Raw genomic sequence first — 55287 nt, 5'->3', positions numbered from 1 at the left:
CGCCTCCTCTAAAGGGAGATCGGGCAGGATGGCCGCAGCCACTCCCTGCTCGGCAAGAACAGAGGCGAACCGTTCCAGCCCGAACCGGAAGGCGATGTTGTAATAGGTCATCACGGCCAGCGGGATGCCCACGTCGAGTCGGCCCAGGGCATTTAGCACACCTAGTGGGGTGACCCCGTCGGCCAGCGCCCGGTCGTTGGCCTGCTGGATGACCGGGCCGTCCATAACCGGGTCAGAGAACGGAATGCCCACTTCCACTGCATCGGCCCCTGCGTCGGCTGCCGCAGCCAGCGCACCCTGCCAGTCGCCCAGCCCCCCGGTCAGATAGGGAACCAGCGCCTTGCCGCCCTGGAAGCGGCGGTTTCGCAGGGCAACCTCCAAGGGGCCAGGGTCGGTGCTCACTCAGTTCGCCTGCCGTCGACTACTAGGCGGCCCATCATCTGGTCCACGTCTTTGTCGCCCCGCCCGCTGAGGTTCAACAGCACCGACTGACCGGCCAACTCCTGGCGAGCCCGCGACACCCAGGCCAGGGCATGGGCTGGCTCCAGTGCGGGGATGATCCCCTCGGTACGCGACATCAGCTCGAAGGCGGCTACCACCTCGTCGTCGTTTACCGTCTCGTAGCGAGCCCGTCCGATTGCTGCCAGATGGGAGTGCTCGGGTCCGATGCCGGGATAGTCGAGCCCCGCAGAGATCGATTCAGCCTCGAGCACCTGACCGTGCTCGTCTTGCATCAAGAACGACTTGGAGCCGTGGACAACGCCGGGAACGCCGCGGGCGATGGCCGCTCCCCCGGCTGGCTCCACCCCCACCAGCGCAGCATCGCCGTCCACGAATCCGCTGAAAATGCCAATTGCGTTGCTGCCGCCACCCACGCAGGCGGTGACCACGTCGGGATCGGTTCCCAGCAGCCGATGGCACTGCTCGCGGGCTTCGTCACCGATCACCCGGTGCAGCTCCCTCACCATCCAGGGATAGGGATGAGGGCCCATTACCGAGCCGAGGCAGTAATGGGAGCTCTCCACGGTGGCCACCCAGTCACGCATCGCTTCGTTGATGGCGTCCTTCAGCGTGCGACTTCCCGAAAGCGCCGAACGCACTTCGGCGCCCAGCAACTGCATGCGAAACACGTTGAGGGCCTGGCGCTCCATGTCCACCTCGCCCATGTACACCACGCAATCCAAGCCCAGCAGGGCCGCGGCGGTGGCGGTGGCGACACCATGCTGGCCGGCTCCCGTCTCGGCCACCAGCCGGGTCTTGCCCATGCGCACGGCCAAAAGGGCCTGTCCTAACACGTTGTTTATCTTGTGGGAGCCGGTGTGATTGAGGTCCTCCCGCTTCAGCAGTAGGCGCAGCCCCATTTCTTCGGACAGGCGATGGCAATCGGTGAGCGGCGACGGACGGCCGGCGTAGTCGGACAGCAGCCGGTTCAGCTCTCCTCGGAACTCCCCATCGGCCCAAGCGGAGCGGAAGGCCGCCTCCAGTTCCTCGCAGGCCGGCACCAGGGTCTCGGGGACGAACCGCCCGCCGAAGTCCCCGAACCGCCCGCTGACTGGCTCTGTCATGGTCACGGCAACAGCTCCTCCTCCCAGTCATAGGGAGCGTCTTCGTCCGGCTCCTGTTCGACCGGCTCGGAGCGAGCCGGCTCGGTCCCTCGAACGGCGTTGATGAAGGCCCGCAACCTGGCCGGATCCTTGCGCCCCGGCGACATCTCCACCCCGGTGGCCACATCCACCCCCCAGGGCTGGACCTTGGCGATGGCCGTAGCCACATTCTCAGAGGTCAGCCCGCCAGCCATAAGCAGTCGGATACCGCCGGGGGCTCCTTCGGCCAATGACCAGTCGAACACCTGCCCAGATCCGGGAGTGTCGGAGTCCACCATCACTATGTCTGCGCCATACCGGTCAGCCACCGACAGGGCTGGGCTGCCACCGGGGAAGGCCTTGATCACCGCGGGGACGCTCTCTCGAATCAGGCGAGTCTCCTCCATGCTCTCCCGGCCAGACAGCTGGGCGGCTTTGAGACCGCAGCGGTTGACGATCTCGATCACTCGATGGGGGGCTTCGTCTCGGAACACCCCTACGGTGAGGACGTCTGGTGGCAGGCGGCGGACGATCTCCCCCACCCGGGGTGGGACGATCTGACGGCGTGACGGAGCCAAGATGAATCCCACCGCGTCGGCACCCAAGGCGGTGGCCAGCAGGGCGTCGTCGGCGGTGGTGATGCCGCAGATCTTGATGAACACTGATTCCAAAACTACCGGGTCAATTCCTCAATAGATGGGTTCTGTAATAGATGGGTTCTGTGCCCGATCAGCGGGTAACGGCCGATGCCCAGGCTCGCCCCCCGGCCACGTTCACCTCGGCGGGCATCTCCACGGCGCGCTTGATGTACCCCAAGGCCACGGTGGATCCGGTGGATCCATCCCAGGCCGCGCTGGTGACGGTGCCGACGACGGCACCGTCTGCGCTGGTGATTTGGTCGCCTCCGGTCAGGTCGGCTCGGCCTTGGAAGGTCAGCAACCGCAGGTACCGGGGAGCGATGCTGTCCCGGGAATCCATGCGGGCGACCAATTCCTGTCCGGTGAAGCACCCCTTGGTGAAGCTCACCGTGAAATCCACCACCTCCGCCTCTGCGGGAATGGTGCGATCATCGATGTCGACGCCCATACGGGGGAATCCCGCCCTGATCCGGTGGGCTTCCAGGGTTTCGGCGTCGACGTGGGGCACATCGGCCGACACCAGCGGCTCCGGGCCGAGGACGTCGACCCCGCCGGTGGGAACCGGTCCGACGATCTCCCCGGTCACGGCTGCCTCTGCGGCGCCCGGGCCGCGCACTGCGACGCACAGCCAGTCCAGCGGCTCCAAGGTCACATCGGTGCGCAACATGAAGCGCTTCAGCCGTGCAATGACCTGATCCAGCGGACCGTCGGTGTCGAGGATGAACCCATAGGCCCCTTTGCGGGTGACTCGGACCAAAGCGTCGACACGCCCTTGGGGTTGCAGGATCAGCGACCAGGCCGACTGGCCTTCGGCCAACCTCGCGACATCTTGGCTGAGCTGGCCCTGCAAGAAGTCTTCGGCGTCGGGCCCGGCAACCGCCAGCACACCCCGATCGGTGGGGCAAGCCCCCACTGCTGTCGACAGATCTACGGTGCTGCTCATGTCTCGCGGCTTCGACTCATCCGCCGGGCGGCGGGTACGGCCAACAAGAGTGCTCGGGCCTTGTTGCGGCACTCCAGGGCCTCCTGTTCGGGGATGCTGTCGGCCACGATGCCTGCCCCGGCCTGCACCGAGGCCCGCTCTCCCTGGATGACCATGGTGCGGATGGCGATGGCAGTGTCGATGTTCCCCGAGAAGTCCAGGTAGCCGACCACCCCCGCGTAAGGGCCGCGCTTTACCGGTTCCAAGTCGTCGATGATCTCCATGGCCCGCACCTTGGGTGCTCCCGACACCGTGCCCGCGGGCAGAGTGGCCCGCAACACGTCTACCGGGGTGCGGCCGGGGGCCAGATCACCGGACACTTGCGAGGTCAGGTGCATGACGTGGCTGTAGCGCTCCAAGGTCATCATCTCGTCCACCGTCTCGGTGCCGAAGGTCACCACCCGGCCGACATCGTTGCGGGCCAAGTCCAAGAGCATGATGTGCTCGGCGATCTCCTTGGGGTGCTCCGACAGCTCGGCGGCCATGCGGCGCTCTTCGGCGTCGGTGCGGCCCCGGCGGCGGGTACCGGCAATGGGGCGGGAGATGACCCGCCCGTCGAGCAATTGCACCATCGGCTCGGGAGAGCAGCCCACCAGCGACAACTCGGGGAGACGCACGAAATACATGTAGGGGCTGGGATTGACTTGGCGCAGCGAGCGGTACACGTCAAAGGGCTCGGCTTGCAGGTCGAAGTCGTAGCGCTGAGCCAGCACCACTTGGAAGATCTCTCCGGCCAAGATGTGCTCTTTGGCCGCTTCCACCGCGTCGCAGAAGCTCTGCGAGCCCATGCTTGACACCACCTCGGGTAGTTCCTCTTCTTCCTCTGGGGGCTCCAACAGCGGCTCTGCCACTGGATGGGCCCCATCAGCGGCCAGTTGGTCAAGGGCAGCCACCGCTCGGTCGTAGGCGTCATCGATTTCGGCCGATGAGGCGCCGGGGGGGATGATGACATTCTCGATCAGTGTCACCCGCTGTCGCCAGTGGTCGAACACGGATAGCTCCCCTATCACCGACAACACCGCGTCAGGCAGCCCCTGATCGTCGTCGGGCACGTTGGGCAGGTGCTCCACTTCCCTCACAACGTCGTAGCCCAAATAGCCCATCAGTCCCCCGTGCAGCGGGGGCAGCTCGTCGATTGCCGGGGAGCGCCACCGCGACAAGATGTGCTCCACCGCGGCCAGAATCCCCTGATCAAATGGGGTTCCCTCGGGAAACTGCCCGCTGGCAGCCACTTGGCGGCCGCGGGCAACCAGCGTACCCAGGGGCCTGCGCCCGATGAATGAGAACCGGCTCCAGCGCTCGCCGTGATCCACTGATTCCAGCAGGAATCCAGGCTCTCGACCCACAGTTCGCACGAAAGCGGCCACCGGGGTGGTGAGGTCTGCCACCAGCTCCCGCCACACCGGAACCACCGTCCACTCGGCGGCCAGTCGGTGGAATTCGCGACGATCGGGGCTGATTGCCGGTCGGGTCACGGCGAAGGAGGGGTTACCGGCTCGTCGAACGACCGGAAGAAGCAGGAATACTCCCCGGTATGGCACGCCCCCCCGCCCTCCTGCTCCACGGTGAACAGCAGGGTGTCGCCATCGCAGTCATAATACGCCTCCCGCACGTACTGGCGATCGCCCGAGGACTCTCCCTTGCACCAGTACTCCTGGCGCGACCGGCTCCAGAACCAGGTGCGCCCGGTCTCCAGCGTGCGCTCCAGCGACTCCCGATTCATCCACGCCATCATCAGAACCCGTCCGCCTTCTTGGTCCTGCACAATGGCGGGAACCAGCCCGTCATCGTTGAAAACCACCTCGTCCAGCGCCCCAGGCGCAACTTCTATAGGCGTCGTTGCCGGCATATCTCCATCGTAGGATCAGACTCCGCTCGGCAAAGAGCCATTTGGCGGCAATGCTTCCCATACGGGATGAGGGTCAGAGGTACAGCCCGGTACTACCCTCGTCGAGGCGGGGGGCAGCCACCGCGTGGATGTCCCGCTCGCGCAAGATGAGATAGTCGGCGCCCCGCACCTCCACCTCGTAGCGGTCTTCGGGGTTGAACAGCACCTGATCGCCGGACTCGACGGTGCGTACGTTGGGCCCCACCGCAATGGCTTCGGCCCAGGCCAGTCGCTTGCCAACTTGGGCTGTAGCCGGGATGAGAATGCCGCCGGTGGATCGCCGCTCCCCCTCGGGGGCATCGAGCTGCACCAAGATGCGATCGTTCAGCATCTTGATGGGGAGCTTGTCCTCGGGCGCGACCTTGCTACTGGAGCTTGCTGCCTTGGCCATGGGGTGATAACGCTACCGTGTCCGACATATGCCAGACGATTTCGCGCCGACCCCCACCACGTTGACCACTGCTGACGGCCTGAGCCTGGAGGCCCAGTGGGCAGTGCCCCTCAAGCATCGGGCCAAGGTGGTTGTCGCCCACCCTCACCCCCAGCATGGGGGGAACATGCACTCCCTGGTGGTATCGACCCTGTTTGCCCACCTGATTGGCTCTGACTGTGCGGTGCTGAGGTTCAACTTCCGAGGCGTGGGCCGCTCTGAAGGAGAGCACGACTTCGGCGAGGGAGAGCAACTCGACGTGCGGGCCGCGGTTGATTCCCTGGCCCAATCCGGCGATGCCCAGTGCCCACTGGTGCTGGCCGGGTGGTCGTTCGGGGCCGACCTGGCTTTGACCTGCGATGCCCCCGAGTTGGCCGGATGGTTCCTCGTAGCCCCCCCGCTGCGGGTGCTGGGCGACGAGCGGTTCAAGGCTGCCCCCGATCCCCGTCCCAAGTGGCTGGCCATACCCGAACGAGACCAGTTCAACCCCCCTGACCAGGCCCAAGTTGCCATCGCTGACTGGACCAACGCAGAGATCCACCCTATCAGCGGTGCTGACCACTTCCTGGTGGGTCGCACCGACAAGCTCAACGCCCTTATCGACAGCTTCTTGTCTGCTCTCTAGTCCAGCGGGGCTGCTGTTCAGGCGTCGACGGGGCGGATGGGAATACCGGTGGCGGCCATGTGGGACTTGGCCTCGGCCACGGTGTGCTCGCCGAAGTGGAAGATGGAGGCGGCCAGCACGGCGTCGGCCCGGCCCTCAAGCACACCCTCCACCAGGTGGTCCAGGGTACCCACTCCCCCGCTGGCGATCACCGGCACGTTTACCACCTCGACCACCGCCCGGGTCAGCTCCAAGTCGAAGCCGTCGCGGGTGCCGTCGCGGTCCATGGAGGTGAGCAGGATCTCCCCCGCGCCCAGCTCAGTCACCCGAATGGCGTAGTCGATGGCGTCGACCCCGGTAGGAGTTCGTCCCCCGTGGGTGAACACTTCGAAGCGGAAGGGGCCCCCGTGTGTGCGACGGGCATCGATGGAGGCGACAGCACATTGGCTGCCAAACTCGTCGGCGATCTCGGCCACCAGTTCGGGCCGGTTCACCGCCGCGGTGTTCACCGAAACCTTGTCAGCCCCAGCCCGCAAAAGGAGGCGGGCGTCGCCCACAGTGCGGATGCCCCCGCCGATAGTGAACGGTATGAACACCTCCTCCGCGGTGCGGTGTACCAATTCCACCGTGGTCTCCCGACGGTCTGACGATGCCGTGATATCCAAGAACACCACCTCGTCGGCCCCTTGCTGGTCGTAGCGGGAGGCCAGTTCCACCGGATCGCCGGCATCGGTGAGGTCCACGAAGTTGACCCCCTTGACCACCCGGCCCGCGTCGACGTCTAAGCAGGGTATGACTCGGGCATTGCTGGGCACAGTTGGCGGCGCATTCATTGGTCCAGTTTCCCCAGCGCCTGTTCCACAGTGAAGCGGCCCTCGTACAGCGCCCGACCCACAATCACCCCGGCTAACCGCCGGTTGCCGCTCGTAATTGCGGCCAATGCGGTTAAGTCGCTCAATTCCGCCACACCGCCCGAAGCGATCACCGCCAGCCCAGTGGTGGCCAGAACGGCGGCCAAGCCTTCGGTGTCAGGCCCGCTCATGGTTCCGTCCCGGCTGATTTCAGTAACCACCGCCGCCTCGGCCCCTGACGACTCGAAATGGGCCGCCAACGCCAGCAAATCCTTACCGCCGCCTCTCTCCCATCCGTGAGTGGCCACCTCCTGGCCTCGGGCGTCCAACCCCACCGCTACGGGCTGGCGAGCGGCCACCTGCTCAACCAACCCCGGATTTTCCACCGCGGCGGTACCGATCACCACCCGGGCCACCCCGGCGTCGGCCAGCGCGGCGGCGGCATCGAGACTGCGGACCCCGCCCCCCGTCTGCACCGGAACATCCACGCACGCGGCAATGGCGGCGATTATCGCCAGATTGACTGGCTCGCCGGTGCGGGCCGCGTCCAAATCCACCACGTGCAGCCACGGAGCTCCAGAGGCGGCGAATTGCCGGGCCTGGTCCACCGGGTCGTCGCTGTAGGCCGTCTCGGCGTCGTAGGAACCCTGATAAAGCCGCACGCAGCGACCGCCGCGCAGATCTATGGCCGGAAAGAACTGCATCTCAACCCCTTGTTGGTGCGGTTCGGGTCTGATTCACGAAATTCTCCAGCAGCCGTAGGCCGGGACGGGCCGATTTCTCTGGGTGGAATTGAGTGGCCCACACGTTGTCGTCGGCCACCACCGCGGCCACCGGGCCGCCGTAGTTGCACGTGGCCGCCACATTGTCAGCCATCGGAGCGGCATAGGAGTGGACGAAGTACACCCACGCATCATCCAGGTCCTCCAGCATGGGATCGGGAGTTCGCACTTCCAAGCGGTTCCACTGCATCTGCGGCCGCTTTACGTTGCCGGGGAGCAGACGCACGGTGCCGGGAAAAATACCCAGGCCAGCTATGCCTGGGGCTTCTTCGGAGCCGTCGTAGAGAAGCTGCAAGCCGATGCAGATGCCCAGAAACGGTCGACCGCCAGCCGCGGCAGCACGAGCCTGTTCGTCGAGGCCGGTTTCTTTGAGTGCGGCCATGCACGGTCCGAACGCTCCCACCCCGGGAAGTACCACTCCGGCAGCGTCGGCGATCAATCCGGGGTCGGCTGTCAGCCGGGCGTCGGCCCCCATGCGCTCCAGGCTTTTCTGGGCCGAGCGGAGGTTGCCAATGCCGTAGTCCAACACCGCGATGAGCGGTCGGCTCACAGAATCCCTTTGGTGGAAGGTATGCCGGTTCCCTCCACCCGGACGGCATCGCGCAGCGCCCGGGCTACCGCCTTGAAGCTGGCCTCGATGATGTGGTGAGTGTTTCGTCCTCTCACCAGCGTGATGTGCAGTGTCAACGCGGCAGAGGTGGTGAACGCCCGCCAGAATTCCTCGCAAAGCTGTGGATCGAACGGCGGGTCGCCCAGGATCTTCTGTCCCGGCGGGTTCACGTCGTAGTGGAGGAACGGCCGGCCTGAGAGGTCGACCACCGCCTCCACCATGGCCTCATCCAATGGGACCGCGATCGAGGCGAACCGCCTGACCCCCGCCTTATCGCCCAGCGCCTCGGCGAAGCATGAGCCCAGCAGGATGCCGACGTCCTCCACGGTGTGGTGGGCGTCGATCTCCAAATCGCCGGTGGCGTCTACTCGCAGCTCGAAACCACCGTGGCGACCAAGTTGGCTCAGCATGTGGTCGAAGAACGGCAGCCCGGTGGCCGCGGCGCCGTTACCGTCGCCATCGATATCGATGGCGATGTCGATGGTGGTCTCGGCGGTGCTCCGAGATGCAGTGGCGGTACGGGATGGGGTTGTCATGTCAGCACCTCGCTCAAGGCAGACAAGAACGCGTCGTTCTCAGCCGGCGAACCCACGGTGACCCGAAGACAACCGGCGAGCCGTGGCCAAGAAGAACAGTTTCGCACGAGCACCGACCGATCCACGAGACCCTGCCAGACTCCGTCGCCGTCGCCGGAATCAGGGCGGAGCAAGATGAAGTTGGCTCCCGAGGGCCAGTGATGAACCGGGAGTTGGTCGAGGTTCGCGGCCATCCGCTCTCGTTCGGCTACGAGCATGGCCACTCGGTCGTTCATCTCGTCTTCGTATTCCAACGCCAGGCGACCGGCAATCTGCTTGAACGTGTCCAAGTGGTAGGGCAGCGTCACCTTGTCCAGCTCGGCCACCACCCACGAAGGGGCGACGAGATACCCCAGTCGGGCCGCAGCCATCGACCACGTCTTGGAGTAGGTCCGAGCCACGGCCAGATGGCGGCCGTCGTCGATCAGGTCCACTGCGGTGTGGGGATCAAATTGGCCGTAAGCCTCGTCCATCAGCAAAAGTCCGGGCAGAGCCGAGACGTCGGCCAGCAGCCGCTCCACCAATTGCGGTGGCTCTACCATGCCAGTGGGATTGTTCGGCGAGCACAGAAAGGTGACGGCGGGACGGTGCTGGGCCACCATGGCCGAGGCGTAGTCGGTGTCCAGCGAGAAATCGTCGCGCCGGTCCCCGACGACCACCTCAGTGGCGGCCAGTCGGGAGATGTGGGAGTGAAGCGCGTAGGTGGGTTCGAAGGTCAACGCCGACCGGCCGGGGCCTCCGAAGGCAAGCATCAAACACTGGAGCACCTCGTTGGAACCGTTGGCCGCGAACACCTGCTCGGGAGCCACTCTTTCGTGTTTGGCCAGGGCGGCTCGCAACTCGTGGGCAGCCCGGTCGGGGTAGCGGTTCCAGTCGATCCCGGACTGGGCCGCCCGCAACGCCTGCACCCAGCCGTCGGGTGGGGGCACCGGTGACTCGTTGGTGTTGAGCCGCACGGTCACGTCGAGTTGCGGCGAGTGGTAGCCGGACATCATGGCCACGTTCTGTCTCACCGGTAGGCGGTCGGGGTTATTCATCGTCAATTCCTTCATAGACCTTTTCTTCAATTCCTCGCAGGCGGACCGATTGGGCATGGGCATCCAAACCCTCGGCATCGGCGATGGCTGCCACATGAGGGCCGAGCGCGGCCAGGCCCTCGGGCGCCACCGATATCTCGTGCATAGGTTTTACGAAGTCCCGTATGCCTAGCGCGCCGGCGAATCGGGCGGTTCCGTTGGTGGGCAGTACATGGGACGGTCCGGCCACATAGTCGCCGATCGATGCCGGAGCCAGCGGGCCGCGGAATATGGCCCCGGCGTTTCGCACTCGGCCGATGACCGCTTCTGGCACCTCAGTCATCACTTGCAGGTGCTCGGGAGCGATGAAGTTGACCACTTCGGCCGCAGCCTCGGGCCCGTCAACCAACACGATGTGGCCGCTGCGGCTGAACGTGGCCGCGATGTCGTCGCTTCGTGCCGCTGTCGCCAGAAGCTCGCCCACTGCCTTCTCTATCGAGTCGGCGGCGTCGGGATCCCAGGTAACGAGCCAGGCCAGGCCATCAGGACCGTGTTCGGCCTGCACGATGAGGTCGATGGCGGCATATTCGGCCGGAATGGTGCCGTCGGCCACCACCACCACTTCCGAAGGTCCGGCAAATGACGCCGGAACCCCGACGGTCCCGGTCACCAGCTGTTTGGCGATAGCCACGTACACGTTGCCCGGTCCCACGATCACGTCCACCGCCCCAATTGACTCGGTGCCGTAGGCCATGGCGGCAATAGCTTGCGCGCCGCCCACTGCGTATACCTCGTCGACTCCGGCTATGGCCGCCGCGGCCAGGGTGACATCGGCCACTCGGCCTTCGGGGCCAGGGGGAACGCACAGCACCACCTGGTCCACTCCGGCGGCCCGAGCCGGCAGCGCGGTCATCAGCACGGTGGAGGGGTAGGCGGCCCTCCCTCCGGGCACGTAACAGCCAGCCCGGCCCACCGGCTGGTCCCAACTCCGGATGGCGATTCCCTGGCGGTTGTGGGACTGCTCTTTCGTAGCTTGGCCCCGGTGGAACTCGGCGACGGAGCCGGCCGCTGCTTCCAAAGCAGCCCGCAGCGAGGGCTCGATGCAATCTCGGGCGGCGGTCACTTCAGTAGGGGAAACCTGCCAACTAGGGGGCACGACACCGTCGAATTGCTTGGTGTAGCGGGCCAGCGCGATGTCGCCGTCAGCTCGCACCGTTTCAACGATCTCGCGGACCGCGGCCACCGAGCCCTCAGAAACGGGCTCAGGCCGGGGCAGACGGCCAGAGATGTCGGCCACGCCCCGCAGGTCCACTCGGTCTAGCACGACCCCCGAAACTACAAGCCCAGGTGACCCGCCAACGAAGGGTTTGCCGCTAACAGCCGAGGGCGAATGTCACCGATTGGCAGATGTGCCGCATTGTCAGGTCGTTCAGCTTGCCGACACGGTTCGAAAGCGTGGAGCGCCGCACGGTGTACAACCCATCGCAGTTCACCACCGACGCCTGGGAGACACCGGTCTCGTGCTCATCAACCCGCACTTCGACGGCAAGCCCTCGAATCGTGGTAGCCAGCTCGGCGACGGTAACCAACTCTCGCACGTCGACAACCTCCGGTCGGGTGAGAATTACTACCGGACGGCGCTTGCCGCCGATCTCAGACCACCACACTTCGCCGCGGTTCACCCATCACTCCCTGGTTCGAGCCCATCCCAGTCGCCCCATGCCTGAGCCTCATCCCAGAAGTCATCCGGTTCTTCCGGGTGTCGCAGATAAGCCGCTCGGTCAGCCTCCCCCAATGCACGCCTCACCGCCGCCAACACACCCTCGCGAGCCGCCGCCGACATGTTGATCTCGAGCTTGCGAGCCTGCTCGGCCAACTCTTCGTCAAGAGTAAACGTGGTGCGTGTTGTCGCTATCACTTGATGCTATCAGTATTGCTAGCATCGCTTATCGCCGAAATGCGCCACGCAGTTTTGCGGTAGAACCTTCCCGTGGATGACAGGGCGATAGCGGCGGACGGGGCAGAGCTCAGCTCGCTGAGCAGCGTGATACGTGATCTGGTGGAGCGGGTGTCGGAGGTGGCCCGCCGCTACGAGGGCACCGACCGGGAGGACGTGTCGTTTGAGCTGTACGAAGTGGAGCGAGGTTTGCGGGGAGCGACCCGCCGTCTCGACCGCTTGACCCGAAGTCTGTAAACCTACCCATACCCATTGACCTGACCGGGAGAAGAAATGTTCAATCTGCGCTTCGATCTGCGGACCCCTCCATTCACCGAGGTGACCCACGGCGATCAGTACCGCGCCATGCTGGAAATGGTGAAGTGGGCCGACACCCGAGGCTTTGCCGGAGCCATCACCAGCGAGCACCACGGCACCGAGGATGGATTCATGTCGGCGCCGCTGGCCATATCGGCGGCCATCTTGGGGTCGACCGACAACATGATGTGCACGCTGTCGGCCTTGTTGGTGCCCTATCACGATCCCCTTCGGCTGGCCGAGGACATCGCCACCATCGACTTGCTGGCGCCGGGGCGGTTCATCGTCATCGCCGGCCTGGGCTACCGGGAGTTCGAGTTCGAGATGTTCGGCAAAGACCGCACCCGGCGAGGCCGCGACACCGAAGAGGCCATCAAGGTAATGCAGCAGGCCTGGACCGGGGAGCCGTTCGAGTACGAGGGCCGCACAGTGTGGGTGACCCCCAAACCGGTGACCCAGCCCCACCCCCTTGTGATGGTGGGCGGCTCGGTGCCGGCGTCGGCCAAGCGGGCCGCCCGGCTGCGGCTGCCCTACATGCCGCCCATCGGCGACCAAGAGCTAGTGGACCTGTACTACGCCGAAGCTGCCGGGATCGGATTCGAGGGGGCGTTCGCCATGGCCCCCGACGGTCCGGGGTTGGTGTTGGTGACCGAGGATCCCGATGCGCTGTGGGCCAAGATCGGCCCCAACATGCTGTACGACGCTGCGGCCTACGCCAGCTGGCAATACCCCGATCAGCGCTCCGGCTGGCACGTGGAGGCCGAAGACATTGCCGACCTCAAGGCTTCCGGCCAATTCGAGGTGCTTACCCCCGACCAATGCGTTGAGCTGGTCCGCACCAAGGGGGCGGCCACCCTGCATCCGCTGTGCGGCGGCATCGATCCCGCTATCGGCTGGGAGACGCTGGAATTGGTGGTGAACAAGGTCATGCCCGCCCTCGCCGAGGGCTCATAACTCTGCGGGCTGGGCAGCGCTAACTGGCCAGGTCGTCGATTACCGCCCGGCCTACGTACTTGCCGGACTGGAGCTCCTCGAAGATGTCGTCGAGCTCCGACAGAGCACCGGTGCGCCCGACGTGCGTGGTGACCTGTCCGGCAGCCGCCATGTCGACCAGCTCGCGCATGTCCTGCACGGTGCCGACTGCGGAGTAGATGAGGGTGGCATCCCTCATGAAGAACTCGAACGGGTTCAGCTCGATATTGCCCTCGCTGGTCGGGGGCAGCCCCACAGCCACGAACAACCCCTTGGGCCGCAGCAGCCTGAAGCCGAGAGTGAAGCCGGCCATGGCCGCGGAGAACACGATGCTGGCGTCCACGCCGCCGATCTCCTCTTGCACGGCCTCGATGGCGTCGTCGGCACTCACCACTATGTCGGCCCCGAGCGACTCCACAAACCCGAGCCGGTCGGCCCCGACGTCGACGCCGACCACCTTGTAGCCCAGCGCTTTGGCGATCTGGACGGCGTAGTGGCCCAGCCCGCCGGCAGCGCCGATGATGGCCACATAGCGGCCGGGGGGCACCTGATGGCGGAACAGCTTCTTCACCGCCCCATAGGCGGTAAGCCCCCCGCAGGCCAGCGCGGCCTCCTCGTCTCCCACCGATTCGGGCAACACCACCAGCGACTTGGCCCACACGCAGAATTGCTCGGCAAAGGTGCCCATGATCCCCTCGGTCTGCGGGCAGTGCCGGGGCTCCCCCCGCAGACAGAACTCGCACGCACCACACCAGAAGCCGCCCCCAGTGCCCCCCAGCCCGAGGATCACCCGGTCGCCAACCTGGCTGTAGCGCTCTGCTCCCGGCCCCAGGGCCTCGACCACACCGATGGCCTCATGGCCCAGCACCTCGATGCCCGACACCCCCGCCCAGTCGCCTCGGGCCAGGTGGAGGTCGGAGTGGCAAACTCCGGTGGAACTGATGCGAATCAGCGCCTCTTCGAACCCCGGCTCGGGTGCCGGAACGTCCAAGATGCTCAGGTTTCCTTCAACCAATCGTGCTGCCTGCATTGTTGGGCTTCTCCTGTTTTCCACAATTGCCAGTGCGATAAGACACCCTAGTGGTCTAGCACTCTGCCATCACTGGCCAGCAGAGGGGCAGAAGCTCGCTAGCACGCACTCGTGGCAACGGGGGCGGCGGGCAATGCACACTCGGCGGCCGTGGAGGATGAGGCGCAGGGAGAACTCGCCCCGCTCGGCGGCGGGCACCATGGGGTTCAGCTCCATCTCGATCTTCACCGGGTCGGTGTGCTCGGTTATGCCCAGCAGGCCGGTGATACGGGACACGTGGGTGTCCACTGGCAGACCGGGCAGACCTAGCGCCACGCTCCGCACCACGTTGGCAGTCTTTCGGCCCACCCCCGGCAGGCTCACCAAATCTGACATCTTGCCCGGCACCTCGCTGTTGAAGTGATTCACCAGGTCTTGGGCCATGCCCACGATGTTGCGGGCTTTGGTAGCGAAAAAGCCGGTGGACCGGATCAGCTCCTCCACATGGGTCAGGGGCGCTTCTGCCAGCTCCTCTGGGGTGGGATAGGCCGTGAAGAGATCGGGGGTGACCATGTTCACCCGCTTGTCGGTGCACTGGGCCGACAAAATGGTGGCCACCAGCAGCTGGAACGGGGTCTCGTGGTCCAGCTCGCAGACTGCCACGGGATACTCCTCGGCCAGCAGCCGGTGTGTTCGCCTTGCCCGGCCCCTGGGGGTGCGCGGCCTTGCCATTGACAGGATCGTAGCGATCCAGACTCCGGCATCGGCGATCGGGGCCGCTACCGTGGGTTTTGTGACGCTGACGGTTGCCCGCCCCGACGGGGGAGAGTTTGCCTGGTCGGTCACCATCGGCCCCGACGTGGTTCGAGACAAGGCCGCCGCCGACCAGATTCAAGCGATCATCACCGATGCAGAGGCCGAGGCTTCAATGCAGCTTTGGATCGAGCGGGCCACCGGAGGCGACGACGCATTTGCCGCCGACCTGGGGTTTCGGCCGTATCGGGACCTTTGGCGGATGCAGCGCCCGCTGCCCGCCAACCCCTCCACCATCACCACCAGGGGTTTCAGCCCCGGGGCCGACGACGACGAATTCCTCCGGGTGAACAACCGGGCATTCCACTGGCACCCCGAACAAGGGGGCATGACCCATCGGGATTTGGCCGATCGCATGGCCGAAGGCTGGTTCGACGCCGAAGGGTTTCGCCTCCACGAACGAGACGGCCGTCTGGCCGGTTTCTGCTGGACCAAGGTCCACCCCAACGAGGACCCGCCGGGCGGAGAGATCTACGCCATCGCGGTGGACCCCGATTTCCACGGCCAAGGACTGGGCAAGCCCATGACCCTGGCCGGTCTGGACTACCTTGCCGACCAGGGCCTCACAGTGGGATTCCTGTATGTGGAGTCGGACAATGACCCCGCGGTGGCCACCTACCGCAGCTTGGGCTTCGACCACCACTCCACCAACCGGGCCTACCGGCTCGGTGTCCGATGAGCTCCGACTCCGCCCTCCCCCAGGGTCAGGACAAGGTGGCCGCGGTGCGGTCGATGTTCGATGCCATCGCACCCCGCTACGACATGCTGAACCGTATGCTGACTTTCGGCATGGACTGCCGGTGGCGACGGCGGTCGGTGCGCGAACTGCGTCTGCCGCCAGGGTCCCGGGTGTACGACCTGGCTTGCGGCACCGGGGACCTGTGCCGAGACCTGGAGGCCGCAGGCTTCAATCCGGTCGGATTCGACCTGTCGGCGGGCATGCTCCATGCGGCCCAGAAATATCGGGCCTCGGGCAAGCTGCACGCTCCATTGGTCCTGGGCGACGCCCTGCGCCTTCCAGTTCCCGATCAGAGAGCCGACGGCATCACCTGCGGTTTCGCCCTGCGCAACGTGGTGGATCTAAACAGCCTGTTCGCCGAGCTGGCTCGGGTGGTGCGTCCGGGAGGGCGAATCTCGCTGCTGGAGGTGGCCGAGCCTTCCAACCCGGTCCTGCGGCTCGGCCACGGGTTGTATTTCGGCAAGGTGATCCCCCTGATCGGCGGGCTGTTGTCAGATCGGACCGCCTATGAGTACCTCCCCAAATCGGTGGCCTATATGCCCCCCACCGATGAGATGCTCGGCATCTTGGCCGGACACAGGTTCGGAGCGATAGACCATGTGCTGCTCTCCGGCGGCATCGCTCAGTTGACCACTGCCACCCGAGAGGGCTAACCCCGGATATCTCAATGTCCCTTCTGGCTGAGCACATCCCCGCCGACGACGCCGACCAAATGGCGCTGGCCGATCAGCGGACCACCTTGGGCTGGGTCGAGCTCGACCGGGTGATGAACCGGGCGGTCAACCTTTTGCACTCACTCGACCTGGGCCCGGAGCGCCGGCTGGCGGTGTTCGCCGAGAACTCGGTCGAAACCGTGGTCGCCTACGTGGCCACCGCCCTGGCCGGGGCCTCGGCGGTGCCGGTGAATTTCCACCTCACTCCCGACGAATTGGCATACATCTTGGAGGACTCGGCTTCGGCACTCCTGCTAGTGGGCCCGGAGACCGCCGAGCGAGGCATCCTGGCTGCCGAAGCGGTGTCGAGCATGGCCGGTGAACAGGCCATCGCGGTGATGGGATGGCGCTGCCCCGACCACACCGGAGCGATCTCCTGGGAACAGCGCCTCGCCCTGTCACCCGATAAGCCTCCGCCTACCGACATACCACCGGTCCCCCATCTCTTCTACACCTCGGGCACCACCGGTCGTCCCAAGGGAGTGGACGCGCCCCCGGCCTTGTTCCGGGGCGGCGCGACGGTGGCCGAGTACTTCGCCACCTGTTCCACTCCCAACGCGGCCATCGGCACACACCTGGTGGTAGGACCTCTGTACCACGCGGGGCCGTTCGCGGCCACCCGCAACCTCATGGGCGGTGCCCCGGTGGTGGTGCTGGGCCGGTTCGACGCCGAGGCCACCCTGGCGGCCATCGACCGCTATCGGGTGAACGGGGTGTTCATGGTGCCCACACACTTCAGCCGGCTGCTGGCCCTGCCGTCGGAAGTGCGACAGCGCTACCGAACCGACAGCTTGGTGTCGGTAACCCACAGCGGGGCCCCCTGCCCGGTGTCGGTGAAGCGGGCCATCATCGACTGGCTCGGACCCATCGTCTACGAGGGTTACGGCTCCACCGAAGTGGGCGGCTCGTGTCACATCAACTCCGAAGACTGGCTGGCCCACCCCGGATCGGTGGGGCGGCCGGTTCCCCCGTTCGAGGTGCTCATCGTGGACGAGGACGGCAACGAACTGCCACCAGGGCACGAGGGCCGGGTGTATTTTTCCGATGCCAGCGGGCGAGGCATCCGATATCGCAATGCCCCCAAGAAGACGGTGGCCGCCCACCTGCGACCGGGGGTGTTTACTTTGGGGGAGATCGGCTACACCGACGATGACGGGTTTTTGTATCTGACTGACCGGTTTTCCGACATGGTGGTGTCGGGTGGAGTGAACATCTACCCCGCCGAGACTGAACAGGTGCTGGTGGAGCATCCGGGCGTGGCCGACGTGGCCTGCATCGGTGTGCCCGACGAGGAGATGGGCGAACAGCTCAAGGCCCTGATTGTGCCAGTCGACCCAAGCCGGCGGTTAGAAGAAGCCGAAGTCATCGCCTTCTGCCGCGATCGCATTGCCCACTACAAGTGTCCTCGATCGGTGGAGTTCGTCAGCGAGGAGCACTTGGGCCGATCCGCCATGGGCAAGATCAACAAACAGGCGCTACGTGCCCCGTATTGGAAGGGCTAGAGAGTCAGCCCAAGGGTCAATAGGGCGCCGAACACCAAGTGCAAGAGGGCGGTGTAGTTGAGCAGGGGGGCCTTGGGTCTTGACGACAGGGCAAGCCGCACCGCGGGGATGGCCAACGCCAGCGAAGACAAGGTAATCGTCGTCCACGGACGGGCCACGGCCAGGGGAAATCCCACCACCGCTGCTACCAAAACTAAGGCGGCGTAGAGCCAGGCCGCCCGCCGATCCCCTAGGCGCACCGCCAAGGTGTGCTTGCCCGCGACCTGGTCTTGGGGGATGTCCCGCAGGTTGTTGGCCATCAACAGCGCAGAAGCCAGAAAGCCCACTGGCACCGCGGCAGCTAGGGCCAGGGTGGTGAGTTGCTCGGTCTGGACGTAGGTGGTGCCCACTGTGGCAACCAAGCCGAAGAACACAAAGACAAATACTTCTCCGAGGCCCGCATAACCGTAGGGCTTACGTCCTCCTGTGTAGTACCAAGCAGCGATGATGCAGGCCAGCCCTACGGCGGTCAGCCAAGGCGCTACCACGATGGCCAGGGCCAGGCCGGCTACCGCCGCCGCTGCGAAGGCCCCAAATGCCGCAAGGCGCACGCGAGCGGGCGCAACCATGCCGCCGCCCACCAGCCGGGCCGGCCCCACCCGGTTTGCGTCGGTGCCACGTATGCCGTCGGAGTAGTCGTTGGCGTAGTTCACCCCGACCTGGAGGGTTAGCGCCACCACCAGAGCCACTGCCGCCCTCCACCACACCACATCGGGAGCAGCCGCCGCGGTCCCAACCGCCACCGGCACCACCGCAGCCGGAAGAGTCCGGGGCCGAGCCCCCTGGATCCAGATCTTCACTGCCGCCTCACCTCCACAAGTCTTGCCCATCGCCGGAGTTCGTTAGTGTCGGAGACATGAACCGACTCGGGGCTGAAACCAGTCCCTATCTCCGCCAGCACGCCGACAATCCGGTGGACTGGTACCCGTGGGGCGCCGAGGCCTTCGCCGCCGCCCGGGTCGCAGACAAACCCATCTTGTTGTCGGTGGGCTATTCGGCCTGCCATTGGTGCCACGTCATGGCCCATGAGTCATTCGAGGACCCCGAAACCGCCAAAGTGATGAACGAGCTGTTCGTCAACGTGAAAGTGGATCGGGAGGAACGCCCCGATGTGGACACCATCTATATGGAAGCCGTGCAGGCGCTCACCGGCCGAGGCGGGTGGCCCATGACCGTCTTCATGACTCCCGACGGGCGCCCCTTCCACGGGGGCACCTACTACCCCCGGGTCAGCCAGGGCCAGATGCCGTCGTTCACCGAGATCATGCACCGCATCCAAGACGTCTGGGTCAACCGCCGCCAAGACGTCGACAGCCAGGCCGACCAGCTCACCCAGTCGCTCAACCGCACCGCGCTCATTCAGCCCGACCCCCAGCGGGCCGAGGCCGGAACCGGCTCAGAGGCACTGAACCGAGCCACTGCTGCCCTGCGCCAGCAGTACGACGCCGCCTGGGGCGGATTCGGGGGCGCGCCCAAGTTCCCCCAGACGATGAGCCACGAGGTGCTGCTGCGCTCCTACCTTCAAAGCGGCGACCAAGACGTGCTCAACATGGTGATCAACTCGCTGGACGCCATGGCTTCGGGGGGCATCTACGACCATTTGGGCGGGGGTTTCAGCCGCTACTCGGTGGACGCCCAGTGGATCGTGCCCCACTTCGAGAAGATGCTGTACGACAATGCCCTGTTCGCCCGTCTGTATTTGCACGCATGGCAGGTGACCGGCCGGCCCCGCTTCCTCCAGGTGCTGGACGAGACCATCGGGTTCGTGTTGCGAGACCTTCGCCACGGCAGCGGCGGCTTCTACTCAGCCCTCGACGCCGATTCCGAGGGCGAGGAGGGCCGCTATTACGTATGGACCCCCGATCAGATCACCTCGGTGCTTGGAGACGACGCGGCCGAGTTCATGGCGTGGTATGGAGTGACCGAAGCCGGCAATTTCGAAGGCCACAACATCTTGTGGAGGCCGGTGCGGGGCGACCTGCTTCGCCCGGCCAGCGTGGAACTGGGCCGAGAGCACCTGCTGTCGGCCCGCAACCTGCGCATCCCGCCCGGCCTGGACGACAAGGTCCTTTTGGAATGGAACAGTCTCATGCTGGCCGCCCTGGCCGAGGCGGCGGCTGCCACTGGAAACCAGCAGTGGCTAGAAGCGGCCGTCAAGAACGGCGGCTTCCTGCTCGACCGGCTCCGCCGGTCCGATGGCCGCTGGCTGCGCTCCTGGCAGGCGGGCGACGGCGACCGTCCGGCCCAGGCTCGCCATCTGGCCTACGCCGCCGACTATGCGGCCGCAGCCGACGCCTTCACCCGCCTCGGCGAAGCCTCTGGCCAGTCCCGTTGGATAGACGAGGCGGTCCAGGCGGCCGACGGGCTGTTGGATCTGTTCTGGGACCATGAACAGGGCGGGGTGTTTACCACCGGCTCCGATGCCGAGGAGCTGATCTGCCGGCCCAAAGAGATCACCGACAACGCTGTCCCCTCAGCCAACAGCGCCGCTGCGGTGGCGCTGCTTCGACTGGGAACTCTAACCGGCAATTCCCACTACCTGGACCGGGCCCAGGACATCCTGGCGCTATTGGGCGAGGTTGCCGCCAACCATCCCAGCGGGTTCGGCCACCTGCTTGAGGCAACCGACATGAACGCCACCGGCTTGACCGAGGTGGTGATCGGCGGCGACCGCCCCGACCTGGTCGACGCAGTCCAGGAGGTTTACCGGCCCAACACCGTGCTGGCCTGGGGGGAGCCCTACAACTCGCCGTTGTGGGAAGGCCGCACTGAAGGACTGGCCTACGTCTGTCGCGACTACACCTGCGAGGCCCCGGCCTCCGCCGCCGAGGACCTGTTAGCCCGACTTGGAGTCTGACGGCAAGACCATTGGAGAGGGGGCCGAGCCAGAAGCCATGACCCGGCACACCAACATGGGCAGGCGAATTTCTCTTGTGGTTCTGCTTTGCCTCGTTTCGACCACGCTGCTCACCAGTGGGAAGCTGCTCGAGATAGCAGAGCGCCAGCCGCTAGGAGAGAGCCGGGACCGCTGGGTGAGCGTCGCTGAGGCTGTGGACCGGGCCGCGAACTTCTTGTCGTTCAATAGGCCCTACGACCTGATCGCCGACTGGCGGGGACTGGGGCAAGACGTGGGTGAGCGATTGGACACCGTGTCCGAGGTGGTGGAGGCGCTTGAAGTCGAAGGCTCTGGCCAAATCCCCCCGGCATTGGTTGATTCCACCGATACTGTTGGCGGCCCAGAGCCGGAGCCGACAGGTGTCGCCGCGGAGTTTGCGGTGGTTTCCCCTGACCGGCCATTGCGTGTGCATGTGGCGGGCGATAGCCAGGCCGATGAAGTGGGACACGCGCTGGAAGAAGCCTCCGGCAGATTGTTCGACGTGACGGTCAACAGCCGGAACTCGACCAGCTTAGTTCGGCCCGACTACTTCAACTGGCCGGCGGAGCTGTTGAAGGTGTCTATCCGAGACGACCCCGACGTGGTGGTGCTGTTTCTCGGAGCCAGCGAATGGCAGAACATGGAGACCAGAGACGGCAGCCTGGTCGAACCGGGCGCGCCGGAATGGCTGGAAGAGTGGTCGTGGCGCTTGAGTGTGGCTCTCGACGTCCTCTCGGCCGATCATCGATTGACTGTTTGGGTCGGTCTTCCGCCGATGCGCCTCGCCTGGAGCGTTGATGGGGTTCCCGCCATCAATGCAGCCGCTGCGGCGGTGATCGCCGACTACCCCCAGTCAGTGATGGTTGACATCTGGGATCTGTTCGGAGGGGAGTCCTACGTGGAGAAGGTGGCACCGCCTTCTGGGGGATCGCCAGTTCGGGTCCGCATGGATGACGGGGTACATCTGAACCGCATGGGGTCGTCTTGGGTGTCTGACCAGGTGGTGGAGGCAGTAGCAGCCTTCTGGGATGGCCGCTGTGACAGCACCGCGGAGGAGGGCGCCATCTGCTGGAGGGTCCGGGGGGACGCCGCCCAAGACATCGGAAGCCGCGCCCAGGCACTGGAAACCTGTGCTGAGCTGCCCGATGGGGGACTCGTCTGCTGGACGAACGACCGGGCCGCGCCGCTGTTCACGCCACCAGGGGAGTACTTGTCGGTGTCGGCCAGCTGGAACCAGGTGTGCGCCCGTAGGGCTGCTGATTCAACCGCGACATGTTGGGGCGATGACTTGGACGGTCGCGGCAACATTCCAGGAGGCGCGTTCGAGTCGGTGGTGGCAGGAGCGTGGCACGCCTGCGGGATCAGGCCGTCAGGGCAAGTGCAGTGCTGGGGCACGCCGGTGGCGAACATGGCCCTTGCCCCGACCGGGATCTATACCGAAGTCACGGTCGGAGAGCGCCACTCTTGTGCCCTCAAGCCTGATGGGCGGGTCGACTGTTGGGGCGACAACGAGTTCAACCGCAGTGCCGCACCCGATATCGAGTTCGTGATGGTCAGCGCGGGCCGGTGGCACTCCTGCGGGATTGTTCCCGATCTGTCCGCGGTGTGTTGGGGAGACAACTCCCACGGCCAGGCAGACCCGCCCGGTGGGCAGTTCGCGTCGCTGAGCGCGGGCGAGATCCATTCTTGCGGTCTGAGGACAGACGGATCGGTCAACTGCTGGGGAGCCAATTCGTACGGTGAAACTGAGGCGCCCGATGGGGAGTTCGCCTCGGTGGCTACTGGGGAGAGGCACTCTTGCGGCCTGTTGAGCAACGGAGAGGCCCGGTGCTGGGGCAACAATGACCACGGACGGGCCGACCCGCCCGCTGGAGTGTTTCTGTCGCTGGACGCCGGCGGGAACATCTCCTGCGGCCTGCGCTTCGACCAAAGCGTGGAATGCTGGGGGCGGGAACTAGCCGGTGAGAGCTCGGGCTAGCGGCTCGTTGCGCTAGCCCACGGGGGCGGGGGCGCAGAGTCCGTCGAGCTCTACCACCTGGATCTTGTCGCGGTTCTCCCAGGTGATGGGCTGGTCGGGATCGGGCCGCAGCTTGTACTCCCGGAACGACATCTCGCTGGCGTCGAACGCCAGCAGCCGGCCTACCAGGGTGTCGCCATGGCCCAACATCAACTTGATGGCCTCTAGGGCTTGGATCGAACCCACGATTCCCGGCAGCACGCCCAGCACCCCGGCTTCTGCGCAGCTCGGGGCCATCTCAGCGGGAGGCGGCTCGGGGATCATGTCCCGGTAGGTGGGGCCGCTGCGGGGATCGAACACCGTGACTTGGCCCTCGAATCGGAATATCGATCCGTGGACCACGGGTATTCCCAGCTTCACCGAGGCGTCGTTGAGCATGTAGCGAACCGGGAAGTTGTCGGCGCCGTCCACGATCACGTCGTAGTCCTTGATTATGTCCACGATGTTGTCGGCTCCCAGCCGCACGTCGTAGGTCACCACGTTCACGTCAGGATTCAGGGCATTGAGCGTCTTCTTCGCCGAGTCCACCTTGCGCTCCCCCACCCGGTCGAGGTTGTGCAGGATCTGGCGCTGAAGATTGGAAGAGTCCACCACGTCCATATCCACGATGCCTACGGTTCCCACCCCGGCGGCGGCCAAGTACAGGGCTGCGGGTGAGCCCAGACCACCGGCACCGAGACACAGGACCTTTGATTCGAGCAGCTTGAGCTGGCCCTCGGCGCCCACCTCGGGCAACAGCAAGTGACGGTGGTAGCGATTGCGCTGATCGGGGGTCAGGGTCACCGGCAGGGCCCAGTCTCGGCCCTCGTCCTTCCAGCGATTGAACCCGCCGTCCATGGAAACAATGTCGCCATACCCCATCTCCTGGAGGGTCTGGGCTGCGAAAGCCGAGCGCACCCCGCCCGCGCACATGACCACCACCGCGGCATCCTTGTCGGTCAAACGGTTCTCCACATTGGGCTCAAGGTTTCCCCGGGGGATGTGGACCGAGCCGGGCACCGCCCCCTGCTCGAATTCGTCGGGCTCTCGCACATCAAGCAGAACCGCTCCTTGGGCCAACATCGCTTCAGCCCCGGCTGGGTCGGTCTCTCTGATCTCAGCTTTGGCTTCTCTCAGCAAATCTCTGAATGTGGGCATTGCTACGGTCACCTCGGTGTTGGCGGGACATCCGGTCAGGCGGTGGGAAGATTTCCAATAAATCCTACCGAGTTAGTCCGATTTTACCAATCCCCGCCCGCTCACGGAGCCACAATCAGGGGCAGCGCCTCGCTGATTGAGGCCGGCACCACCGCGGCGGCCAGCCCATCGAATGGAGTGGGCTCAGCGTTCACGATCACCACCTGGGCACCGGCCTGATGGGCGATGGGGACCACATTGGCTATCGGGTACACGGTGAGGGTGGAACCCACCGCCAGCATCACGTCGCATTCCGTGGCTGCCTGCTCCGACCGGTGCAGATCGGCCATCACCAGATTCTGCCCGAATGAGATGGTGGCCGACTTCAAGATCCCCCCGCACAGCCGGCACGGCGGGTCGGCCTCCCCGGCCCTGACCCGCTCCAGAGCACGCTCCATCGGGGCGGTGTCCCCGCAGTCCAAACATCGGACTTTGGACGTGGTGCCGTGAATCTCCACCAGCCGTTCCTCCGAGGTTCCCGCCGCCCGGTGCAGGCCGTCCACGTTCTGAGTGATCAGAAGGTGCAGCTTTTTCAGGCGCTCCAACTCCACCAGCGACCGGTGGCCGGGGTTGGGCGCCTTGCCCTCCCACATCGAGCCTTCGCTTAACCGCTGCCAGTTGCGCTGCCGCAGTTCAGGGTCGGACACGTACGACGTCAAGGTGGCCGTCTTCTCGGCCTCAGGATTCTTGGTCCACAGCCCCTCGGGCCCCCGGAAGTCGGGAATACCGCTGTCAGTGGATATTCCCGCACCGGTCAACACCACCACCTTGCGTGCATCCCGCAGCACCGCCCGCGCTGCGGTGATCTCGGTGCCGAGTTCTTTGATTGGTTTCATAGATTCCTACATAGACCTTGACAGCAATGCATGAAACTGAGCAATATACATCTAAAGCTTCCTCCCACTATCGAGCCTGGTGAATGCCAGCAGAAACGATCCTTCCATGACTATTCCCGCTTTGCACTCTTCGCTTTGGATTGAACCGTGGCGTGATTTGATCACCGAGGAGAACGGTCATGACCCCCGTTCCAGATACGTGGAGCAATTCTGGCTGGGGGTGATCGGCCCCACCGCCGCCTGGCTCATGCGCTATGTGGCCCACGAGTTTGACAGATCACCCGATGGGTTTGAGCTTCCCGTTGCTGACATAGCGCTGCAACTTGGGGTCAGCCCCAAGGCCGGGCCTCGCGGCGGGCTCCACCGGACCCTGCACCGCCTGGTGATGTTCCGACTTGCGTCAGAGAGCCACGCCGGTTTCGCCATTCGGCGCCGACTGCCTCCGCTCAACCACGCCCAACTCCGCCGGTTGCCCCAACACCTCCAACGCTCTCACTCCTCTTACTACTCGCTTGCCGAACCCGCGGCCTGAAGCGGCCACACCCACCTCAGGCCGCTAGACAATGGGCGTGGAAAACGACCTGAGAGATTCCTGGAACCGGCTGTGTGACACCCTCAAGGAGTCGGTGGACTACGTCTTCGACCCCGAGTTAGGGGTGGATGCCTCCGAGCAGGCCGAGGGCCTTCGCCACCACCTTCGGATGTTCCTTCTGGCCGTTGACCGAATCCTTGAGAACAACGACCCCGAACGCCCCGAACTGGGGTGGACCTATCCCTCCAAGTTCGGCCAGGACAATCCCGACGCGCTTTACCAAACCGCGCCCTTGAACCTGAGCCGCACGTACCGCCTCACCGGCGTTATCGACAACGTCCGCTACCTGGGGTTGTCGATATTGAATTTCGTCTCCGGCCGAGGAGGGATCACTCAACAGCTCAGCGTCGGCACGCCCGACCTCACCGACATAGGCGGCGGCCGCATCGACGTCGTCTTCAGCCCCGACCCCGACCCCGGCGACCACGTGGGCGACTGGTACCAGGTTGAGCCCGAGATCTCCCGGCTGTTGGTTCGCCAGTTCTTCTCCGACTGGGCCACCGAGAGCCATGCCGACCTGCACCTGGAATGCCTCGATGCCGCAGACCGGCCCGCCCGACTCGACCCAGTTCGCGCCGCGACGCTGATCGATGAGGTGGCCGAAGAGGTCAACACCGTCCCCAAGTTCTGGACCGACTATGCGGTGGGCTACCGCGACCGGGAAGAGATCAACACCTTCGCTCACGTCGAGGGGAAGTTCAGTGGGGAGGGCCTTGGCGGCAGCGACCAGCAGGCCTACGGAGGCTGCTGGTACGAGGTGGGCCCCGACGAGGCCCTGCTGTTCGAGGTCATCCCGCCCGACTGCCTCTATTGGAACATCCAGGTGGGCGACACCTGGTTCCAAAGCCTCGACTACGTGAACCTCCCCACCACCATGAACGACTCCCAGGCCCGCCTCGACCCCGACGGAGCGCTCCGGGTGGTGATCTCCCATGAAGACCCCGGCATCCAAAACTGGATCGCCCTAGGCGGCTGCCCCCAAGGAGCACTCACCTACCGGTGGAACAACGCCGACTCCGCCCCGGTCCCCACGCTGCGGCTCATGCCCGTCTCCGAAATCGGCGACAGTCTCCATCCCGATACCCCCCGGCTCAGCGCCGACGACCGCACCGCGCTGAACGCCGAGCGCCGCCGCCACGCCCTGCGCCGCTTCACGCGATAGCCCAGCGGCCCTCGGTCAGCCCGGTTGGAGGCGACGCGGCTAGACATAAGCCGTGGACAACGAACTGAGAGCTTCCTGGAACCGGTTATGCGACACCCTCAAGGAGTCGGCCGGCTACATCTTCGACCCAGCACGGGGGGCCGACGCTTCCGAGCAGGCTGAGGGCCTGCGCCATCAGCTGCGGATGTTCTTTTGGGCCTACGACCGAATCGTGGAGAACAACGACCCCGACCACCCCGAGCTGGGCTGGGTGTACCCCTTCAAGGTGGGCCAGGACAACCCCGATGCGATGTACATGACCGCGCCTGTGGACCTGAGCCACACCTACCGCCTGACCGGTCGGATCGACACCCTGCGCTACTTGGGGCTGTCGTTGATGGACCACAGCTTTGGCCGAGGGCGCATCACTCAGCTCGTGGACGTAGGAAGCCCCGATCTGACCGACATCGGCGATGGCCGCATCGACGTGGTCTTCAGCCCCGACCCGGATCCCGGTGACCACGTCGGCGACTGGTTCCAAGTAGAGCCGCACCCGTGCCGGCTGTTCGTGCGCCAGTTCTTCTCTGATTGGGCGTCGGAAGATCAGGCCGAGCTGCATTTCGAATGTCTTGACCCGTCGGGTCCCCCCGGCCGGCTCGATCCGGTGCGGACTAGTCAGCTGTTCGACGAGTTGGCCCGGGAGGTTGACACCGTGCCCGAGTTCTGGACCGACTTTGCCGGGGGTCAGCGCGACCTAGGCCAGATCAACTCCTTCGACCATGTTCCCTCCCACAAGGTGAGTCAGAGCGCCCAGGGGGGAAGCGAGAAGCAGTCTTACGGGCAGTGCTGGTACGAGGTAGGACCCGACGAAGCCCTGCTGTTCGAGGTGACTCCGCCCGACTGCCTGTACTGGAACATCCAGGTGGGCGACACCTGGTATCAGAGCCTCGACTACGTGAACCTTCCCACCACCATGAACGACTCCCAGGCCCGCCTCGACCCCGACGGAGTGCTCCGGGTGGTGATCTCCCATGAAGACCCCGGCATCCAGAACTGGATCGCCCTGGGCGGCTGCCCTCAAGGTGCCGTCACCTACCGGTGGAACAACGCCGACTCCGCCCCGGTGCCCACCCTGCGGCTGATGCCCTTCGCCGAGGTCGGCGACAGTCTCCTTCCCGACACCCCCCGGCTCAGCGCCGACGACCGCACCGCGCTCAATGCCGAGCGCCGCCGCCACGCCCTGCGCCGCTTCACGCGATAGCCCATGGAGTACGTGGCCGCGGTCCTAATGTTGCGATCATCGATAGCTTCGAGAGGCTGAGAGTTCGATAGTGGAGTACGTGGCCGCGGTCTATCTGATGGCCGCGGTCTTGCTGGGCGCGGCAGGAGCGTCGAAAGCAGTCACCCCAGAGCCGGCGTCCGCCGCACTGGCCCGGCTCCATCTCTACCGCCGACCATGGGCCGTACGGCTGCTTGGCCTTGTAGAGCTCGTCGTGGCGGTCAGCGCGTTTATTGTGGGCGGCATAGTCCCGGCCACCGCCCTCGCCGCGCTCTATGGCGGATTCGCCGTGGTGGCCGCGGCCATGGTCCGCTCGGGCTCATCCGAGCCCTGCGGCTGCTTCGGCCGAATCGAGATGCCGGCAACCAGACGCCATGTGACGGTGAACGTCCTAGCCGTGGTGGTCGGACTGGTGGCGGCCTCCTGGCCGGTCGAAGCCATCGACACGCTGTTCGACTCCCGCGAATGGCTGCTGGCTCCTTTTGCGATTGTCGTGGCGGCTGGGGCCTACGGAGCGTTTGCTTGGCTCAGTCGGCCGTCGACGGCGGTTCGAAGTTGACCAGGGCGTCGAGGAGCATCCGCACGCCGAAGCCGGTGCCGCCCTTGGCGGTCTCGCCGTCCTCAGAGTCGGTGAAGGCGGGACCGGCGATGTCGAGATGGGCCCAGGGGATTTCATCTTCCACGAAATTGGACAAGAACAGCCCGGCAGTCAGCGCTCCTCCGTGGGGGCCGCCGATGTTCTTCATGTCGGCCACCGACGAATCGAGCTGGGCCTTGTAGTCGTCGGGCAGCGGGAGCCGCCATACCCGCTCCCCAGTGCGCTCGGCGGCGTCGGCCAACTGGTCCACCCACGCCTCGTTGTTGCCCATGAGCCCGGCCACCTTGGGGCCCAGCGCCACCATGCATGCCCCGGTAAGGGTGGCCAGGTCGACGATGGCGTCTGGCTCGGCCCGACAGGCCAGCGACAAGGCGTCAGCCAGCACGAGGCGGCCCTCGGCGTCGGTGTTGAGCACCTCCACCGTCTTGCCGTTGGCCATGGTGAGCACATCGCCGGGCCGGGTGGCGTCGCCCCCCAGCATGTTGTCGGTCATGGGCACGTAGCCGGTGACCTTAACCGGGGGCGCCACTGCGGAGATGGCGGCCATCACACCCAGTACCGCCGCTCCCCCGCTCATGTCGCACTTCATGGTCATCATCCCGGTGCCGGTCTTGATCGACAGCCCGCCGGAATCGAACGTCAGGCCCTTGCCCACCAGCGCCACCGACCCTCGGCATTCCGCCGCCGGGTCGGGCGCGTAGGACACCTCCACGAATCGGGGCGGCTGCTCCGATCCCCGGTTGACACCCAACAGCCCGCCCAACTCGGCCTCGCGGATCGCATCCAGGTCGAGCACAGTTATCTCCAGGCCCTCCCGCTCGGCCATCTCAACTGCCAACTCGGCGAAACGGGTGGGGGTGAGCGACCCCCCGGGTTCGTTCACCAAGTCGCGCACAAAGCACACCGCCTCGGCCACCCGCCGGCCCCGCTCCAATGCCTCGGTGACCACCCGACCCCCTGGGCCGATCACATGCACGTTCTCCAGCTTGTTGGGCATGGGCTCCGACTTGAAACTGCCGAAGGTGTACGCCCCCAGCGCCATCCCCTCGGCCAAAGCCGCCAACGCGTCGGCGCGGTCGATGCCGTCGGGCACGGCATCGAGCACCGACACCGAGATACGCCTCAGCCGCTTGGCCGCCCGGGCCAGCGATGCTGCGGCCTGGCGTATGACTGCAGTGGTCATCTTGTCGGCCGGTCCCAGCCCGACCACTGCGATCGGCCGGTCTGGTCCCGACACGATCTCCACTTGTCCGGCCTTGGCCTCGAACCCTCGTCCGTCGAGCACCTCCCAGTCCAGCTCGTCGGACTGCTCGGCTTCTTCGCCTGAGCACACCCCTAATGCATGCAGTTCGGCGCTGGTCGGGATTTTTCTGCCGGTTCGAAACGCGATCACCTGGTCTCCTCGGGTTGATTCAAGCCCCTGCGATGTTATCTGGCAGGGGTTTGCCGCCCGATGCTTAGTAGCCTCGCTTTCCATGGGTTCCTATGAGGATGCAGCCAAAGAGCGCGTCCTCATCTACGACGGTGCCTTCGGCACCTATGTCCAAGAACAGCCGCTGAGCGCCGACGACTTCGGCGGCCCCGACTTGGAAGGCTGCAACGAGCTCTTGTGCTTGACTCGGCCCGAGCTCATCGCCGAGATGCACGATCTCTACCTGGGCCTCGGGGTAGACGCGGTGGAAACCGCCACCTTCGGGGCGTTCGCCGTGCCTTTGGCCGAGTACGGCATCGCCGATCAGGCTTATGAGATCAACCTAGCCGCGGCCCGCATCGCCAAAGAGGTGTGCCACGGTCATGCATCGGCTGAGCGGCCCCGGTGGGTGGCCGGGTCGGTGGGACCGGGCACCAAGCTGGCATCTCTGGGCCAAATCCGCTATGCCGAGCTGCGCGACGCCTTCGAAGTCCAGGCCCGCGGCCTGCTCGACGGCGGAGTGGACCTCTTCGTGATCGAGACCCAGTACGACCTGCTGGGGGCGAAAGCGGCAATCAACGGGTGCCGCCGGGCCATGGCCGCAGCGGGGCGGGAGGTGCCACTGCAAGTGCAGGTCACCATCGAGATGACAGGCCGGATGCTGCCCGGCACCGAAATCGGCGCCGCACTGGCTGCGCTGACGCCCCTGGGTCCAGCGGCGTTCGGGCTGAATTGCGCCACCGGCCCGGCTGAGATGGGCGAGCACCTGAGGGTGCTGTCGGAGCAGTGTCCCGTGCCGGTGGCCTGCATCCCCAACGCCGGGCTCCCCCAGGTGGTGGACGGCCGCATGCACTACGACGTCGGCCCCGACGAGTTCGCCGACCATCTGGCCCGGTACGTCACCGAGCTGGGGGTGAGCGTGATCGGCGGCTGCTGCGGCACCACCCCCGAGCACCTTGCCGCGGTGATCGACCGCTGCGCTCAGCTCACTCCGGGCCCCCGGCCCGGCTCGCTGCCCCCATCGGCCACCTCCATCTACACCGCGGTGCCCTTCGCCCAGGACACGTCGTTTCTGATCGTGGGCGAGCGCACCAACGCCAACGGCTCCCGCAAGTTCCGCGACGCCATGCTGGAGGCCGACTGGGACGGATGCCTCCAAATCGCCCGCGACCAGGTGGCCGAGGGCGCCCACCTGCTGGATCTGTGTGTGGACTATGTAGGTCGCGACGGAACCGCCGACATGGACGAGCTGGCCCGGCGGTTCGCCACCGGGGTGGCCGCCCCTTTGGTACTGGACTCCACCGAGCCCGAAGTGATGCAGGCCGGGCTGGAGTGGATCGGCGGCCGGGCGGTGCTCAACTCGGCCAACTTGGAAGACGGCGATGCCGAGGGGTCGCGCCTTGACAGGGTGTTGGCGCTGGCCCGGGAATACGGCGCAGCGGTGGTGTGCCTGCTCATCGACGAGGAGGGTCAGGCCCGCGATCTGGAGTGGAAGATGCGGGTGGCCCACCGCCTCTACCGGCTGGCCACCGAGCGCTACGGGTTGGCCCCCTCCGACCTCATCTTCGACGCCTTGACTTTTCCGCTTTCGACCGGCGACGACGATCTGCGCAAAGACGGCCTGGCCACCATCGAGGCCATTCGAAGAATAAAGGCCGAGCTGCCCGGCGCCTACACCACGCTGGGGGTTTCCAATGTGTCGTTCGGGCTTAAGCCCGCCGCCCGCCATGTGCTCAATTCCATGTTTTTGCATGAGTGCCTGGAGGCCGGATTGGACTCGGCCATTGTCCACGCCGGGCGGATCATCCCGCTGAACCGGGTGGACCCCCGCCATCGGGACTTGTGCCTGGATCTGATCTACGACCGGCGGGGCTCGGCCGGCACCGCCTCGGAGGGTCGAGACAACTACGACCCGCTGACCGAGCTCTTGGCTGCGTTCGAGAACGTGACCGCCACCGCTGCCGTCAAAGAAGACCGTTCCGGCTGGCCGGTGGAACAGCGGCTAGAGCGGCGCATCATCGACGGCGAGCGGGATGAGTTGGAGAGCGATCTGGACGAGGCCCTCGGCAGCACCCCGGCGCTGGACATTGTCAACAACACGCTTTTGGCCGGGATGAAGGTGGTGGGCGAGCTGTTCGCCTCCGGCGAGATGCAGCTTCCGTTCGTGCTTCAGTCGGCCGAGACCATGAAGACCGCGGTGTCGTATCTGGAACCGCACATGGAGCGCTCCGACGACACCGGAGGCAAGGGCCGGATCGTGCTGGCCACCGTGAAGGGCGACGTCCACGACATCGGCAAGAACCTGGTGGACATCATCTTGACCAACAATGGCTATGAGGTTCACAACCTGGGCATCAAGGTATCCATCAGCGAGATGATCGATCGGGTCCAGGCAGTGGACGCCCACGCCATCGGTATGAGCGGTTTGCTGGTGAAGAGCACGCTGATCATGCGGGACAACCTGGAGGAGCTGAACACCCGCGACCTCCACCACCTCCCGGTATTGCTGGGCGGCGCGGCCCTGACCCGCACCTATGTGGAGCGGGACATGCGGGAGACCTACCGGGGCCGGGTGTTCTACGGCAAGGACGCCTTCGAGGGCTTGGCGGTAATGGACCGACTGGGCGAGTTGCGTCGCACCGGCATCGACGACCCCGAATTCGGGCGCCGACCTGGAGGCCGGGATCTGCCCCGCCGCCCTCGCCGGGACGCGCCTGGTGCGACGGGCGAAGAACTGCCCGAACGAGCTCCGTCGGTGGAGGCCGACAACATTGTGTTCGAACCCCCGTTCGTGGGCTCGCGGGTGGTCAAGGGCATCCCGGTGGCCGACATCGCCGAGTACGTGAACGAGACTGCCCTGTTCCGCAACCAATGGCAGTTCCGCCCCACAGACGGCGAGGACGACGCTGCGTTCAAAGAGCGCATCCGCCCCACCTTGCGTGAGCAGCTCACCTCGGCCACCGCCCAGGGCCTGCTGGTGCCCCAGGTGGTGTACGGCTACTTCCCGGTCAACGGGAGCGGGGATGACCTGGTGGTGTGGGATGGCCCCGACCGCACTGCCGAGGTGTGCCGCTTCCGCTACCCCCGCCAGCCCAAAGACCCGTTCTTGTGCATCGCCGACTTCTTCCGCCCCGCCGCCGGCGACGAGGTGGACTACGCCGCCTTCCACATCGTCACCATGGGCGCCGAGGTGTCCAAAGCCGCCGCCAAGCTGTTCGCCGACAACCGCTACCAGGACTACCTGCTGCTGCACGGCCTCGGGGTGGAGATGGCCGAAGCCCTCGCCGAGTACTGGCACCACCGCATCCGCACCGAGTGGGGCTTCGTGCAAGAGGACGGCCCTACCCTCACTGGGCTGTTCCGCCAGCAGTACCGCGGCGGCCGCTACTCCTGGGGCTACCCGGCCTGCCCCGACCTCGAGGACAACCTCACCGTGGCCCAACTCCTCGAAGCCGACCGCCTCGGCATCCAAGTCGGCGAGGAGACCAGCTACCAGTACCAGCCCGAGCAGACCACCTCCGCCCTCATCTGCCACCACCCTCAAGCCAAGTACTTCGTCGCCCGCTGAGATGCGGGTTCAGCGGCGCGGCGGGAGGGGAACTTTCGGATGATCGAGCTTCAGCCCGCCACCCTTCTATTGCAGTTGGCTGTCGGAGGGCTGGCGTTCACCTGGCTCACCACCCGGCGCCGGGAGGTTGGGCTGGGATACGGCTGGCTCATGCGCAGTACCTTTGGGCTGCTGGCCGCCGGTGGCGCCTGGCTGGGCTTTGCCACCGAACCGCTGGCCGTGCGGGACTGGACAGCCGCGGCAACCGCCGCAGCGGCCGCCGCCGCTTTGGCGGTATCGGTTGCGCGGCGGCGAGCCGGGGTGAGTGGCCAGCGGGAGCGAGTGGAGCGGCGCAGCGCCGAGATCGCCCAGATGACAGGCATCGACCGCTCCGAGCAGCGCTTCGACCGCACCGGGCCCGAATTCCCCCCGGCACTTGATCTGATTGCCCCTGTGGTCGGGCTTATCGGTGTGGTGGCCGGCGGACTCGACGCTGGCGACCCAGCCGCGTTGGCCGTGGCCCGCACCGTGATCGGGGCTTTTTTCTTGGGAGCGGTCACTGATGCCATGCTGTTGGGGCACTGGTATCTAGTGCAGCCCGGCTTGGCCCGGGGGGCGCTGTTGGAGCTGGTGCAATGGACCGGCCTGCTGTGGCTGCCGGAGCTGGTGGTGATGCTGTGGCCCACCGGCATGGGGTCGGTGCTCACAGGCACCATCGACGACGGCTACAACGGGCTGCTGGGATGGTTCTGGGTTGCCTGCGTGGTGACGACAGCGGTCCTGGTGGTACTGGCCCGGGCTGCGCTACGGGAACGCTTCTACTCCGCGGTAATGGCCGCGACGGGACTCCTTTACTTGGGCATCCTGACCGGCTTCGGCATGGATCTGGTCGCCCGAGTGCTGCTTGACACTACTTGATATTTGCTTGCAATCAGTGGAAATTGTTGTTAATACGTTCTCCGTGAGTACCCTTTATCGATAAGTGGCTGGATTAATTGTACAATCTTTGGGATTCTTGGTCTATGGCCACCGAAGAGCGAACCATTCCCGCCTCCCAATTCAGGGATCAATGCCTGCGGCTTATGGATGAAATCAATGAGACCGGCGACACCTTGATCGTCACCAAGCACGGCCGCCCGGTTGCCATCGTCGGCCCTGCCCGCCGAGACAAGGGCAGTCTTTGGGGGTTCATGAAAGGCACCACCCGAATCCTCGGGGACATCGACGGCCCCGCTGTCCCTCCCGATGACTGGGATATCCTCAGCAACCCCGATCGAGTATTCGATTCCGTTCCCTTCCTTCCACATGATTCTCCTTGACACCAATGTGCTGTTGCGGATGACAGCCGCCGATCCAAAGATCGGTGAGCGCTCTCGGCACCTCATCGACGAGGCCATCCACGCCGACGGTGTTGGAGTTCCCACCATCGTGTTTCTAGAGGCAGCACGTCTCCATTGGGATGAGAGAGTGAATCTTGGAATGCCCCCAGGGGATTGGCGCAAAGCCCACATTCTTCGTGGGGTTCTGGAGATCCCCCTCACGGGGGAGATCGCCATCCAGGCTGCGGACCTCTATGCCCGACAAGGTTTCCACCGGGACCCCGGAGACCAGATAATCGCAGCTACGGCCATTGCCGAAAAATGCACCCTAGCTACCACCGACGAACGCATGCTCGATTGGGCAACCAAGGCCAATGCGGTCGCGGTGATGGACGCCACTGAGTAGTGGCCTGGCCCGGCAGGTGGTGTGCTTTCTGGTCAGTGAACGGCGACCATCACCGAGGGAAACACATGCGTGGCCGGCTGTAACTCGATCACGCGTCGATCACGGCTAGGCGGTGATCGGTGGTGGTGAGGTTGTCGGGGCCGTCGGCAGCAGCCACCACGATGTCTTCCAGGCGCAGTCCCCATCGTCCCGGGAGGTAGATACCCGGCTCGATGGAAAAGGCGTGGCCGGGGCGCAACGCCGAGTCGTTACCCTCCACAATGTACGGATCCTCATGGGCCTCGGTGCCGATTCCGTGGCCGGTGCGGTGGATGAAGTTGTCGCCGAATCCGGCCTCGGCGATGATGGCCCGTCCCACCCGGTCGACCTGTTGGCACTGCTGGCCGACTACCGCGGCGGCCACCTGAGCAGCTTGGGCCTCGAAGAGCACGTCATAGGCCTTGTCCAACTCGGCGGGCGGCTCTCCCAGGTGTACACATCGGGTGATGTCGGAGCAGTAGCCCACCCCGTCGGCATTCATCATCGTCCCCCCGAAGTCGCACAGCACGATCTCGCCCGGCTTGATCACCCGCTCCCCCGGTTCGTGGTGAGGGCTGGCCGCGTTCTCGCCGGCGGCCACGATGGCGAAGTTCACCCGCTGGTGGCCCTCAGCCAACAACCTGCGACCCAACTCGGCCGACACCTCGGCCTCGGTCCTTCCCGCCAACTCGATATCGCCGGAACGAAGGTCGACAGCCACCCGGTCGGCAGCCGCCGCCGCGGCCCGAAGCGACTCCACCTCGGCAGCATCTTTCACCGAGCGCAGCGGGCTGGTCAGTTCCGACGCCCGACGGAAATCGACCGATGGCAGCACCTTGGTAAGGTCGACGAGGAACCCGGCCCAGGTGTGGTCGCCGATGGCCGCGGTCGACGCCCGGCCGATAAGGGAGCAGACCATCTCGATGGGGTCGTCGGTTTCGTCCCAGGGGACCGTCTGGAACACCCCGGGGCGTTCCACCACCCGAGGGGCCTCCAGCCGGGGAACGATCAGGTGGGCATCGCCGTCGCGGGGCACCACCAGCATGGTCAACCGCTCCAGGGCCATGGCCTCATAACCGCAGAAATACGGCAGGTCGGCCCCAACAGACAGCAACAGCACGTCTACCTGCTGCTCAGCCATGAGATGTCTTGCCCGATCGATGCGTTGCTGGAACACCGGTAACAAACTACCCCCCGGCGCTCACTCCTACTCCGACCGAGGACGACATCGCCTGGGCGTGGGCGTGTTGGGCGTGGTGGGAGCTGCGGGTTAGCGGGCTGGCCTCTACGTGGGCGATGCCCAGCGAGCGGCCGAGTTCCCGGTACTGATCGAATTGGTCGGGCGGCACCCACCGGGACACGGGCAGATGGTGGGTGGTGGGCCGCAGGTACTGGCCCACGGTCACGATGTCGGTGCCCATCGCGGCGAGATCGGCCATGGTCTGGGCCACCTCGTCGTCTGTCTCGCCCATGCCGACGATGATCGACGACTTGGTGGTCAGTCCGGCGGCTTTGGCCCGGGCCAGCACGGCCAGGCTGCGGGCATAGCCCGCTGAGGGCCGGACCACCCGCTGGAGTCTGGCCACCGTCTCGATGTTGTGGTTCAACACGTCGGGCTGTGATTCGAAAACATCATGAAGCGCGTCGGGATCGCCCTTGCAGTCGGGGATGAGCACCTCCACACGGACCCCGGGAGTACGGCGGCGGATGGCGGCCACGACCGCCGCGAATCCAGCGGCACCCCCGTCAGCCAGATCATCGCGGGCCACCGCGGTGATCACCGCATAATCCAACTCCATGGCCTCCACCGCGTCGGCCACTCGCTCGGGCTCGGCGGGGTCGGGAGGGTCGGGGCGGCGGGTATCCACTAGGCAGAAGCCGCAAGCCCGGGTGCATCGCTCCCCGTTGATCATGAAGGTGGCAGTGCCCTCGTTCCAGCACTCGTAGATGTTGGGGCAACCGGCCTCCTCGCACACCGTCACCAAATCCCGGGCGTGCAGCACAGACCGCAGCCGCCGGAACTCGGAGCCGGTTCGCAGGGCCACCCGCATCCACTCCGGTTTGCGCTCGGTGATGTCCAGCCCCCCGTTGAGCCCGGCCTCGTCCATCCGGGCTTGCAGGCGGACGGGCCGTCCGGGCACATCGCCTGGCCCCATGCCCCGACTGAACAGACTCAGATCCTCAGGCCGCTGCCGCCAGGCCACGTCGGCTCGGTCCACTCCCCCGGTGCCCCAGCGGTCGGCGGCCCGGGTGGCCACCGCGTCAACCACTTCCCGCATGGTGGTCCGCCGTCCTTCGGCAGCCAGCGAGGTAACCGCCTTGTCAGGGATGCCGCAGGGCACTATGCGACCAAACCAGTCCAAATCGCAGTCCACGTTCAGCGCGAAGCCGTGCATGGTACGGGTGCGGCTGAGGCGCACGCCGATGGCTGCAATCTTGCGGGGGTTGTCGCCGTCTGGATCCACCCACACTCCGGGGTAGTCGGCCAGGCGGCCGCAGCCATGCAACCCCACGTCGTCCAGCGCGTCGATCACCAGCTGTTCCACTGAGCGAACGTAGGCCACTGTGTCGGCCATGCCCCCTCCCCGCTTACCGGGCACAGTCATCACCGGATATCCGACAAGCTGGCCGGGGCCGTGGTAGGTGACGTCGCCGCCCCGGTCGGTATATGCCACCTCCGCCCCCACCTTGGCGGGGTCCACCAGTATGTTGGCCTCGTCGCCCCGCAGCCCCAGAGTGAAAACGTGGGGATGCTCCAGCATCAGCAGGTAGTCGCCGCTTCGCTGGAATATGGCCTGCTGGCAGGCGTGGGCGTCCCGGTACGACACCCGCCCCAGCCATCGAATGCGGAGTGGGCTCATTGAATGCTCATGGCATCTCGACGTGCCAGTCTCGGTTTTCGATGATCGACCGCACCTGGTCCAAGAATGCCGCCACGTAGGCCCCGTCGAACGCACGGTGGTCCCAGGCCAGGGCGAGCACCCCCACCGAGTGGATGGCGATGGCCTCGCTGCCGTCGGCTGCGGTGACCACCACCGGGCGGCGGCGAATCCCGTCGGTGGACAAGATGGCCACCTGGGGTTGGTTGATGATGGGGAACTGCATCATGGTGCCCCACTGGCCGGGGTTGGTGATGGTGAACGTGCCCCCGGAGATCTCATCGGCGTTCAGCTTCTTGGTCCGGGCCCGCCTCGACAGGTCGGCCACCTCTTCGGCGATCGCCGTCAGGCGCTTGCGGTCGGTGTCGACCACCACCGGGGCCAACAGTCCCTGGAAGTCGAGGTCGACGGCGATGGCCAGATTGACGTAGTTGTGCACCACCAGCTCGTCGTCGCCTACTGAGGCGTTGATGTGGGGATACTCGTGGATGGCGTCGCACACCGCCCGGGCGATGAACGGCAGGTAGGTGAGGCTGAAGCCGTGCTCGGCCTTGAACTCCTCCCGGTGGGCTCGGCGTACCTGCTCCACCCCTTCGAAGTCCACCTCCACCGCGGTCAGCACGTGGGGCGACACTGCCTTGGAGCGCACCATGTGCTCACCGGTGATGCGGCGGATGTTGCTGAGCGGAACGATGGTGTCCCGTCCTGAGGCTCGAGACGAGGTAGGCGGCGGCGCGGGCGGCACGGGCCGGGAACCGGCGGCGCGATTCTGGGCGATGTACCCCTCCACGTCGGAGCGGGTGATGCGACCTCCCTTGCCGGTACCGGAAATTTGCGAGGGGTCGATCCCGTTCTCGGCAATGAGCCTCCGCACCACCGGCGACAACACAATGCCGCTGCCAACCGAGGCCGAGGCTTCGTCCGCAGAGGCCGGGGCGTTCACCTGTGATTCGGGCGCGAGGGCAGGCTCAGGTGATGGCGGCGGCACTGGCGTCGGCTCGGGCGCAGGCTGTGGCACTTCTACCGGATCGGGCGCGGGGGCAGGCGCTGACCCTACGCCAGCCTCGTCCTCGCTCAACACGGCGATCACCGCGCCCACCTCCACGATGTCGCCCTCGGCGGCCACGATCTCCACCAGCACCCCCGACATGGGCGACGGCACCTCGGAATCCACCTTGTCGGTGGACACCTCGAAGAGCGGCTCGTCTTCGGCCACCTCTTCGCCCACCTGCTTGAACCATTGGACGATGGTCCCCTCCATCACCGTTTCGCCCAGCTGCGGCATCCTGACCTCAGACATCGAGCCTCCCAAGCTCTCTACGCCCCTCCGCCTCAGACATCAACGCTCCTCATTTGACTCTTTGAATTCTCTCCGCTCAGTGCAGGGCCCGGCCGGTCAGCGACAGCACCGTCTCACCGAACAGCTCGCTCATGGTGGGGTGGGGCTGGATGAACTCGGCCACCTCGGACACCGTGGCTTCCCAATTCACCGCCAGATAGCCCTGCCCAAGCTGCTCGGTCACCCACGGACCCACCATGTGGACCCCGAGGATGCGCCCAGCAGTCCCATCGTCGCAGCGGTCGGCGATTACCTTGACCAGCCCGTCGGTGTCTCCCACGATCATGGCCCGCCCGTTGCCGATGAAACGGTGCATCGAGGCAACCACTTCGAACCCGGCTTCCTTAGCCGACGCCTCGGTGTGGCCCACAAAGGCCACCTCGGGATGGCAGTAGATGGCCCACGGAACATTGGCATAGTCCATTGGCGAGGGCGACTCCCCCAGCAGGTGCTTCACCACCATGATGGCCTCGGCAAAGGCTACATGGGCCAGCTGCGGCGTGTTCACCACGTCGCCCACCGCATACACCCCCGCAGCAGTGGTTTCGCAGAACTCGTCGACTGCCACATAGCCCCCATCGTCCACTATCACCCCGGCCGCATCCAGGCCCAGGCCGTCGGTGAACGGACGGCGGCCCACGCACACCACCACCGCGTCCACGCCCAGGGGGTCGGCGCCTTCGACGGCCAACTCCACACCGTCGCCGTTGTCGCGACAGCCGTTCACCACCACTCCGGTCCGAATCTCGATCTTGCGCTTCTTGAAAGCCCGGGTGAGCATCTTCACCACGTCGTCGTCGGCCCCCAGCAGGATCCGGGGCAGCGCCTCTAACACCGTCACTTCCGTCCCCAGATCGGCCAGCATCGAGGCGAACTCCAATCCGATGGCCCCTCCGCCGATGATCGCCGCCCGCTCTGGCAGGTCGGTGATGGATAGCAGCTCGTCACTGGTCAGCACCCGTTCGCCATCCACTTCGAATCCGGGCAGAGTCCGGGGCACCGACCCGGTGGCCAAGATCACATGGTTGGCGGTCAGCGTCACATCGCCCGACTCCCCACCCGACACCGACACTGCCCGGTCAGGCCCGAGCGAGCCCCACCCCTCCAGCACCGTGACCTTGCGGCCCTCCAGCAGCTTGCCCACGCCTTTGTGTAGTTGATCCACGATCTTCTGCTTGCGGGCTTGGGCCGCCCCCATGTCCACCGTGGGGGATTCCGACATGATGCCGAACTGATCGGCGTGGGCCACCGTCCGGTACACCGACGCCGTCTCCAGCAGCTCTTTGGCCGGGATGCAGCCCACGTGCAGGCAGGTCCCGCCCAGTTTCTGCTTCTCCACCAAAGCAACGTCGAGACCTGCGGCAGCACCGTACAGCGCGGCGGCATAACCGCCGGGGCCACCGCCCACTATCACCACGTCATAGCTGTTGCTCATGGCGTTCAGCCTACCGGTGAGTTGATCAACGGAGGATGAGCACAGCCTGTACGGCGAACGCCACCAAGATGGCCACCCCGCACAGCAAGGACAAGAGAATCAACCGACGCGTGCTCACAATGCCATCAGCGGCTGCGCCGGCGGCTCCGGCGGCCCATGTACCAGCCCACGATCTCGGTGCAGACCACCGACAGAACAATGGTGATGAGCAGTAGCAGGAATAACGGCAGGTCCCAGTCCCACCCCAAGAAGTTGACCCGGGTCTCATCGGTGTTCTGGGCGATGAACACGATCAACACCACCGCGGCCAGCGTACCCAACACCATCCGGGCGTTGATCTGTCGGACCACATCCATGAACGACCGGGATTTTGGTTCTGCCCTCTCGACGCCCTGATGGTCAAAGGGAGGTCTCGCTTCGGGCTCAGACATGGCACAACGCTACTCGCGCCGTAAGGCCTGAGGGAGCGTGACAGAGCCGAACTGACCGTACACTGGCCTCATGAGAGTGGCTGTTGCCGGAGCATCGGGGCTGATCGGGACGGCGCTGGTCGGCCATCTCGAGTCTTGTGGCCATCAGGTGGTCCGAGTGGTACGCGATCGGGCGCTTCGCACCGCCAGCACCCGTTACTGGAACCCGGCCACCGGCGACATCGACGACGATGCCTTTGACGGCATCGACGGGGTAGTGAATCTGGCCGGTGCGGGGATCGGCGACCGCCGCTGGAGCGAGCGCCGCAAACGGGAGCTGCACCTGAGCCGAGTGGACGCCACCGAGCTGTTGGTCGAGGCCATGGGCGCGTCAACAACCCCGCCCTCAGTACTGGTGGCCGGCTCCGCAGTCGGCTTCTACGGCAACCGAGGAGACGATCCGCTAGATGAGCAGTCGGGGCCCGGCACCGGATTCCTGGCCACTCTGACCGCAGACTGGGAGGAGGCCGCCCTAGAGGCCTCTAGCGCCGGCATCCGGGTGGCCCTGGCCCGCACTGGGCTGGTGGTATCCGACAACGCCCCGTTCCTCACCCGAATGCTGCCCCTGTTCAAACTGGGCTTGGGCGGCCCTCTAGGCAATGGCCAGCAGTGGTGGCCGTGGATCGCACTGGAAGACGAGGTGAGGGCCCTGGCCTACCTTCTGGAGGCTGATATCGCGGGCCCTGTAAATCTGTGCGCCCCTAATCCGGTCACCAACCGGGAGTTCACCCGGGCGCTGGCCTCAGTGCTGCGCCGCCCCGCGGTCCTAACCGTCCCTCGCTTCGGCCCCCGATTGCTGTTGGGCAAGGAGTTGGCCGACGAGCTCTTGTTCTCCAGCACCAATGCCCATCCCCTAGCGTTGGCCAATGCGGGCTTCGAGTTTCGCCACCCCAACCTGCAACCTGCCTTAGAGGAGGCCCTGTCATGAGGCCGCGATTGATCAGTGACAGCCGAGTGATTCCTGCTCCTCCCGGGGAGATCTTCGCCCTCTTGGCCGATCCGTCCCGACATCCTGAAATAGACGGCTCGGGAACGGTGCAGCAGCTCCTTTCCGACCCGGGTCCGATGCAACTGGGATCAGAGTTCAGAATGGCTATGAAAATCTTCGGCTGCCCCTACAAGATGACCAACACAGTGGTGGAGTTCGAGGAGAACCGCCTGATTGCCTGGCGCCACTGGGGCCGACACCGCTGGCGCTACGAGCTCGATCCAGCAGATGGCGGCACCCTGGTAACCGAAACTGCGGATTACAGCAGGACCCGCCTGCGCCAACTCATCATGATCGTGCACACCCCCAAACGCCTCCAGGCCAGCATCGCCGCCACTCTCGACAACCTGGTGAAGAGATTCACACCCTGATTCCTCAGCTTCAGAACAGTCGCTGGTCCTCAACCACTTCTTGCCCAAACCCATCTTGACCGTCGGCCGCTTCGGTGGCCAGGCGGTCGGCCTCGTCGTTCCAGGGGTCACCGGCGTGGCCTTTCACCCACATAAAGTCGATCTCACGGGCCAGCACGAGCTCGATCAGCGGCTCCCACAGGTCGCGGTTGGCCACCGGCTTCTTCTGGCTGTTGCGCCATCCCCGGCGGATCCACCCCTCCCACCACCGGTCCCGAAAGCAGTTGACCACATAGGTGGAGTCGCTATACACCTCCAAAGGGCCCTCCAGCGCTCGCACTGCCTCCAATACCGCAGTCAGCTCCATGCGCTGATTGGTGGTTTGCGGGGCCGCGCCCGAATCCCGCTGTCCGCCGGGCACCACCCAACCCCATCCCCCCGGACCAGGGTTCCCTCGGCAAGCGCCGTCGGTGTACACCACGGTGGGCTGTTGGCTGCCTGTCACGGTCTCATGGTGGCACGATCACCCAAGAGTTGAAAGCATGGTGGCGTGGCCGTGAACTTCTCACACCAACTGCCCGACACCGATCCGGACGAGACCAGGGAATGGCTCGACAGCCTCGACGCGGTGGTCAGCGCCTCGGGCGGTCAGCGCAGCCGGTACCTGTTGCGGGCCCTGCTGGACCGGGCCGACGAGTTGGGTTTGGGCCTTTCGGGCACGGTGCAGACGCCGTATGTGAACACCATCCCCACGGCCGACCAGCCGTTCTTCCCCGGAGACGAGAACATCGAGCGCCGAATCCGGGCTTTCATCCGGTGGAACGCCGCCGCGATGGTGGTCAAGGCCAACAAGCGGGCCGACGGCATCGGTGGCCACCTGTCCACCTTCGCCTCGTCGGCCGCCCTCTACGAGGTGGGCTTCAACCACTTCTTCCGGGGCAAAGAAGACGGGCTGCCTGGCGACGCCGTCTACATCCAGGGTCATGCCGCACCGGGCATCTACGCCCGGGCCTATCTCGAGGACCGCCTGACCGAGGAGCAATTGGACAACTTCCGCATGGAGATCGGCGGCAACGGGCTGTCCAGCTACCCCCACCCCCGGCTCATGCCCGACTTCTGGGAATACCCCACGGTGTCGATGGGCCTGGGGGCGATCAACTCCATCTACCATGCCCGCTTCTACCGGTACCTCCACGACCGCCGAATCGAGGACACCAGCGAATCGAAGGTGTGGTGTTTCGTGGGCGACGGCGAGTGCGACGAGCCCGAGACGCTGGGGTCGATCTCGCTGGCCGGCCGAGCCAAGCTGGGCAACCTCATCTGGGTGGTGAACTGCAACCTCCAGCGCCTCGACGGTCCGGTGCGGGGCAACGGCAAGATCATCCAAGAGCTCGAGGGCAACTTCCGGGGCTCGGGCTGGAACGTGATCAAGGTGATCTGGGGTTCGCGCTGGGACGAGCTGCTGGCCGCCGACGTGGACGGGGTGCTGTTGGAGAAGATGATGACCACGGTGGACGGGGAATACCAGCGCTATGCCACCGAGACCGGCGCCTACATCCGGGAGAACTTCTTCGGGCCCGATCCCCTGCTGCGCAAGATGGTGGCCCACCTGAGCGACCGGGAGCTACAGGACCTGCCCCGGGGCGGCCATGACTACCTTAAGCTTTACGCCGCCTACAAGGCCGCGGTGGAGGCCACCGACCGGCCCACCGTTATCTTGGCCAAGACCATCAAGGGCTGGACGCTGGGCGAGGGGCTGGAAGCCCGCAACGCCACCCACCAGATCAAGAAGATGACCACCGCCCAGCTCATGGATCTCCGCTCTCGCCTGCACTTGGAAGAGGAGATTCCCGCCGAGGCCCTCGAGGATGATGCCAATCCGCCGTACTACAAGCCGCCGCCTGACTCCCCCGAGCACCAGTATCTGATGGCCCGCCGCCGCGAGCTCGACGGACCTCTCCCCGTCCGGGTGGTGAACATCCGCCGACCCATGAAGCTGCCCGACGACAAGCTGTTCTCCGACTACGACGAGGGATCCGACGGCCGCCTGGTGTCCACCACCATGGTTTTCACCCAGATGCTGCGCAACATGATGCGAGACGAGGAATTCGGGGCCCGAGTAGTGCCCATTGTCCCCGACGAAGCCCGCACCTTCGGCATGGACTCCCTGTTCCGAGAGTTCAAGATATACGCCTCAGAGGGTCAGCTTTATGAGCCGGTGGACCACGATCTGCTTCTGTCCTATGCCGAGGGCCAAGACGGCCAGCTCTTGGAGGAGGGCATTACCGAGGCCGGGTCATTGGCCTCTTGGACGGCGGCGGCCACCAGCTACGCCACCATGGGGGTGCCCATGGTCCCGTTCTATTCCTTCTATTCCATGTTCGGATTCCAACGGGTGGGCGATCTGATCTGGTCGGCGGCCGACTCCCGGGCCAGGGGGTTCTTGATGGGGGCCACCGCGGGGCGCACCACACTGATGGGCGAGGGGTTGCAGCACCAGGATGGCCACAGCCTCCTGCTGGCCTCCACCGTGCCGGCTTGCTGCGCATATGACCCGGCGTTCGCCTACGAGCTGGGGGCCATAGTGCGCTCAGGGCTGAACCGGATGTACGGCAACGGCGGCGGGGAGGACGTGTTCTATTACATAACCATCTACAACGAGAATTACCGCCAGCCTCGCAGGGCCGACTTCATCAGCGATGAGCACATCTTGTCGGGGCTGTACCAGTGGAACCATCCGTTGGAGGGCACCGAGCAGCAGGCCTCGATCATCTTCTCCGGAACTGCCCACCAGGCTGCCCGCGACGCCCAAGCCGAGTTGGCCGAGCGTTACGGGATCGGGGTGGACCTGCTCAGCGCCACTTCCTTCAAGGCCGCCCGGGAGGAAGCGCTCTCCGTTGAGCGGTGGAACCGCCTGCATCCCGATGAGGCGCCCCAAGTGCCCATGGTCACCCAAAGGCTGAGAGCAGGCCACGGCCCGGTTGTGGCGGTCACCGACTACATGACCATGGTGCCCGACCAAATCGCCCGCTGGGTGCCCCGCCGCTTCATACCGCTGGGCACCGACGGCTTCGGCCGCTCCGACACCCGCGAGTCGCTGCGCCGCTTTTTCGAGACCGACGCCGACAGCGTGACGGCGACCATTTTGAGCGCCTTGACCGCCGAGGGCAGCCTCGCCCCGGCGGTGGCCAAAGACGCCATTTCCCGCTACAACCTCAATCACCCCCACTTCGACCCCACCGGCTAGCGGGGGCGCTGGCTCAGGCGGGTTGGAGCTGGTTCAGCTCGGTGACGTTGTCGAGGAGGATCTTCTTTTTGGTGGCGTCGTCGAAGCCCTTGTCTTTGAGTTCCACCAGATAGTCGAGCGGCTGGGGCATGCCTTCGATGTGGGGCCAGTCGCTGCCGAAGATCACCCGGTCGGCCCCCATGTAGTGGACCACCTCGGCCACGTCGTCCTCCCAGAACGGGTTGATCCACACGTGCTGGCGGAAAAGCTCTGAGGGGTCTTCTTTGAACCAGCCGATGCTCTTGTGTCTGGCCTGGCCCAGCTTGCGGAACATGTCGCCCAAGAACTGCGAGCCGTTCTCCACCGAGGCGATACGCAGGTTGGTGAAACGCTCGAACAGCTTCTCCAGCGCCAGGGTTATCAGGTAGTCGTAGGCGGCCCGCTCGATGTTGTAGGCCTTGATGCTGGGCTTGTACTTGCGCTCCTTGGCCATCCCCGACGAAGCGAACCCGTCCACGTCGTAGCCATGGGTGGTGTAGCCGCTGTCGCCAGCGTGGACCACCGCGCAGACGCCTGACTCATTGACCCGGGCCCAGAACGGGTCGAAGTGCTCGTCGGCCGGCGACATGAATCCCTCTGCGGTCCACACCGCGGCCGGGCGCATTACGATGGTGCGGGCGCCTCTGTCGATGGCCCACTCCAGCTCCTGGCAGGCCCAGTCCACGTCGCCCAAAGCGATATAGGGGGCAGCAAAGATGGCGTCGCGGTAGGAAAAGCCCCACTGCTCGTCGAGCCAGCGGTTGAACCCGCCGAACAGGGCGCACACCGCTTCGATGTCCTCTTTGATGAGCTCCTCGTACAACACGCCCAGGGTGGGGAACAGCCACACCGACTGGAGTCCCTGCTGGTTCACCTTGGCGACCCGGGCGTCGCGGTCGTCCACGTAGTAGCGGGGCAGCTTCTCCCGCTTGCTCAGCATCTCGGCGGGGTTGCGGCCCTCGGGGTTGCCCCGGAAGTAGTCGTGCATGGCGCCGGGCAAAGCGATCGGGTCCCAGGTGGGGTTCACCACCGCATGGCTTATCTTGCCGCCCACCAGGTGGTAGCGGCGGCCGTTCACCTCGGCCCACTGCACGCATCGGGCGTGCATGGCCGGGTCCACATGGCGGGTGAAGGCATCCTCCGCCTCGTAGTAATGGTTGTCGCAGTCGAATGGGATGTAACCGAGATCGTCCACGAAACCAGGGTATCGCTGGGCAATGGGCGGTGCCTGCTTGGACAGCGGTATCAAGCCCTTGTCGGCCGCGCTACCGTCAGCCCCGTGCCAGAAAACCCAGAGACCGAGACCTCCATCCTTGTCGACGACCGGGAGCGGGTGCGCTACATCACCTTGAATCGCCCCGAGCGGCGCAACGCTTTGACCATGGCCCAGCTTGGACTGCTCTTCGACATGCTGGCCGACGCCGATGCCGCTCACCACGTCGGCGCCATCGTGATCCAGGGGGCGGGCGGGGCGTTCTGCTCGGGCATCGACCTCGATCCCGACGAGATCGACTTGGACTACGACTCCCGCTCCTTCGAGCAGGAGTTGGCCCTGGTGGAGCCGTTCCGCCGGTTCGAGGAGGTAGGGCGGCTGCGCACGCCGGTCATCGCCTCTGTCCACGGGTACTGCCTGGCGGTGGGTACCGACATCGCCTTTCACGCCGACATGACCGTATGTGCAGAAGACGCCCAGTTCGGCTACCCCATCGTGCGGTCGATGGCCTCGCCGTCCACCCACATGTGGACCTATCTCGCCGGGCCGCAGTGGGCCAAGCGCCTGCTGCTCACCGGCGACACGATCGACGGTGCCACCGCAGCCCGGGCCGGGTTCGTGCTCGAGGCAGTGCCCGCCGACGAGCTGGCCGAGCACACCCACGACCTAGCCCGCCGGGTGGCCACCGTGCCCAGCGACATCTCCGCGGCCAACAAGGCCATCTGCAACAAGGTCCTCGAGCTGATGGGCTACGCCATGGCCCAAGAGCTGGCCCGCGAGCACAATGTGATCGCCCACCAGTCCCCCGCCGCCCAGGAATTCGGCCGCATAATCCGCACCGAAGGCTTCAAAGCCGCCCTCGCCTGGCAAACCGAGCAGTTCGGCTAGTGGTGTGTCGCAGGAATAGCGCCGTGGATTGCGACGGCAGCGGCGTTCCTCGCAAGGCGCACCGACGCAGCCATACCCGGAGCGTACGGCAAGGAGGGGCAACGCCGCGAGGGGCGTCGATGCCTAGCAGGACACGCGCGAATATTTCTGCGACACACCACTAGCAACCAGTAGCGGCCTCGAGCGCCTGGCAGGCCTCGTTCATGCGGGCGGGGGCGAGCTTGGCGACCCGCCGTCGAAAGGCGCTGCGGGGGAGGGTGTTGATGTTGTCGAAGCTGACCACGCATTCCACGGGCACACCGTCCTCAGCGGTCAAGGGCAGCTCGGATGCGATACCTCGGATTGTTTGAGTTATCTCAGCGGCAACTACACCACCGATGCGGGCGGCAACCGGGTCCCGGGTGAGCACGAGCACAGGGCGGTCGCCGCTCGAGGTTTCGGCGAACCAGATCTCACCCCTTTGCATCGAGCCAGTCAATCCAGTCAGACCAGTCCTCGGCCGGGAGCCAGTATTGGACATCGGTGAAAGCCAAATCCTCTTCAGCAACCGGCGTCTTCTCGTAAATCTCGGCATCGCGCACCGCCAAGATGGCATTGATGTGACGACGCAGCGCCTCGCGGAACAACTCCGAGAGAGCGACATCCATATATTCAGCCGTCTCCCTGGCTCTTTCCGCCTCTTCGGGCGGCACCCGGAAGCTGAGCATTGTCATACAAGATTAGTCTAGCGTATGACGAACCAGCCGTCAACGATATTGTGGCGTTATTCAGGGCTTTTGTCGCATCTTGACTGGTCAGCTCTGGCCGCTTAGCAGCTGATCGAGTGCTCGGTGGAAGTGGATTAGGGCTACTTCGTGGCGGCCGACCAGGGTTTCGCTGATCAGGCCGGACGACAGGGACTGCTGGATCTTGACCGCTTGGGGGAAGTCCTCACCGGCGCCGACCTTTTGATGCAGCTCCAGGGTGCGCTCGTAGTGGGGGCGGGTTTGTTCGGTTACTGGCTCAGGCGTGTACAGGGTCATAGTGACGTCGGTGTGGTCGACGGCGGTGGGCAGGAACTGGTACACCGCGAAGTGGTCCACGCTGTGGCTCAAAATGGTGTTGGGGGCGATCAGATACTCCACTGTGGCCCGGCTGAGCAGGTCCCACTCGTCTTCAGGAGTTTCAGCCAGCTCCAGGATCGACTTCTGGCAAGTCTGGAACCGCAGATTGGGTCCGTACCCCTTGTAGGTCATGGGTTGGGACAGGTAGTAGCGGCCCACCGTGGTGCGGTGCAGCGAGAACACGTGGTACGACTCCAAGAACGTGTCCACCAGCAGCTTCCAGTTGCAGGGCCAGCTCGACTCCCACTGATCGAACGGGACGTAGCCGCCCATGGCGAAGTCGTCGAGGTCTTGGGCAGCGTCGCCCACCAGCTCGGCGGCATCCACCGGATCGTCGCCCTCAGGCCGCACGAAAACCACCCCACATGCCTCCTCCACCGGCACCGGCACCAGGCCGAGCTCCGACTCGTCGGTCCCGCTGAAACCCTCCCCCGCCTGAGGGCGGGCCAGCAGAGACCCGTCCAGCCGGTACGTCCAGGCGTGAAATGGGCACCGCAGCGAGGATGCCCCCGACCCGCAGCCGCTCACCACCGGGGACGCCCGGTGCCGGCACACGTTGCGAAACCCTCGCAGAACGCCGTCGTCGCCCCGTACCACCACCACCGGCACCCCGCCAGCAGTGAACGACACATAGTCGCCCGCCGACACCACCGCCCCCGACAGGCACGCCACCACCGGGCGGCGGCGGAACAGCTCCTCCCGCTCCGCCTGCCAGTGGGACTCGCTGGTGTACACCTCGGCGGGAAGCACCAGCATGTCGTCGGCCAGCTGCGTGGTGCTGGCGGCATGGTGATCCAGAAGCTCCCGGATCAGATCCACCTGGGTCTCGCGGCGCATCCCTGGAGCCTACGCCGGTAACGTCGGCCGGTGATGCCCCACAACACACCGCCCACCCATCGGCCTGGAGGCCCAGAATGAACCGCGACCTGTACCTCTATGAGGTGGTCGACGTCATCGAGCAGGGCCAGTACGACTACATGGAGCATCTGTGGCAAGACCCGGTGCTGCGCATGCCGGAGATGTTCGGACTCCAGGGCGCCTTCTACATCCTGGGCGCGGGCGGCGGGTGCTGGCCCCAGGTCGTCAACATCTGGGACATCGGCTCTGAGGGCTGGAAGGGCCTGGCCAAGAATCTCGACCGGCTCAACCTGAAGCGGCGCAAGGCGTTCTATGGCGACTGGTGGGACGAGGCCGCCCAGTGGCGCTCCGGCGGTTTCGACCGGCTGTGCGGGGGCGTGCCCGGCAGCCCCACCACCACCGAGATCGCCGAAGCCGGCATCACCGGCACCCTGTTCGTGAACGAGGTCCTCACCGTGAGGCCTGGAACCCCGCTAGAGTTTCTGGCCGCCGTGGTCGAAGAGCGCACGCCCCTCATGGCCGACTACGGCCACCGACCCACCGGCCTCTACGAAGTGCTCAACAACCAGCACGAGGTGGTGATGGTGTGGGCTACCGATATCGCCTCCCACGTCACCTTCCGCCAGAACCGAGATACCACCCGGGGCCTGTGCGATGAGGGTACCGCCGACGAGCGGATCACCGCCTGGGAGCGGCGCTCGGCCGAATACGTCACCGGCGGCGACACCCACCTGATGACTCCCCTCCCCCGCACGGTTTACGGCCCCGACGATTGGGAGGATGCCAGCCTGGAGAATTGGCTGGCTGCCCAGGAGCAGGATTGATGACATGACGGACAAATTCGACCTGACCGGGCGGGTGGCCATCGTCACCGGCGCATCCCGGGGCATTGGCCAGGCCTTGGCCCTGGGACTGGCCGACGCCGGCGCCAAGATCGTCGCCGCCAGCCGAACGCTGGATGCCTGCCAGGCACTGGCCGATCAGATCACCGCCGCGGGTGGAGAGGCCATGGCTGCTGAACTCGATGTCGGCCAGCTGAACCAGCATCAGCCGCTGCTCGAAGCCACCATGAACCGCTTCGGCCGCATAGACGTACTGGTGAACAACGCCGGAGTGCTCCGTCCCCACGTCACCACCCGGGTCACCCCAGAAGAGCTCGACGACATCTTGGCCGTGAATTTCAAGGGACCGCTTTTCCTGTCGCAGGCTGCCCTCGACCACCTGGCCGCCAACGGGAGCGGGTCGATTATCAACATCGGCGCGCTGGGTGCCTTCCAGCCCATGGAGGGCATCGGCGCCTATTGCGCGGTCAAGGCGGCCATGGCCAACTGGACCACCACCATGGCCCGAGAGTGGGCCAACCGCGGCGTGCGGGTGAACCTGCTGGTACCCGGTCCGGTGGCCACCGACATGATACTGCCCCGCGATCCCGACACCCGGGCCCGGTTTGAGCAAGAAGTGGCCGCGGAGACCATCTTCGGCCGTCTCGGTGTCCCCGAAGATCTCGTCGGCGCCGCGGTGTTCCTGGCCAGCGACGCCTCGGCGTTTATGAGCGGCCGCCCGGTGTTCGTAGACGGCGGAATGCTGCGCTGAGCTGGGGAATCGGAGAGGACCGCAAAGGTGCGCTTCTGGCGCGCCGACACCGGGTAGGGTCGGGGCATGGCCTCTGATTTGGCCCAACAGGTCTTGATTGCGCCTTCTGTGCTGCCCGCCGATTTCGCCCGATTGGGCGAGGAGTGCATCGGGTTGGAAAAGGCCGGGGCCGATCGCATCCACTGGGATGTGATGGACGGGCGATTCGTGCCCAACCTCACCTTCGGCCCCGACGTTATTGCCTCCATCCGGCCCTTGGTGTCGCTGCCGTTCGAGGCCCACCTGATGGTGGAGGAGCCCCACGAGCTGGCCCCTCGCTACGCCGAAGCCGGCTGCGAGCTGCTAACCGTCCACGCCGAGGCCTGCCCCCACCTGCACAGTACGCTGGGCGCCATCCGCGAGCTGGGCATGGATGCTGGCGTGGCCCTCAACCCAGGCACTCCGGCCTCGGCGGTGGCCCATGTTCTGGACCTGTGCCGGCTGGTCCTGGTGATGACCGTCAATCCCGGCTGGGGCGGCCAGTCTTATATCGCGTCGATGGAGTCCAAGGTGGCCGAGGTTAGGGCCATGATCGACGAAGGCGGACACGACGTGGAGTTGGAGGTTGACGGCGGTATCGGCAGGGACACCATCGGGGCCGCCGCCAAAGCTGGGGCCGGTGTGTTCGTGGCCGGCAGCGCGGTGTTCTCCGACGAGCAGGGGTTCGACCACGCCATCACCGAGTTGCGAGACGCGGCCGCCGCCCGCTGACCGTGCCAGTGGTCCGCCGCCGGCTGCCGATTGCCGCAGTGCTGTTGATAGCGGTTGCCCCGTTTGTCCTGGCAATCGGGGCGTGCGGGGGCGGAGAACGGTCCGACCTGGCCACCTTCTGTGAGAAGCTCCGCGTCGCGTCTGGTCCCGAGGGAGCGCTGGCCTCGCTCGCCCCCAACGACCCCGATGCCGCCGAGGTGGCTGCTGAGGAGCTAACCAGCCTGCACCGAGCCGCCCCATTGGAAATCAAGCCGTCGCTGGCTGTGATCAACAACACCGTGGGCCTCGTTCTGACCGCCTTGAGCGATTCAGAGGTCGCCGGCCAGGACTCCTTGCAAAAGATGGAGAGCGAGATGACCGCCTATACCGAAGCCGCCATTGAGGTGGCTCGATTCGCCGCCGACCACTGCGGTTTGGATCTAAACCCCGAGACTCCTGCCACCAGTCTCGATGGAGACAGGATTATCGGTGAAGTGCAATTGGATGTGGTGGGCTGATGCTGGCCGGCCGGATCTCGATGATCAACTCGATCATCAGAAGAGGTCAGATCATTTCACCGCGCTTGACGATGACATGGTCGATGATGCCGTACTGCTTGGCTTCTTCGGCGGTGAACCAGCGATCGCGATCGGAGTCGGCCTCCACCTGCTCTATCGATTGGCCGGTGTGGGTGGCAATGCGTTCGGCCAACAGCGTTTTGACGTAAGCATGCTGCTCGGCCTGAATGGCGATGTCGGCGGCTTGGCCCCTAACGCCACCCGAGGGCTGATGCATCATGATTCGGGCATGGGGTAGGGCGTAGCGCTTGCCGGGCGCGCCGGCGCACAGTAGGAATTGGCCCATTGAGGCCCCCAGGCCCATGCAGATGGTCCCGACATCGGGGGCGATGAACTGCATGGTGTCGTAGATGGCCATGCCCGAGGTGACCGACCCGCCCGGCGAGTTGATGTACAGCCAGATGTCCTTCTCAGCGTCCTCACCTTCCAGGTACAGGAGCTGGGCGGTGATGTAGTTGGCGATGTCGTCGTCTACGGCAGTTCCCAAGAACACGATGCGGTTCTTCAACAACCGGTTGTAGATCTCGAAAGCGCCCCGCTCAGGGCTGCCCGGTTCAAACATGGCGGGATTGGTCATGGCCCCAATCGTACCGGTCTGCTACCGGGTCTCGGCTACCCGATCAACCGGCATGACTGTGCACACCGGGGCCTCAGGCGGTTCGGAGGGCAGCATGAACCGCCAGAACACAGCGGCCCTAGGCTCACCGCAGGTGTCCAGCCAGTTGGGCACGCCGGGATCGCGGTGGGCGATAACCACCCGATAGCGCCGGTCCTCGCCCATCTCCATTTGGACGTCGTTCAGCGAGACGATTCGCTCCAGGTAGTCGGCCGTTTGCCCCAGCTCGTTCCAGATCACCACGTTGGTAAACAAGCCCTCGGGAATCCGGCCTTCCATAACCAGGGCCTCGTCGGGGGCCAACTCGTACTCGCCAGCGGAATAGGCGATGTCCACCGCCCCCCATCCGCCGCCGTCGCTGTCGGTCCAGTCCACCGGTGAACCCATCGTGTTCGCCACATCGGAGTACCAGCTCGGGCGCCTCCGGGGCTGTGGGCCGAGCATCTGCCCGCCGAACTTCGAGCGCACCCAGGCCTCCACCCGTCTTAGGCGACGCGACACCGAAGCATCGTCTGGCACCGGGGCCTGGTCGGGTCCGTTGACTGCTTCGATGCGCAAATCGGGCACCAATTCAACTTGGGTCGAGGCGGCTTCGGCTTCATTGAAGTAAAAGCGGACCACCACCGAGCCGGCGTCCTGCTCCAGGGGCATCCAGTTGCCGCCTTCTGCGTGCGGCGACAGCACCACTTCAAAGCGGCCGTCGTCGTCGAACACCATTTCATCCATGTTCAGCTCAGCCACAACACGGGTTGGCCAGTGCCCATCGCGGTCGCCGCCGTGCACGGTCAGCGACAGATAGATCTCCCGGCCCCGTCGCCCTTGCACTCGATACGAGAGGTCGCCCCGCAGCGGTGCGAAAAAGTAGATGGCGTCGGGATTGTCGCCCCACTTGCGGTAGGGAGAGATGAGTCGCACGAAATGCGGTCGCTCAGGTTCGTTCTCCAGATAGAGATCCAACGCCCCCCATAGAGCCATGGCCAGGCCCCGAATGCCCAAGTGCTCTCGACCGGGGGCCAGGCCCCGCTGGGGCCCGATCCAGTCGGCGTCTATCTCCGACAGCGTGCTCAGCAGGTCCTGCCAAGCCCGCCGGGCCTCGCGGTCCGGCCCGCCCTCTCGAGACTGGCTCACAGCGCCTTAGGGCCGATTGGATCCGCTGCCAAGGTGTCTTCGTCCGCGTCGAAGAGAACGGCCAAAAAGGTGGTGGCCTGGTCGGTGCGGTTGCGCCAGGCATGTACCGTCCCCCGTTGCACTACGCAGTCTCCGGCTTGGAGGTGGACGTCCTCGTCTCCTTCCAGTATTAGCCACAGCTCGCCCTCCAGTACGCAGATGAAATCCACCGTAGCGGTGCGGTGGAGATTCTCCTCGTCGGTCACCGGGGGTGGTTGACCGTCGGCGTCCACGTAGACCACCGAGTCAGGCGGCAGCTTGTTGCGAATTATGTTCACACCGCCAGCTGGAGGCGACAGTCTGAAGCTATCCCGGTCGCCTGGTGCGATATAGCTGGTAGGCAGCTGGCCTACCGTCCAAATGGCAGTAAGGAACTGCTCGGGATGGCGGGGGCTAATCACCACTGGCGGCGGTCCATCGCTGTCCACGATCGAGTGGCCGTCGCTGTCCACTGCGGTCACTATCCGCCGGAAGTCATCAGTCATGTGCGCCAGGTGGGATTTGAACCCACACGGGCTTGCGCCCACAGGGACCTAAACCCTGCGCGTCTGCCAAATTCCGCCACTGGCGCGTAACAAGACCCGACCAGGTTACAAGGCCA

General features: G+C 65.4%; 59 protein-coding genes and 1 tRNA gene (2 of these 60 running past the window's edge). 24 read left to right on the top strand and 36 right to left on the bottom strand.

Translation table 11 applies throughout. The features are described from left to right. The 7 genes from trpA to ACOOGG_RS16965 all read right to left on the bottom strand — a co-directional run. A protein-coding gene (gene trpA / locus ACOOGG_RS16995) for a tryptophan synthase subunit alpha (RefSeq protein ID WP_420437217.1) crosses the window boundary here: on the bottom strand, positions 1 to 402 show its 5' portion. 384 nt of this gene lie to the left of the window's left edge; the window shows 402 of its 786 coding nt (coding positions 1-402); its start codon is at positions 400 to 402; its stop codon lies beyond the left edge, outside the window. Further along, on the bottom strand, positions 399 to 1565 hold the full coding sequence (trpB, locus tag ACOOGG_RS16990) for a tryptophan synthase subunit beta (protein ID WP_420437637.1): 1167 nt from the start codon (positions 1563 to 1565) through the stop codon (positions 399 to 401). The genes trpA and trpB overlap by 4 nt, the downstream gene beginning before the upstream one ends. A gap of 2 nt (positions 1566 to 1567) precedes the next feature. After that, entirely contained in the window at positions 1568 to 2245 is a 678-nt protein-coding gene (locus ACOOGG_RS16985; RefSeq protein WP_420437215.1) for a phosphoribosylanthranilate isomerase, read from the bottom strand. Positions 2246 to 2312: 67 nt separating this feature from the next. Continuing rightward, a complete protein-coding gene (locus ACOOGG_RS16980; RefSeq protein WP_420437213.1) occupies positions 2313 to 3164 on the bottom strand; it encodes a YgfZ/GcvT domain-containing protein in 852 nt (283 codons plus the stop codon). Beyond that, the gene (gene trpE, locus ACOOGG_RS16975) at positions 3161 to 4678 is read right to left on the bottom strand and encodes an anthranilate synthase component I (RefSeq protein ID WP_420437211.1); all 1518 of its coding nucleotides are present in this window, start codon (positions 4676 to 4678) and stop codon (positions 3161 to 3163) included. Before trpE ends, ACOOGG_RS16980 begins: the two co-directional genes overlap by 4 nt. Next, on the bottom strand, positions 4675 to 5052 hold the full coding sequence (gene hisI, locus ACOOGG_RS16970; RefSeq protein WP_420437209.1) for a phosphoribosyl-AMP cyclohydrolase: 378 nt from the start codon (positions 5050 to 5052) through the stop codon (positions 4675 to 4677). Before hisI ends, trpE begins: the two co-directional genes overlap by 4 nt. A gap of 73 nt (positions 5053 to 5125) precedes the next feature. Next, positions 5126 to 5482, bottom strand: coding sequence for a GroES family chaperonin (locus ACOOGG_RS16965; protein ID WP_420437207.1), 357 nt, complete (start codon positions 5480 to 5482; stop codon positions 5126 to 5128). A 28-nt stretch (positions 5483 to 5510) separates the two neighbouring features. On the opposite strand from ACOOGG_RS16965, the gene ACOOGG_RS16960 reads away from it, so the two are divergent. Further along, a complete protein-coding gene (locus ACOOGG_RS16960; RefSeq protein ID WP_420437205.1) occupies positions 5511 to 6146 on the top strand; it encodes an alpha/beta hydrolase in 636 nt (211 codons plus the stop codon). Positions 6147 to 6163: 17 nt separating this feature from the next. On the opposite strand, the gene hisF is transcribed toward ACOOGG_RS16960, so the two are convergent. The 8 genes from hisF to ACOOGG_RS16920 are packed head-to-tail and all read right to left on the bottom strand — an operon-like array spanning position 6164 to position 11877. Continuing rightward, positions 6164 to 6958: an imidazole glycerol phosphate synthase subunit HisF gene (gene hisF, locus ACOOGG_RS16955; protein WP_420437203.1), complete on the bottom strand. Its 795-nt coding sequence runs from the start codon at positions 6956 to 6958 to the stop codon at positions 6164 to 6166. Beyond that, positions 6955 to 7680, bottom strand: a complete 726-nt coding sequence (hisA, locus tag ACOOGG_RS16950; protein ID WP_420437201.1) for a 1-(5-phosphoribosyl)-5-[(5-phosphoribosylamino)methylideneamino]imidazole-4-carboxamide isomerase — start codon at positions 7678 to 7680, stop codon at positions 6955 to 6957. The genes hisF and hisA overlap by 4 nt, the downstream gene beginning before the upstream one ends. A gap of 1 nt (position 7681) precedes the next feature. Beyond that, positions 7682 to 8308 carry an imidazole glycerol phosphate synthase subunit HisH gene (gene hisH / locus ACOOGG_RS16945; RefSeq protein ID WP_420437199.1) on the bottom strand — a complete coding sequence of 209 codons (627 nt, stop codon included), beginning with the start codon at positions 8306 to 8308 and terminating at the stop codon, positions 7682 to 7684. After that, positions 8305 to 8904, bottom strand: a complete 600-nt coding sequence (gene hisB, locus ACOOGG_RS16940; RefSeq protein WP_420437197.1) for an imidazoleglycerol-phosphate dehydratase HisB — start codon at positions 8902 to 8904, stop codon at positions 8305 to 8307. Before hisB ends, hisH begins: the two co-directional genes overlap by 4 nt. Then, the gene (gene hisC / locus ACOOGG_RS16935) at positions 8901 to 9980 is read right to left on the bottom strand and encodes a histidinol-phosphate transaminase (RefSeq protein WP_420437195.1); all 1080 of its coding nucleotides are present in this window, start codon (positions 9978 to 9980) and stop codon (positions 8901 to 8903) included. Before hisC ends, hisB begins: the two co-directional genes overlap by 4 nt. Continuing rightward, entirely contained in the window at positions 9973 to 11283 is a 1311-nt protein-coding gene (hisD, locus tag ACOOGG_RS16930) for a histidinol dehydrogenase (RefSeq protein ID WP_420437193.1), read from the bottom strand. The genes hisC and hisD overlap by 8 nt, the downstream gene beginning before the upstream one ends. Before the next feature lie 49 nt (positions 11284 to 11332). Then, positions 11333 to 11641: a type II toxin-antitoxin system PemK/MazF family toxin gene (locus tag ACOOGG_RS16925; protein ID WP_420437191.1), complete on the bottom strand. Its 309-nt coding sequence runs from the start codon at positions 11639 to 11641 to the stop codon at positions 11333 to 11335. Next, positions 11638 to 11877: a type II toxin-antitoxin system CcdA family antitoxin gene (locus ACOOGG_RS16920; RefSeq protein WP_420437189.1), complete on the bottom strand. Its 240-nt coding sequence runs from the start codon at positions 11875 to 11877 to the stop codon at positions 11638 to 11640. The genes ACOOGG_RS16925 and ACOOGG_RS16920 overlap by 4 nt, the downstream gene beginning before the upstream one ends. 72 nt (positions 11878 to 11949) lie before the next feature. On the opposite strand from ACOOGG_RS16920, the gene ACOOGG_RS16915 reads away from it, so the two are divergent. Both ACOOGG_RS16915 and ACOOGG_RS16910 read left to right on the top strand, forming a co-directional pair. Continuing rightward, on the top strand, positions 11950 to 12153 hold the full coding sequence (locus ACOOGG_RS16915; protein ID WP_420437187.1) for a hypothetical protein: 204 nt from the start codon (positions 11950 to 11952) through the stop codon (positions 12151 to 12153). Positions 12154 to 12189: 36 nt separating this feature from the next. Then, positions 12190 to 13167: an LLM class flavin-dependent oxidoreductase gene (locus tag ACOOGG_RS16910; RefSeq protein ID WP_420437185.1), complete on the top strand. Its 978-nt coding sequence runs from the start codon at positions 12190 to 12192 to the stop codon at positions 13165 to 13167. 19 nt (positions 13168 to 13186) lie between these two features. On the opposite strand, the gene ACOOGG_RS16905 is transcribed toward ACOOGG_RS16910, so the two are convergent. Further along, on the bottom strand, positions 13187 to 14215 hold the full coding sequence (locus ACOOGG_RS16905; protein WP_420437183.1) for a zinc-binding dehydrogenase: 1029 nt from the start codon (positions 14213 to 14215) through the stop codon (positions 13187 to 13189). 69 nt (positions 14216 to 14284) lie between these two features. Next, positions 14285 to 14926, bottom strand: a complete 642-nt coding sequence (gene nth, locus ACOOGG_RS16900) for an endonuclease III (RefSeq protein ID WP_420437181.1) — start codon at positions 14924 to 14926, stop codon at positions 14285 to 14287. 61 nt (positions 14927 to 14987) lie between these two features. Here nth and mshD point away from each other — a divergent pair, with 61 nt between their 5' ends. The 3 genes from mshD to ACOOGG_RS16885 are packed head-to-tail and all read left to right on the top strand — an operon-like array spanning position 14988 to position 17961. Further along, positions 14988 to 15686: a mycothiol synthase gene (mshD, locus tag ACOOGG_RS16895; RefSeq protein ID WP_420437179.1), complete on the top strand. Its 699-nt coding sequence runs from the start codon at positions 14988 to 14990 to the stop codon at positions 15684 to 15686. Then, the gene (locus ACOOGG_RS16890; RefSeq protein ID WP_420437177.1) at positions 15683 to 16399 is read left to right on the top strand and encodes a ubiquinone/menaquinone biosynthesis methyltransferase; all 717 of its coding nucleotides are present in this window, start codon (positions 15683 to 15685) and stop codon (positions 16397 to 16399) included. Before mshD ends, ACOOGG_RS16890 begins: the two co-directional genes overlap by 4 nt. Positions 16400 to 16413: 14 nt before the next feature. Continuing rightward, positions 16414 to 17961 carry an AMP-binding protein gene (locus ACOOGG_RS16885; RefSeq protein WP_420437175.1) on the top strand — a complete coding sequence of 516 codons (1548 nt, stop codon included), beginning with the start codon at positions 16414 to 16416 and terminating at the stop codon, positions 17959 to 17961. On the opposite strand, the gene ACOOGG_RS16880 is transcribed toward ACOOGG_RS16885, so the two are convergent. Further along, a complete protein-coding gene (locus tag ACOOGG_RS16880; RefSeq protein ID WP_420437173.1) occupies positions 17958 to 18830 on the bottom strand; it encodes a 1,4-dihydroxy-2-naphthoate polyprenyltransferase in 873 nt (290 codons plus the stop codon). The two genes, ACOOGG_RS16885 and ACOOGG_RS16880, sit on opposite strands and share 4 nt — an antisense overlap. A gap of 26 nt (positions 18831 to 18856) precedes the next feature. Here ACOOGG_RS16880 and ACOOGG_RS16875 point away from each other — a divergent pair, with 26 nt between their 5' ends. Together ACOOGG_RS16875 and ACOOGG_RS16870 are read left to right on the top strand one after the other, a co-directional pair. Continuing rightward, on the top strand, positions 18857 to 20857 hold the full coding sequence (locus ACOOGG_RS16875; protein ID WP_420437171.1) for a thioredoxin domain-containing protein: 2001 nt from the start codon (positions 18857 to 18859) through the stop codon (positions 20855 to 20857). Further along, positions 20847 to 22853, top strand: a complete 2007-nt coding sequence (locus ACOOGG_RS16870) for a DUF459 domain-containing protein (protein ID WP_420437169.1) — start codon at positions 20847 to 20849, stop codon at positions 22851 to 22853. Before ACOOGG_RS16875 ends, ACOOGG_RS16870 begins: the two co-directional genes overlap by 11 nt. Before the next feature lie 12 nt (positions 22854 to 22865). Here the strand turns inward: ACOOGG_RS16870 and moeB are convergent, their stop codons facing one another. Further along, positions 22866 to 24029 carry a molybdopterin-synthase adenylyltransferase MoeB gene (gene moeB, locus ACOOGG_RS16865; protein WP_420437167.1) on the bottom strand — a complete coding sequence of 388 codons (1164 nt, stop codon included), beginning with the start codon at positions 24027 to 24029 and terminating at the stop codon, positions 22866 to 22868. 101 nt (positions 24030 to 24130) lie between these two features. Next, complete coding sequence (locus ACOOGG_RS16860) at positions 24131 to 24904, bottom strand: SIR2 family NAD-dependent protein deacylase (protein WP_420437165.1); 774 nt, start codon at positions 24902 to 24904, stop codon at positions 24131 to 24133. Between the two features lie 106 nt (positions 24905 to 25010). Between ACOOGG_RS16860 and ACOOGG_RS16855 the strand changes: the two genes are divergently transcribed. The 4 genes from ACOOGG_RS16855 (at position 25011) to ACOOGG_RS16840 (ending at position 28475) form a co-directional block, all read left to right on the top strand. After that, the gene (locus ACOOGG_RS16855; protein WP_420437163.1) at positions 25011 to 25436 is read left to right on the top strand and encodes a hypothetical protein; all 426 of its coding nucleotides are present in this window, start codon (positions 25011 to 25013) and stop codon (positions 25434 to 25436) included. A gap of 37 nt (positions 25437 to 25473) precedes the next feature. Next, complete coding sequence (locus ACOOGG_RS16850; protein WP_420437161.1) at positions 25474 to 26658, top strand: hypothetical protein; 1185 nt, start codon at positions 25474 to 25476, stop codon at positions 26656 to 26658. A gap of 52 nt (positions 26659 to 26710) precedes the next feature. Beyond that, entirely contained in the window at positions 26711 to 27898 is a 1188-nt protein-coding gene (locus ACOOGG_RS16845) for a hypothetical protein (protein ID WP_420437159.1), read from the top strand. A gap of 70 nt (positions 27899 to 27968) precedes the next feature. Then, positions 27969 to 28475, top strand: a complete 507-nt coding sequence (locus tag ACOOGG_RS16840) for a MauE/DoxX family redox-associated membrane protein (protein ID WP_420437157.1) — start codon at positions 27969 to 27971, stop codon at positions 28473 to 28475. On the opposite strand, the gene ACOOGG_RS16835 is transcribed toward ACOOGG_RS16840, so the two are convergent. Next, complete coding sequence (locus tag ACOOGG_RS16835; RefSeq protein ID WP_420437155.1) at positions 28444 to 29907, bottom strand: leucyl aminopeptidase; 1464 nt, start codon at positions 29905 to 29907, stop codon at positions 28444 to 28446. The two genes, ACOOGG_RS16840 and ACOOGG_RS16835, sit on opposite strands and share 32 nt — an antisense overlap. Positions 29908 to 29989: 82 nt before the next feature. Here ACOOGG_RS16835 and metH point away from each other — a divergent pair, with 82 nt between their 5' ends. The 4 genes from metH to ACOOGG_RS16815 all read left to right on the top strand — a co-directional run bounded on the left by metH (position 29990) and on the right by ACOOGG_RS16815 (position 35197). Beyond that, positions 29990 to 33493: a methionine synthase gene (metH, locus tag ACOOGG_RS16830; protein WP_420437153.1), complete on the top strand. Its 3504-nt coding sequence runs from the start codon at positions 29990 to 29992 to the stop codon at positions 33491 to 33493. 39 nt (positions 33494 to 33532) lie between these two features. Further along, positions 33533 to 34390 (top strand): hypothetical protein, encoded by an 858-nt coding sequence (locus ACOOGG_RS16825; RefSeq protein WP_420437151.1) that lies wholly within the window; start codon positions 33533 to 33535, stop codon positions 34388 to 34390. Positions 34391 to 34494: 104 nt separating this feature from the next. Continuing rightward, complete coding sequence (locus ACOOGG_RS16820; protein ID WP_420437149.1) at positions 34495 to 34791, top strand: type II toxin-antitoxin system Phd/YefM family antitoxin; 297 nt, start codon at positions 34495 to 34497, stop codon at positions 34789 to 34791. Beyond that, on the top strand, positions 34778 to 35197 hold the full coding sequence (locus ACOOGG_RS16815; protein WP_420437147.1) for a type II toxin-antitoxin system VapC family toxin: 420 nt from the start codon (positions 34778 to 34780) through the stop codon (positions 35195 to 35197). Before ACOOGG_RS16820 ends, ACOOGG_RS16815 begins: the two co-directional genes overlap by 14 nt. A gap of 88 nt (positions 35198 to 35285) precedes the next feature. Here the strand turns inward: ACOOGG_RS16815 and ACOOGG_RS16810 are convergent, their stop codons facing one another. The 5 genes from ACOOGG_RS16810 to ACOOGG_RS16790 all read right to left on the bottom strand — a co-directional run bounded on the left by ACOOGG_RS16810 (position 35286) and on the right by ACOOGG_RS16790 (position 41299). Continuing rightward, positions 35286 to 36392, bottom strand: a complete 1107-nt coding sequence (locus ACOOGG_RS16810; RefSeq protein WP_420437145.1) for a M24 family metallopeptidase — start codon at positions 36390 to 36392, stop codon at positions 35286 to 35288. Positions 36393 to 36402: 10 nt separating this feature from the next. Continuing rightward, positions 36403 to 38076 carry a lipoyl synthase gene (lipA, locus tag ACOOGG_RS16805; RefSeq protein WP_420437143.1) on the bottom strand — a complete coding sequence of 558 codons (1674 nt, stop codon included), beginning with the start codon at positions 38074 to 38076 and terminating at the stop codon, positions 36403 to 36405. Between the two features lie 7 nt (positions 38077 to 38083). Continuing rightward, entirely contained in the window at positions 38084 to 39394 is a 1311-nt protein-coding gene (locus tag ACOOGG_RS16800; RefSeq protein ID WP_420437141.1) for a dihydrolipoamide acetyltransferase family protein, read from the bottom strand. A 76-nt stretch (positions 39395 to 39470) separates the two neighbouring features. After that, complete coding sequence (gene lpdA / locus ACOOGG_RS16795; protein ID WP_420437139.1) at positions 39471 to 40868, bottom strand: dihydrolipoyl dehydrogenase; 1398 nt, start codon at positions 40866 to 40868, stop codon at positions 39471 to 39473. 125 nt (positions 40869 to 40993) lie between these two features. Continuing rightward, a complete protein-coding gene (locus tag ACOOGG_RS16790; RefSeq protein WP_420437137.1) occupies positions 40994 to 41299 on the bottom strand; it encodes a lipopolysaccharide assembly protein LapA domain-containing protein in 306 nt (101 codons plus the stop codon). 70 nt (positions 41300 to 41369) lie between these two features. Here ACOOGG_RS16790 and ACOOGG_RS16785 point away from each other — a divergent pair, with 70 nt between their 5' ends. Together ACOOGG_RS16785 and ACOOGG_RS16780 are read left to right on the top strand one after the other, a co-directional pair. Next, positions 41370 to 42266: a TIGR01777 family oxidoreductase gene (locus ACOOGG_RS16785; RefSeq protein WP_420437135.1), complete on the top strand. Its 897-nt coding sequence runs from the start codon at positions 41370 to 41372 to the stop codon at positions 42264 to 42266. Then, on the top strand, positions 42263 to 42697 hold the full coding sequence (locus ACOOGG_RS16780; RefSeq protein WP_420437133.1) for an SRPBCC family protein: 435 nt from the start codon (positions 42263 to 42265) through the stop codon (positions 42695 to 42697). Before ACOOGG_RS16785 ends, ACOOGG_RS16780 begins: the two co-directional genes overlap by 4 nt. 10 nt (positions 42698 to 42707) lie before the next feature. Here the strand turns inward: ACOOGG_RS16780 and ACOOGG_RS16775 are convergent, their stop codons facing one another. Beyond that, entirely contained in the window at positions 42708 to 43181 is a 474-nt protein-coding gene (locus ACOOGG_RS16775; protein WP_420437131.1) for a ribonuclease H family protein, read from the bottom strand. 45 nt (positions 43182 to 43226) lie between these two features. Between ACOOGG_RS16775 and aceE the strand changes: the two genes are divergently transcribed. Next, positions 43227 to 45923, top strand: coding sequence for a pyruvate dehydrogenase (acetyl-transferring), homodimeric type (gene aceE, locus ACOOGG_RS16770; protein WP_420437129.1), 2697 nt, complete (start codon positions 43227 to 43229; stop codon positions 45921 to 45923). A gap of 13 nt (positions 45924 to 45936) precedes the next feature. On the opposite strand, the gene ACOOGG_RS16765 is transcribed toward aceE, so the two are convergent. Then, entirely contained in the window at positions 45937 to 47136 is a 1200-nt protein-coding gene (locus ACOOGG_RS16765) for an amidohydrolase family protein (protein WP_420437127.1), read from the bottom strand. An 84-nt stretch (positions 47137 to 47220) separates the two neighbouring features. Between ACOOGG_RS16765 and ACOOGG_RS16760 the strand changes: the two genes are divergently transcribed. Next, on the top strand, positions 47221 to 48042 hold the full coding sequence (locus ACOOGG_RS16760) for an enoyl-CoA hydratase-related protein (RefSeq protein ID WP_420437125.1): 822 nt from the start codon (positions 47221 to 47223) through the stop codon (positions 48040 to 48042). A 160-nt stretch (positions 48043 to 48202) separates the two neighbouring features. Here ACOOGG_RS16760 and ACOOGG_RS16755 read toward each other — a convergent pair whose 3' ends face one another. The 3 genes from ACOOGG_RS16755 to ACOOGG_RS16745 form a co-directional block, all read right to left on the bottom strand. Further along, positions 48203 to 48508 carry a type II toxin-antitoxin system PemK/MazF family toxin gene (locus ACOOGG_RS16755; protein ID WP_420437123.1) on the bottom strand — a complete coding sequence of 102 codons (306 nt, stop codon included), beginning with the start codon at positions 48506 to 48508 and terminating at the stop codon, positions 48203 to 48205. Next, positions 48495 to 48755, bottom strand: coding sequence for an antitoxin (locus ACOOGG_RS16750; RefSeq protein WP_420437121.1), 261 nt, complete (start codon positions 48753 to 48755; stop codon positions 48495 to 48497). The genes ACOOGG_RS16755 and ACOOGG_RS16750 overlap by 14 nt, the downstream gene beginning before the upstream one ends. Positions 48756 to 48836: 81 nt before the next feature. After that, a complete protein-coding gene (locus ACOOGG_RS16745) occupies positions 48837 to 49982 on the bottom strand; it encodes an aromatic ring-hydroxylating oxygenase subunit alpha (protein ID WP_420437119.1) in 1146 nt (381 codons plus the stop codon). A 77-nt stretch (positions 49983 to 50059) separates the two neighbouring features. Here ACOOGG_RS16745 and ACOOGG_RS16740 point away from each other — a divergent pair, with 77 nt between their 5' ends. The 4 genes from ACOOGG_RS16740 to ACOOGG_RS16725 all read left to right on the top strand — a co-directional run bounded on the left by ACOOGG_RS16740 (position 50060) and on the right by ACOOGG_RS16725 (position 52843). After that, complete coding sequence (locus tag ACOOGG_RS16740; RefSeq protein ID WP_420437117.1) at positions 50060 to 50827, top strand: hypothetical protein; 768 nt, start codon at positions 50060 to 50062, stop codon at positions 50825 to 50827. Between the two features lie 4 nt (positions 50828 to 50831). Beyond that, positions 50832 to 51596, top strand: coding sequence for an SDR family NAD(P)-dependent oxidoreductase (locus ACOOGG_RS16735; protein WP_420437115.1), 765 nt, complete (start codon positions 50832 to 50834; stop codon positions 51594 to 51596). 66 nt (positions 51597 to 51662) lie between these two features. Next, positions 51663 to 52346, top strand: coding sequence for a ribulose-phosphate 3-epimerase (gene rpe / locus ACOOGG_RS16730; RefSeq protein WP_420437113.1), 684 nt, complete (start codon positions 51663 to 51665; stop codon positions 52344 to 52346). 2 nt (positions 52347 to 52348) lie between these two features. After that, entirely contained in the window at positions 52349 to 52843 is a 495-nt protein-coding gene (locus ACOOGG_RS16725) for a hypothetical protein (protein ID WP_420437111.1), read from the top strand. A gap of 46 nt (positions 52844 to 52889) precedes the next feature. Here the strand turns inward: ACOOGG_RS16725 and ACOOGG_RS16720 are convergent, their stop codons facing one another. From ACOOGG_RS16720 to rdgB, 5 genes are all read right to left on the bottom strand, one after another. Continuing rightward, complete coding sequence (locus ACOOGG_RS16720; RefSeq protein ID WP_420437109.1) at positions 52890 to 53480, bottom strand: ATP-dependent Clp protease proteolytic subunit; 591 nt, start codon at positions 53478 to 53480, stop codon at positions 52890 to 52892. A 21-nt stretch (positions 53481 to 53501) separates the two neighbouring features. Next, on the bottom strand, positions 53502 to 54647 hold the full coding sequence (locus tag ACOOGG_RS16715) for a DUF1214 domain-containing protein (protein WP_420437107.1): 1146 nt from the start codon (positions 54645 to 54647) through the stop codon (positions 53502 to 53504). Further along, complete coding sequence (locus ACOOGG_RS16710) at positions 54644 to 55171, bottom strand: cupin domain-containing protein (RefSeq protein WP_420437105.1); 528 nt, start codon at positions 55169 to 55171, stop codon at positions 54644 to 54646. Before ACOOGG_RS16710 ends, ACOOGG_RS16715 begins: the two co-directional genes overlap by 4 nt. A 1-nt stretch (position 55172) precedes the next feature. Next, positions 55173 to 55257 (bottom strand) — tRNA-Leu (locus ACOOGG_RS16705). Between the two features lie 19 nt (positions 55258 to 55276). Next, positions 55277 to 55287 carry the 3' end of an RdgB/HAM1 family non-canonical purine NTP pyrophosphatase gene (gene rdgB, locus ACOOGG_RS16700; RefSeq protein WP_420437103.1) on the bottom strand. The gene runs 553 nt beyond the window's last position, so the window shows 11 of its 564 coding nt (coding positions 554-564); its start codon lies off the right edge, out of view; it ends in the stop codon at positions 55277 to 55279.

This window comes from Candidatus Poriferisocius sp. (assembly GCF_965214065.1).
Classification (GTDB): Bacteria; Actinomycetota; Acidimicrobiia; order Acidimicrobiales; family Bin134; genus Poriferisocius.
This window is presented reverse-complemented; position numbering and strand designations above follow the sequence as displayed.

Coding starts and splice junctions, on each gene's coding strand:
- lpdA (WP_420437139.1), bottom strand. CDS start 40,868: ATGAGCAACAGCTATGACGTGGTGATAGTGGGCGGTGGCCCCGGCGGT.
- ACOOGG_RS16980 (WP_420437213.1), bottom strand. CDS start 3,164: ATGAGCAGCACCGTAGATCTGTCGACAGCAGTGGGGGCTTGCCCCACC.
- hisA (WP_420437201.1), bottom strand. CDS start 7,680: ATGCAGTTCTTTCCGGCCATAGATCTGCGCGGCGGTCGCTGCGTGCGG.
- lipA (WP_420437143.1), bottom strand. CDS start 38,076: ATGAGCCCACTCCGCATTCGATGGCTGGGGCGGGTGTCGTACCGGGAC.
- ACOOGG_RS16735 (WP_420437115.1), top strand. CDS start 50,832: ATGACGGACAAATTCGACCTGACCGGGCGGGTGGCCATCGTCACCGGC.
- ACOOGG_RS16745 (WP_420437119.1), bottom strand. CDS start 49,982: ATGCGCCGCGAGACCCAGGTGGATCTGATCCGGGAGCTTCTGGATCAC.
- hisC (WP_420437195.1), bottom strand. CDS start 9,980: ATGAATAACCCCGACCGCCTACCGGTGAGACAGAACGTGGCCATGATG.
- ACOOGG_RS16740 (WP_420437117.1), top strand. CDS start 50,060: ATGAACCGCGACCTGTACCTCTATGAGGTGGTCGACGTCATCGAGCAG.
- ACOOGG_RS16800 (WP_420437141.1), bottom strand. CDS start 39,394: ATGTCTGAGGTCAGGATGCCGCAGCTGGGCGAAACGGTGATGGAGGGG.
- hisF (WP_420437203.1), bottom strand. CDS start 6,958: ATGAATGCGCCGCCAACTGTGCCCAGCAATGCCCGAGTCATACCCTGC.
- ACOOGG_RS16750 (WP_420437121.1), bottom strand. CDS start 48,755: ATGACAATGCTCAGCTTCCGGGTGCCGCCCGAAGAGGCGGAAAGAGCC.
- hisI (WP_420437209.1), bottom strand. CDS start 5,052: ATGCCGGCAACGACGCCTATAGAAGTTGCGCCTGGGGCGCTGGACGAG.
- ACOOGG_RS16860 (WP_420437165.1), bottom strand. CDS start 24,904: ATGAAACCAATCAAAGAACTCGGCACCGAGATCACCGCAGCGCGGGCG.
- ACOOGG_RS16890 (WP_420437177.1), top strand. CDS start 15,683: ATGAGCTCCGACTCCGCCCTCCCCCAGGGTCAGGACAAGGTGGCCGCG.
- ACOOGG_RS16965 (WP_420437207.1), bottom strand. CDS start 5,482: ATGGCCAAGGCAGCAAGCTCCAGTAGCAAGGTCGCGCCCGAGGACAAG.
- ACOOGG_RS16755 (WP_420437123.1), bottom strand. CDS start 48,508: ATGCAAAGGGGTGAGATCTGGTTCGCCGAAACCTCGAGCGGCGACCGC.
- ACOOGG_RS16910 (WP_420437185.1), top strand. CDS start 12,190: ATGTTCAATCTGCGCTTCGATCTGCGGACCCCTCCATTCACCGAGGTG.
- ACOOGG_RS16855 (WP_420437163.1), top strand. CDS start 25,011: ATGACTATTCCCGCTTTGCACTCTTCGCTTTGGATTGAACCGTGGCGT.
- ACOOGG_RS16880 (WP_420437173.1), bottom strand. CDS start 18,830: ATGGGCAAGACTTGTGGAGGTGAGGCGGCAGTGAAGATCTGGATCCAG.
- ACOOGG_RS16785 (WP_420437135.1), top strand. CDS start 41,370: ATGAGAGTGGCTGTTGCCGGAGCATCGGGGCTGATCGGGACGGCGCTG.
- ACOOGG_RS16885 (WP_420437175.1), top strand. CDS start 16,414: ATGTCCCTTCTGGCTGAGCACATCCCCGCCGACGACGCCGACCAAATG.
- ACOOGG_RS16815 (WP_420437147.1), top strand. CDS start 34,778: ATGATTCTCCTTGACACCAATGTGCTGTTGCGGATGACAGCCGCCGAT.
- ACOOGG_RS16875 (WP_420437171.1), top strand. CDS start 18,857: ATGAACCGACTCGGGGCTGAAACCAGTCCCTATCTCCGCCAGCACGCC.
- ACOOGG_RS16710 (WP_420437105.1), bottom strand. CDS start 55,171: ATGACTGATGACTTCCGGCGGATAGTGACCGCAGTGGACAGCGACGGC.
- ACOOGG_RS16960 (WP_420437205.1), top strand. CDS start 5,511: ATGCCAGACGATTTCGCGCCGACCCCCACCACGTTGACCACTGCTGAC.
- ACOOGG_RS16720 (WP_420437109.1), bottom strand. CDS start 53,480: ATGACCAATCCCGCCATGTTTGAACCGGGCAGCCCTGAGCGGGGCGCT.
- hisB (WP_420437197.1), bottom strand. CDS start 8,904: ATGACAACCCCATCCCGTACCGCCACTGCATCTCGGAGCACCGCCGAG.
- nth (WP_420437181.1), bottom strand. CDS start 14,926: ATGGCAAGGCCGCGCACCCCCAGGGGCCGGGCAAGGCGAACACACCGG.
- metH (WP_420437153.1), top strand. CDS start 29,990: ATGGGTTCCTATGAGGATGCAGCCAAAGAGCGCGTCCTCATCTACGAC.
- rpe (WP_420437113.1), top strand. CDS start 51,663: ATGGCCTCTGATTTGGCCCAACAGGTCTTGATTGCGCCTTCTGTGCTG.
- moeB (WP_420437167.1), bottom strand. CDS start 24,029: ATGCCCACATTCAGAGATTTGCTGAGAGAAGCCAAAGCTGAGATCAGA.
- trpB (WP_420437637.1), bottom strand. CDS start 1,565: ATGACAGAGCCAGTCAGCGGGCGGTTCGGGGACTTCGGCGGGCGGTTC.
- ACOOGG_RS16905 (WP_420437183.1), bottom strand. CDS start 14,215: ATGCAGGCAGCACGATTGGTTGAAGGAAACCTGAGCATCTTGGACGTT.
- ACOOGG_RS16780 (WP_420437133.1), top strand. CDS start 42,263: ATGAGGCCGCGATTGATCAGTGACAGCCGAGTGATTCCTGCTCCTCCC.
- ACOOGG_RS16820 (WP_420437149.1), top strand. CDS start 34,495: ATGGCCACCGAAGAGCGAACCATTCCCGCCTCCCAATTCAGGGATCAA.
- ACOOGG_RS16825 (WP_420437151.1), top strand. CDS start 33,533: ATGATCGAGCTTCAGCCCGCCACCCTTCTATTGCAGTTGGCTGTCGGA.
- ACOOGG_RS16790 (WP_420437137.1), bottom strand. CDS start 41,299: ATGTCTGAGCCCGAAGCGAGACCTCCCTTTGACCATCAGGGCGTCGAG.